Raw genomic sequence first — 55,715 nt, 5'->3', positions numbered from 1 at the left:
CGGGCGCCGCCGTGGGGCCGGGAGGGCATGGCCTTCGGGGTGCCGCCGCGGCTGCCGCGCGACGACAGCCGCCCTGCCCGTGCTTCCACGGCACGGGCTTCGACACCTGGGCCGCCCTCGACGGTGCGCCGTCCCACTTCCCGGTGCACCCGAGCTGGGGCGCGGCACGCGGGCGCGGGGGCTTCCCCCCGGCCGCCTTCGCGGTGCCGCGCTGGAGCCGGGCGCGACAGGCGTCCTCGGACACGGCCATCGCCCGCCGGGTGCGCTACCCGGTGGTGTCGGTGTCCGCGCGGAGCGGCCTCGCGGACCAGCCGCCCCTCGTCACCCGTCCCCTGCGCGGGCCTCCCTCGCGCGGATGACGGCGAGCACCGCCCCGGTACGGGCGGTGCCCTCCTTCATCTCCCAGGTGTCCTCGCCGGGCCCTCGCCTCGCGGCGGCGCCGCGCGAGCCCCTCCCTCCAGGAGCCCTCCCGAAGCCGTCCCCGTGACGGCGCCAGGCGGGCCCTTCCAGCCCTGAGCCCTGGCGGGGTCGTCTCCGTGACGCTCCCTCTCCCGGCCCATGGCCCCTGTCTTCCTTCTGCTTGTACGCGCCCAGGATGGCGCAGAGGTGTCTTGATGCACGGAGCACACGAGGTCCTCCAGGCCATCGCCATCGTCCTGTGCGTGGCGGCGGTGACCACCGTCCTGTTCCAGCGGCTGCGCCAGCCCGTCGTCCTCGGCTACATCCTGGCCGGCCTGGTCGTCGGCCCCTTCGTCCCCATTCCCCTGGTGGCCAACCCGGAGGTGGTGACGACGCTCTCGGAGCTGGGTGTCATCCTGCTGATGTTCTCGCTCGGGCTGGAGTTCAGCCTGCGCAAGCTGTTCTCGGTGGGCCTGACGGCGGGGCTCACCGCCGTCATCCAGTGCGCCATCATGATCTGGCTCGGCTTCGTGGTGGGCCGCTCCTTCGGGTGGACGTCCCTGGAGAGCATCTTCACCGGCGCGCTCATCGCCATCTCCAGCACCACCATCATCGCCAAGGCCTTCGACGAGCAGGGCATCAAGGGACGCCTGCGCGAGCTGGTGGTGGGGGTGCTCATCGTCGAGGACCTCATCGCGGTGCTGCTGATGGCCACGCTGACGGCCATCTCCACCGGCGCGGGCCTGTCCATGGGCGACCTGGCGCTCACCACGGGCCGGCTGGTGGCGTTCCTCGTGGGCCTGGTGGTGGTGGGCCTGTTCATCATCCCCCGGGCCATGCGCGCCGTCGTTCGGCTCAACCGCCCGGAGACGACGCTGGTGACCAGCGTGGGCATCTGCTTCGCGGTGGCGCTGCTGGCGCAGGCGTTCGGCTACTCGGTGGCGCTGGGGGCCTTCCTCGGGGGCTCGCTGGTGGCGGAGTCCGGCGAGGAGAAGGTGGTGGAGCACCTGGTGCAGCCGGTGCGCGACATGTTCGCGGCCATCTTCTTCGTGTCGGTGGGCATGCTCATCGACCCGGCGCTGGTGGTGAAGCACTGGGCGGCCATCGGGGTGCTGACCCTCGTCGTCGTCGTCGGGAAGATTCTCGGCGTCACCCTGGGGGCGTTCCTCACGGGCAACGGCACGCGCACGTCCGTGCAGGCGGGGATGAGCCTGGCGCAGATTGGCGAGTTCTCCTTCATCATCGCCGGCCTGGGCCTGTCCCTGAGGGCGACGGGCGAGTTCCTCTACCCGGTGGCGGTGGCCGTCTCCGCGGTCACGACGCTCACCACGCCCATCCTCATCAAGGTGTCCGGCCCGGTGGCCAACTGGGTGGACCGCAAGCTGCCCAAGCCGCTGCAGACCTTCGCGACGTTGTATGGCACCTGGGTGGAGCGGCTGCGGGAGGCGCCGCCGAGCCAGACGCGGGGCGCGGTGGTGCGGCGCGTCGTCCGGCTGCTGCTGGTGGACGCGGCGCTGCTCATCCTGCTGGTGATTGGCACGTCGCTGGCCGCCAGCAAGGTGGCCCTGTTCGTGGAGGAGCGCACGGGGGTGGACCGGACGCTGGCGGGCCACCTCATCATCGCGGGGGCCGTCATCCTCGCGGTGCCGTTCCTCATCGGCATCGTCACGCTGGCGCGCCGGATGGGGGCGCTGCTGTCGGAGGCGGCGCTGCCTCAGCGGACGGATGGCAGGGTGGACCTGGCGGCGGCGCCCCGGAGGCTGCTGCTCGTCACGCTGCAGGTGGTGACGGTGCTGCTCGTCGGCGTGCCGGTGGTGGCCATCACCCAGCCGTTCATGCGGGGTGCGACGGGCCCCCTCATCATCCTCGCGATGCTGGTGGCGCTCGGCATCGCCTTCTGGCGCGGCGCCACCAACCTGCACGGCCATGTGCGCGCGGGGGCGCAGGTCGTCGTGGCGGCGCTGGCCGCGCAGTCCCACTCGAAGGAGGCGGGGAGCGAGGCGCACGCCCTGGATGACGTCCCCAGGCTGCTGCCCGGCCTGGGGGAGCCGGTGCCCGTCCGGCTGGAGGCCGCGAGCGCCGCGGTGGGCCGGACGCTGGCGCAGCTGAACCTGCGCGGGCTGACGGGCGCGACGGTGCTCGCCATCCAGCGCGGGGCGGAGAGCGTGTCGGTGCCCACCGCCAGCGAGGTGCTGCGCGCCGGCGACGTGCTCGCGCTGACGGGCACGCACGACGCGGTGGAGGCGGCGAAGAGCCTGCTGGCGCAGGGCCCCGTGCTCAGCGCTTCACCGCATACTTGAAGATGACGTAGAGGGCGCGCACGCCGTCCTTCCAGCCAATCTTCTTGCCCTCTTCATAGGTGCGCCCGTGGTAGCTGATGGGCACCTCGAAGACGCGCCAGTTGCCGCGGGCCACCTTGGCGGTGATTTCCGGCTCGAAGCCGAACCGCTCCTCCTCCACGTCCACCGAGCGCAGCACCTCGGTGCGGAAGGCCTTGTAGCAGGTCTCCATGTCCGTGAGGTTCAGCCCGCTCGTCATGTTGGAGAGGGTGGTGAGCGTCTTGTTCATCACCGTGTGCCAGAAGTACAGCACGCGCCTGGGCGTCCCCGTGAAGCGGCTGCCGAAGACGACGTCCGCGTCCCCGTCGAGGATGGGCTGGATGACCTTGGGGATGTCGCGCGGGTCGTACTCCAGGTCCGCGTCCTGGACGATGACGATGTCCCCGGTGGCCTCCGCGAAGCCGCGGCGCAGCGCCGCGCCCTTGCCCTGGTTGGTCTCCTGGAACAGCACCCGCACCTCGTTGCGGTTGTGGGGCGTACCGCCCAGCACCCCCACGCCCTGCTCGGCGAGCTGGCGGAGGAACTCACGGCTGCCGTCCTTCGAGCAGTCGTCGATGAGGACCAGCTCCTTCGGGAAGTCGACGGCGATGCAGCGGCGCAACAGCTCCGCGAGGGTGGGAATCTCGTTGTAGACGGGGATGACGAGCGACACGAGCATGGCGGCTCGCGCCTCTACCCCATTTCCCCGCCTTGGGCGAATGTCCTGCACCCACCGCCCGAAGAGCCAGGGGGGTGACGCGCCTTGCGCGGTTTGCATGAAATACCCTGATGCCTCGGCGGAGGGTCCAGGGGGGGCCTGCTGACCGTGCGGCAAGCCCGGAGCGAGCCATGAAAGACCCACTGGCACATGTGGGCCACGGAGTCCTGTCCGCGCAGGCCCTGCCGGGAGCCATGGAGGGGTGGGGCACGGGCCTGAGGGACCTCCTCTACGGCGCCTGGTACATGCCGCACGGCCACTGCTACCTGTGGCGGCCGGACCTGGTGGCGCTGCACGTGCTGTCCGACGCGTTCATCGGTGCCGCGTACCTCTTCATCTCCTTGACGCTGTACGCGCTGGTGCGGCGCATCCGGCTGCCCTTCGGGGGGATGATTCTCTCCTTCGGCGTCTTCATCGGCGCGTGCGGGCTGACGCACCTGATGGAGGTGTGGAACGTGTGGAACTCGGCCTACTGGCTGGCCGGGGGCGTGAAGGGGGTGACGGCGGTGGCGTCGGTGGCCACGGGGCTGTACCTGCTGCCCTTGCGCCGCCAGGTGGCGGCAGTGGTGGACTCCGCGCGGCTGTCCGAGGAGCGCCGGGTGCAGCTGGAGACGAGCAGCCGGGAGCTGGAGGCGCTCTACGCGAAGCTGAAGGCGTCCGAGGCCCAGCGCACCGGCTTCTTCGCCAACGTCAGCCACGAGCTGCGCACGCCGCTGGCGCTCATCCTGGGCCCGGTGGACCGGCTGCTGGAGCGCGGCGGGCTGGGCGCGGAGGACCGCCGGGATTTGGAGGTGGTGCGGCGCAACGCGCGGGTGCTGATGCGGCACGTGAATGCGCTGCTGGACGTGGCGAAGCTGGACGCGGGGAAGATGAAGGCGTCCCACGCGGAGACGGACCTGGCGCGGCTGGTGCGCCTGTGCGCGGAGAACTTCGAGGGGCTGGTGGCGGAGCGGCGGCTGGACTTCTCGCTGGATCTGCCGGGCATGCTCCCCGCACAGGTGGACCCGGAGCAGGTCCAGCGGGTGGTGCTCAACCTGCTCTCCAACGCGGTGAAGTTCACCCCGGAGGGCGGCTCCATCCGCGTGGCCCTGGGCGCGGAGGCCGGCTGGGGCCGGCTGGTGGTGGAGGACAGCGGGCCCGGGGTGCCGCCCGCGCTGCGCGAGGTCATCTTCGAGCGCTTCCGCCAGGGCGAGGGCGGCACCACGCGCGAGTTCGGCGGCACCGGGCTGGGGCTGGCGATTGCGCGCGACTTCGTGACGCTGCACGGCGGGCGCATCCGCGTGGAGGAGCGGCCGGGCGGCGGGGCGCGCTTCGTGGTGGACCTGCCGCTCCTGGCGCCCTCGGCCACGCAGCTGCGCTCCGTGCCGGAGCCGGACACGCTCCCGCTGGCGGCCCGGACGGAGGTGGACGTGCTGCGGTCCACGGAGGACGCGCCGGTGGCGGTGCCGGAGGACCCCTACCGCCCGCGGGTGCTGGTGGTGGAGGACACGCGGGAGATGCGGCGCTTCGTGGCGGAGACGCTGGCCCAGGACTTCCGGGTGGCCACCGCGGCGGACGGCGAGGACGGGCTGCGGCAGGCGGAGGCGCTGCGGCCGGACGTCATCGTCAGCGACTTGATGATGCCGCGCATGGGCGGCGACCAGCTGGTGCGCGAGGTGCGCGCGAGGGCGGGGCTGGAGTCCACGCCCATCCTCATGCTCACCGCGCGGGCGGACGACGCGCTGCGGGTGGACCTGCTGCGCGCGGGGGCGCAGGACTACCTGGTGAAGCCCTTCCTGGCGGAGGAGCTGCTGGCGCGGGTGTCGAACCTGGCGGTGGTGAAGCGCACGCGCGAGGTGCTGCAGGGGGCGCTGGATGCGCGCACGTCGGACGTGGAGCTGCTGGCGCGCGAGCTGGGGCTGCGCAAGCGCCAGCTGGAGGCGGCGCTGGAGACCACCAGCACGGCGCGCGAGGCGGCGGAGCGGGCCAGCGAGTCCCGGAGCACCCTGCTGCGACTGGTGTCCCACGAGCTGCGCACGCCGCTGTCGGTGCTGCAGCTCACCCAGCACGCCTTCCTGCGCGAGGTGGGCCCGCTGAAGCCCAAGGCGTCGGAGATGTTCGAGCGGATGGCGCGCTCCACGCTGCGGCTGCGGGACATGACGGAGATGGTGCTCCAGTACAACCAGCTGGAGCAGGGACGGCTGGTGGTGCGGCGCGAGCCGGTGGACCTGGTGGAGCTGGCGGAGGAGGTGCTGGGCGAGGTGCGCTGCGAGGCGGACCGCAAGGGGCTGAAGCTGGCCCTGGCGCGGCCGGCGGGAAAGGCGCTGGCGCAGACGGACTCGCGCATGGCGCAGCTGGTGCTGCTCAACCTGGTGATGAACGCGGTGAAGTACACCCAGGAGGGCGGCATCCACGTGGCGGTGGAGGTGGTGGCGGACGCGCGGCGGATGCGGGTGCGCGACAGCGGCCCGGGGATTCCGCCCGAGGCACAGGCGCGCGTCTTCGAGCCCTTCCAGCACCTGGAGCCGCTGGACCACAAGTCCAAGCCGGGCGTGGGGCTGGGCCTGACGCTGGTGCGTGAGCTGGTGTCCGTGCTGGGCGGGAAGGTGTCGCTGAAGTCGGAGCCGGGCGTGGGCAGCGAGTTCGTCGTCGAGCTGCCGTCGTAAACCCGTGATTCTCGGTTTCTGATAATTCAAGTTGATCATCCCTGGGGGGATTTTCTAGTTTCGTGACGCTTCCCGAGTGCCCACCCGCTTCACGGAAACGAGAACGAGATGAAGAGGCTCTTCCTGTGTGCAGTCGCGCTGTCGATGGCGGTGGCCTGTTCGGACGGGCCGGCGGGGCAGGCGGAAGAGGCGGAAGGCTTCGCGCTCCTCCAGCATGACGAGACGACGCTGGAGGCCACGTACCGCGCGGGCGGCGCGTCCGTGCGCGCGCTGGTGGTGGAGACCGAGTCCAAGGTCGTGGAGGTGACGTACGACTTCGGTGACCCGGTCATCGGGTTCCACATCGACTACAACCAGGGCGTGGGCAGCTTCATGCCGACGGGCGCCCCGCTCGACGTCGCGCAGGCGCAGCTGATTGAGCCGCTGCTGGCGGGCATCTCGAAAATCGTCCCGCAGGACGGTGCCACGCCGCGCACGCGCGTCGAGGACGCCGCCATGCGCCAGACGAGCTTCATGCAGATTGTCCCGGTGGGCGAGGTGCTGACGGCGTACGAGTACGTGTCGGAGCGCGGCTGGGTCCACCTGTCGTGCACGTGCGGGACGCAGTACATCGGGTCCGGCTACTACCGTCAGGCGGGCCGGGGCTGCGGCTGCAACGGCGGTGACAACGGCTGCAAGGGGCGCTGCGGTCAGGGCTGCGGCATCACCAGCACCCCGCCGTGCGTGGGCACGACGGCGTACACGCAGGACTGCGCCAAGCACGACTACGGCCTGGGCAGCTTCGCTGCCGCGTCCGACGACTACTCGTTCGCGAGCAACAACTGCAGCTGCAGCGGCGTGGGCACCTGCTACTGAAGCGATGTCCGGGCGCTGCCGGGCCGGCGACTCATTTTGTCTGGATGTTCCCGGCCTTGAGCCGTTGCTCGAGGTCGGGGACAGCGGAGAAACGGAAGGCTCGCCCCACCTGTTTCCTTAGCAAGAGGCCCGCCTTCTCCAGGTCGAGCAGGTCCTGACGGGCGGTCTGGTACACGACGCCGTGCTCCCGGCGATAGGGCTCGATGGTGTATTGGGCGCCCGGGTGACGAAGCGCATGGGCCAGGAGTGCTCGCTGGCGGTGATTGAGGTTCTCGCCGGCCCGCAGGAGTAGATCCACCTCCTGCAGCTCCTTGCTCTTCCGGTCGAGGTACGCATAGAGGTCCTGCGTTGCCCTCTTGATGACGTCCAACTGGTGGAAGAGGAAGTAGGTCAGGTCGGCGCTATCGGTCTCCGTGTAGAGGAAGGCGCGGCTGTATTGGGCTGGTGCCTTCTGGATGATGCGGGAGATGGAGAGGAACTCGGCAATCCAGTATCCCTGCCGGAGCATGCTCCAGTAGAACAGCGCGCGGGCCGTACGACCGTTGCCGTCGACGAAGGGATGGTCGTAGGCGAGCATGAAGTGAAGTGCGATGGCCCGAACGACGGGATGTACGAACACATCTCCGGCATCCTGATTCGCGAAGGCACAGAGCGCCTCGATTCGCTTGGGGAGCTCATTCGCGTTGGGTGGCTCGTGAAGGACCTGCCCATCGCCGATATCCAGCACCGTGACGAGCTCATCCGGGCGCCTCAGCCTGCCCGCCTCGCCGGGCTCCAGGGTGCCTTCGGTGATGACTTCGTGTAGCTCCAGGAGGACGGCCTTGGTCAGCGGCTCATGCGCCTTGCGGCGAAGCAGCTCCATGGCCTGATAGTTGTTGAAGATCATCCGCTCGTCCTTCGTTCGCGGCTGCCTCCCATGGAGAAGCATGTCCTTCGCGACACGACGAGTCGTCGATGCTCCTTCGAGCTGGCTGGAGGTGATTGCCTCCTCCATGAGGGAGCGGATGATGTAGCGATCTCGGACGTCCTTGTTGGCCAGCTCCGGGTCGACCATCTCCAGTCGACCGCCCATGCTGCGGTCGATGTGATGCAGCGCGAGCAGCAGGCCATCGGTTCGTGCGAACTGGAACTTGCGCCCTGTCTTCTCGGTGAGGGGAAGCTCGGTTCGGAGAACGCTCCTGGCGAGGCTGATGCCGACCCACCATTCCTCGGGCGTCATGCCATCAGGGGGCTGGCGCCGCCGAAGCTCGTCCCAATGCAGGTAGGCGCCTTCGACTTCCGGTTTGATTCCGCGCGAAAGTAACTGCCCGAGTCTTTCAGGCCCTCTATCGAAGATGGCCCGCATCGCCTCTTTGGGGTTTGGAGGAGCAGGAGGAATCTTCACGAGTACTCCGAACTACTAATCTAGTTCCTATTAGTAGATCCCTAGTAGATGCGCTCTGCGACTACTAATCTAGTTCCTATTAGTAGATCCTTAGTAGATCCCAGTGCTACTAGGCTCGTTCCTATGAATGTCGCCCGAGCAGCCACCAGGCGGCATTGACCGTCCTGGGAAGGGAGGGCCTACGAGCGCCTGGCCGCCAGGATGGGGACTGCGATTCCGCCCATCCTCTCTTGACCCATTGGGTTTGGAGCATCGTGCGCTCGACATTGAGCAGCCCCATTGCTCGCGGGAGAGGAAAACCACATGGCCCGCGTGGGAGCCCTATCTCACCCGTGCGGCCCGTACCCTCAGACACTCCGCTCGAGCTCCTCGAGCGTGCGCGGGGCCTCACGCTGGCCCGAGCGCACCTCGCGGATGATGGTGAGCAGGGCCTGCGTCACCGCGTCCTTCGCGTCCATGTCGAGGGCCCGTGAGGCCGTCGCGTCCGCATCCTCCACACGGCCCAGGAGGAGCTGGACCAGGGCGAGGTTCGCCACGAGCCCGGGGTCGGACGGGGCCGCGTTGCAAGCCGCCTTCGCCACGTCCTCCGCCTCCTCGAAGCGCTGCAGTCGCAATAGCTGCAGTCCGTACTCGCGCGCGACGTCGGGCTGGCCCGGCTCGAGGATGAACGCCTTCCCGAACACCTCCGCCGCTCCCGCCTCATCGCCGAGCGCCTGTCGTCCCTTGCCGGCCAGCCAGAGCGCCTGCCAGCTGTCGGGATCCGCGCGGTGGTGCTTCAGCAGGTCCTCCACGCCGAGTTCCACCTGGCGGCGGGCCTTCGCATCCATGGGCCGCGTCTCCTTCCCATGGATGTGCATGTACGGCTGCACGGCCTCCGAGCCGCGCTCGTAGAGGTCCCCGCGGAGCCGGACCCAGCGGCGCAGCTCCTCGAGCGCCTGGCGGTCCTCGTCCGTCGCCGAGGGATGGTTGAGCCCCAGGTCGACGGCCGCCTCCGCCGCGGCGGTGACGTCCATGACCAGGTGGGCGCCGGCCAGGAGGGCGATGGCCCCGGGCAGGTTGGTGAGCGCATCGCCGCGCAGGGCATCCTGGACGTGGCGCTCAATCACGGAGACGTACTGCTGCAGGACGTGCGCACGCGCCGCGCCGAGGGCCTCCTCCTTGATGCGCTGGGCGTACACCGTGGCCAGGTTGAGGCGCGGCGGCGCGAACTGGGGCCAGCTGTTGCAGACGCGCCGGAAGGCCAGCTCCGCCTCGTCGAGGCGTCCCTCCTGCCCGTGACGCGCGCCCTCCTGCCCCAGTGCCGTCGCCTCGGCGGGCTCGAGGAAGCGCGGCACCGAGAAGGTGCTGCACCCGGCGCAGTGCCACGCGTCCACCGCGAGCGGGTGCTCACGCCAGAGCGCGGGGTCTCCCTCCGGTCCGCCCGTGGTGAGCAGCACCTCCGCGAGCGGTGCACCGCAGCTCTTGCACGTGGGCGCTTCTCCCCGACTCGGGCCCTTCGCGCCCCAGTGGGTCTGGATGGGGAAGGAGAGCGCTATGTCGCGGTCTCGGAGGACGAGGACCTGGGGTTTCGACTCCTCGCCGGAGCCGAAGATGCGCTTGAGCCAACGGAGAACCATGGTTGGCAGCGTATGACACGGGCAACACCACCTCCAGGCAGTCACTCACCGCGCTGCTCACGTTGGTGCTGGGGGCCGTGGAGCACTCCGGGGTGATGCGCGACGCGGTGGGCAGCGCACGTACGAGCTCGTTGTGCGGCTCGCGCTCAGGGCAAATGGCGCGGACGTGCTTCCGCTGCAGGTGGCGAAAGCGGGACGGGTGCTCGCGGGCGCGGGCACCGCGGCCGGACTATCGCTCGGCGTCGCGGCGGGCGCGTCTTCAAGGTGGACACTACGGACCCGCTGTAAAGACGGGCCACCGAGGGCGCGGGCTCGGCGGGAGCAGCCGCACCACTCACCGCGGGCTCGACCAGCACGAGGCCCCGCACCCGCTCCGGATGCGCCAGCGTGAAGTCGAGCGCCACGCGTCCGCCCTGTGAGCAGCCCACCAGCACCGCCTGTCGCTCGCCCAGCGCATCGAGCACCGCGCGAAGGTCGTCCACGTGGCTGAAGGGCTCGGCCACCCCGTGGCTCTCTCCGAAGCCGCGCCGGTCATACGCGAGCGCATGGTGCGTGGGCGCGAACGCCGCGAGCTCGGCACGCCACATCCTCCGGTCCGCCACGCCCGCATGCAGGAACACCAGCGCTGGCCCGTGCCCCGCGTGTTCACCTGCAAGGCGCGTCTGCCCGTGTGCCACCTCGAACCGCTCGTGTGCCGTCATGGGCCCAGCATGTTTCGCGGCGCTCCCCGCGCCCTCACTCGAAACCAGGTGCACCGGTTCGGCCTGGCAGTCCATGCCCGGCGCGCTGCGGAACATCTCCCTGGCCGGTGAGGACTCCGTCTGGGGCATCCACGCCACGGGCATGGTCTACAAGTGGGTCCCGTAGTCGCGAGCGCGCAGGTGGCGCCATGACGTATCAGCCTGCTCACTGACACGTCATGGACGCGTTTCATGTCCTTCGACGCGAGCGCGAACCGGGACGCTCAACCCTGGGTGCTGGCGGGAGCCTGCTCGGGCGTCGACGCTTCGGCGCAGACCTGCGCGGCCTCCGCGTTGGAGGCGCTCTCCTTCGCCGCCACCTCGTCCTCCGACACCGAGGCGTCCCCACCCGAGAGCCCGCTACATTCACATGAGCCATAGCGATTGTTGATGCAGTAGCGGAAGGAGGCCGTGCCATCCGGACACAGGCACTCCATGACGTCGCCATCCATGCAGAATGCCCACGCACTGCCCGCGGGCAGAACCAGCGTTGCCGCCATCAACAGCCCTTGTACGAGCTTCCTGGCCATACGCGCACCTCGGGATGCGGAACCCGGTCGTCGGGCTCCAGCTTCATCATCCGAGGAATGGCGGCTCTGAAATATCAGGGGAAGCCCTGAGCGGGGCGCAGGACAGGCATGGGCGCTCTCCTGACAGCCGGGTGCGGGCCTACCCTTTGCGCATTCGCGGTCTCCGACGGAAGCTCACCGTGTCGCCGGGTCGTGGGCCGCATGGATGGAGAGGACGAGGGCGTGAGCCAGCTCGAGCTGAGATTCGGATCGCCGCATCACGGCTGGCTGCATGTGGAGCTTTCTGACAGCGAGCACCGTGTGTCGCTCGAAGTGTCGGACGTGCCGGGGGACTCGCTCGCGATGTTGGCGGCAGCGGCCCTGGACCTCGTCGCCGGGCGGAGAGAAGCCCGTGTGGTGTGGTTCCTGGAGCCGAGCGAGGCCATCTGGGACTTCCAGCGTGAAGGCGACCAGGTCTCGGTGCGAACCAAGACTCCAGGAACGGCGTCCGTGCTCATGGCGGGCGGCACCGCTGAGGACCTCTCGCTCGTCATCTGGCGAGCGCTGCGTCGTCTCGAATCAGACCCGGCATGGAGCTCCGCGAGCGATGGCCGTGTCTGGTCACACCCTTTTCCGCACCGGGAGGTGGCTCAGCTGGGAGCCGCGCTCGGACGCACGTCAGCGCCTCAACGGTCCTGAGTCGGAACCCCAAGCAAGGGAGCACCTCCATGCAACGCAAGGTCGCAGGTCTCATCGCCGTGGCAGCCCTCGTGTCCCTGGGCTTCCGTGACAGCCCGGGAGCGGAGAAGGCGGGTGGAATCCCGTTCGACGTGGACGCCGCGAAGAAGCACTTCATCCCGATGGACGTAGCGGCGGGCTACACCCGCCACTTCCGTGAGACGCGGGATGCACTCCACGGGCAGCACCCGGGGATGAAGGCGCGGCTCGCCATGGAGCAGTCCGAGAGCTTCAACCGCGACGCCATCGCCGCGCTGCTCAACGCGAGGGACGCCAGCGGCAATCCGGCGGCCGGCGTGCGCATCTACCAGGGGCTGGATGCGGCGGGGCAGACGCGACTGGTGCTGGTGCCCTACGACGCGCGTGGCAATGACATCCTCACGAGGCTCTCGTCGCCAGGGGACACCGCCGTGGCCGGCGTCTCCGCGGAAGCAGTGGAAGACGGCGCCCTGTGCCCACCCCGCTGTCCCCCGGAAGACGAGAGTCCTCTCAGCGTGGATTGAGCCCGCGTATCCGCGAGCGAGGGTGAGCCGACGGCGGCCCGTCTGGGCGTGGATGACCACCCAACGGGCCGCCCCTGCTGCACGACTCGACGTCAGTACCCCTCCGCGCAGGCGAGGTAGAAACGCGGTGCTACTGCCGGCAGGCCGGCGTGGTGATGCAGTTGCAGCCGTTGGACAGGCCCGCCTGCAGGTCCCGCAGCTTCTCGTCGTAGCAGGCGAGGACGGCGTGGTCACAGACGCCGAAGCCACCCGGGAGCTCGGCGAAGTGGCTGTTCATGGCCACCGCGTTGTCGAGCGCGAGGTACAGGTCCGAGCAGCTCGAGTTGAGGTTCTGCCAGTTCTCCGTCTGCACGCCCTTCGGCCCGCTGTAGTCGCGGATGTAGCAGAAGTAGCTCGTCAGGCCCGTCGCGCCTCCCGTGCACCGGTCCGTGGGCACCTCGCCGATGCCGTTGTTCTGCACCTCCAGCAGCAGCTCACCGCCGAAGGTGAGCTGCGGCTTCGCATGGTTCTCCAGCAGCTCGCGCACGCCCCACGGTGAGGCGTTGGACCAGACCTGGGTGCGGCACTGGTCGGCCGAGCTGCTCACGGTGCAGCCGGGCTGCACGACGTCCCACTTGTTGATGGCGAGCGCCGTGCGGCGGGACGTGCCGAAGACCTCGCGGTGCACGTCGATGGCGCGCATGTGGCAGTCCAGGTCCGTCTGATGGGACAGGCCGGCGTTCGCCAGCCGCTGGTGGGTGTAGCCCTTCAGCTGCGCCCGATAGAAGGGCTCTGCGTACGCCGTCATGCAGGCGGAGTCGACGACGGTGGTGACGAGCTGGTCCAGCGTCCTGCCTCCGTACAGCGTGGAGTTCGTCAGCAGCTCGTCCTGGAGCGCGCTCATCAGCTCCCGGTACTCGGCCATGTACGCCTGTGACCAGAAGAACGGCACGCAGTTCGCGCCCGCCGGGTAGTAGCCGCCCACGCCCCCTTGCGTGGACACGGAGCAGTCCACGGCCGAGCCCTCGGAAGTCGCCGGAGCATTGACGTACTGCGGGCCCGCGCCGTCGTTCGCCCGCTTGACGAAGGCAGGCGCGGCGATGCCCGCCATGATGCGGAGCTTCACGTTGGACACCCCCGTCCCGCTGGTGACGCTGGAGATGGCCTGCCGCAGCGGCTGCCAGTCGAAGACCTGGTCCGCGGTCTCCAGGTCCTCCCAGTCCAGCATGACGATGGCGCTGGAGACGTAGGTGGCGCTCGTCGGCGGCACTCCGGAGCGGGTCATCGTCCCCGCGACGGCGGCCGGAGGTTGCCGGTACACGAGGTTGACGGAGAGCCGCGCGAGCTTCACGGCACCCGCGGTGTTGGTGAGCGTCACCTTCACGCGCAGCGGGCTCAGCTCCGTCAGCGTGCGCGACGTGGCGACGTTGGCCGAGTAGTCCGCCGTCGTCGTGACGCCAGCGAGCGTCTGGGTGACGGTGCCCAGCTGCGTGGCGCCATCGAGGACGTCGAACTGGAGCGTGCCCGAGGCGGCGGTGGTTCCCACGTTGCCCGTCCGGGCCGTGATTTCCACCCGGGTCAGCGTACCCGCGGGCGCGGCGGGGAAGCCGAAGGTGACGTTGCCCGTGCTGAAGCCGCTCCTGGCCCGCACGAAGCTCTGGTCGGACGCATCGATGACCTTCGCGTAGAGGGCCGCCGTGGAGCCGTCTCCCGCCGTGACGTTGGAGCTGGACACGTCCGACGCCGGGCTGAGCGGCGCATCCGCGATGAGGGCGGAGGTGACCTGCGCCATTTCCACATTCGAGGAAGCCGTGCCGCCACAACCCAGGAGGGCGAGCAGGGGAAGGAGCCGGAAGGAAGGCTGCGTCATGCGGTGACGTCCAGGAGTCAGGGGGGAGGGGAAGATTTCCAGCCCACGTCGTTGAGCCGTCATGAGTCTACCCATCTCTTCCTTCCGCGCATGGCTGGGCGCCCTGGCGCTCGGCTGTTGCACCTTCGGGGCCCTGCCGGCGCACGCCATGTGCACGACGCAGGTCGGCGCCTCGCTGCGCATCAAGACCTGGAACCTGAACCTCCAGGTGGCGCCCAACAACACGGAGCTCAACTACGGCAGGTCCCACACGGCCCGGGCCAAGGACATCGCGCTGCAAATCCTGGCCGAGGACCCGGACGTCGTGGTGCTCAACGAGGCCAACGACGACGCCGCGCGTGACGTGCTGGTGAAGGAGCTGTTCAACCGCTACCCGAACTACATCTACACGCTGGACGAGCACGACACCGACAACGACAGCGGGCTGATGCTCTTCTCCAAGTACGGCTTCGCCGCACTGGACAAGACCATCAACGAGGAGGGCTTCCAGGAGACGTGGCACGACCACTACTACGACGACAACATCGCCAGCTGGGACATCTACACCAGCGACAACACCAACGGCGCGGACGCCTGGGCCAACAAGGGCTTCGCCCTGGTGCGCATCCTCAACGAGTGTGACGCCTCGCTGCCCTTCAACGTCGGCTTCACCCACATGCAGTCCAGCCTGCCGGACGTGGAGGCGTGGCGCTGGTACGAGGACTTCGACGACCGCCGGGGCCAGCTCCAGACGATGCGCAGCATCATCGAGGGCTCCATCAGCGCCTCCAAGCGCAACGTCCAGCCCATCTACATCGTGGGCGACTTGAACATCGACGGCAGCCGCCACCACGAGAGCGCCTTCCGCCCGCCCTTCGTCCCCGTCTGTGACTACGACGTCGTGGGCAACCTCTACTGCGACGGGGACCCGGACCTGGACGCGGTGACGTGGAAGCCGTTCACGGAATGGCAATACACCTTCGAGCAGACCTCGAATGACCACGGCGGTTACTGGGCCTGCAAGAACAAGCCGTGCACCTATGACCCCGTCGCCAGCACCGGCACCTTCTTCGTCGACAGCTGGGCGTACGAGACGTCGCCGCTGGACGTGGGGCAGACGCACTCGTCCTCCAACAACGGCGGGGCCACCGAGTTCACCGGCCCCACCGACGGCGAGCGGCTGGACTACATCCTCCACAACAAGCCCGTCCCGGACAAAGCCAACCGCGAGCGCGAGTACTGCACCCAGCACCTCACCCGCGCGGTGCAGGGCAAGGAGTGGTCGGACCACGTCTCCCTCACCATCGACGTGAACCGGGCGGCGCCCCGGTGCAGCCCGCACCCGCGCAAGGTGGACGACGCGAACAACCCCACGCCCGGCGTCACCAGCCCGAATGGGCCGGAGCCGGTGGCGTTCAACCTCCAGGACCCCAGCTCGCCGCTGGCGAAGACGGTCACCTTCACGGATGGCCTGCTCACCTTCCCGGGCAGCATGCAGTGGTACGTGCTGGACCAGGCGGAGCCCTTCCGCGTGACGATGACGGGCTCGCACGTGAGCTGGGCGGTGTACCAGGGCAGTGACTTGTCCCGGCCGCTGGCCCCCTTCGACGGCGAGTGCGAAGAGGTGAAGGAGACCCGCTCCTTCCAGTGCACCTATCCCGCGTCCAAGCCGCCGTACTTCGTGCGCGTCTTCGCGGTGGACACCCAGGCGGCGGACCCCGCCGCGAAGCCGGACCGCACGCTGGGGAACCTGCCGTACAAAATCTCCTTCCACCGCTTCGACTGCTCGTCCCCGGCCGAAGCCTGCCCGCTGGAGCCCGCGGTGGCCCTGACGCGAACCTGGCCCGAGCAGCTCCTGGGGGCGACCGACACCATGTTCTTCAAGTTCGTCACCGAGCACGACCGGGGGAACCAGCCGCCCAAAATGACCTTCCACGTCCACACGACGCTGGCCCCGGATTCGACGGACCCGGTGGTGTTCAACCCGTCACCCTACAGCGCCGCGCTGGCGGACAAGAGCAACGTCCTCATCCAGAACGGCATCGCGTCCGTGGAGCCGTGGAGGGCCTTCCAGAACGGCAACGTGCTCGTGCACACCGCCGGGGCGGGGAAGCTGCCCGGCACCGCGAACTTCCTGCCGGAGAAGTACCTGCTGCGGGTGAAGCGCGACAGCGTGTACCAGACGAAGGCCCTCGACCTGAAGGTCTGGTTCGAGACGTCGCTGAGCTACTTCCACCCGCTGCAGATTGCCTGCGAGGTCGAGGAGACCGACGCGGGAGGCGACGACATCTGGACCCGCTTCGTCTTCGACGGGCCCAACGCGAAGTCCGACTGCCGCCAGTCCAGCAGCGCGGCGTACCCCGACTGCCTCTGGGTGTCCCGCTACTACGACGGCGACGGGTCCGTGGATGAGGCGAACGAGATGTACGACGGCTCGCTGCTGAACGAGGCGGGCACCGGCAACCCGGACCGGGCCCTGCCGCACGCGCTCACCGGCGCCTTCCAGAAGGCCGTGGTGCCCAACCTGTGGCAGGACGGCGAGGGAATCGGCGGCGAGCAGTACTTCCAGCCCAAGCCCAACATCCTCCAGATTCCGGCGCTGCCTGCCACGCTCGCGGACAAGGACGCGTCCCCCGCGGGGAAGTACAGCTGGCGCGCGGACGACGACGAGTACTGGTACGACATGGTGTACCGCGTGAGTCACTCGCGGCCCGCCTGCCACGTGGGCCCGGATGACGGCTGCCCGTCCGGCACCTCCTGCAAGGCGGGGAAGTGCCAATGAGCCCTCCTCCGCGCCCGCGCTGCTCTCCGCTCTCCGTCTCGCACTCCCGCGCTGTCCCCAATCCCATGCGAACCGTCCTGCCGTGGTGGGCCCTGGCCCTGTCGATGCTCCTCTCCCTCCAGGCCTCCGCCGCGACGCGGATGCCGGTCATCGACCGCCGCGTGGAGCGACCGGTCGCCATGGTCAACCAGCATGGGCAGACGTCCTGGCTGGAGCGCACCATCGTCTTCCCCGTGGGCACCAACGCCCTCGAGTTCGACTACTTCGTGGACTCCGAGGCGGGGAAGGACTTCCTGCGCGTGTATGTGAATGACCTGGTCAACCCGGTGTGGTCGCTGTCCGGGCTGAACCGCCGGGGCCGCCAGCGGCTCAACGTGGCCGCCAGCGGCAACGTGGTGGTGCGCTTCGCCTACCAGAAGGACGCGGCCGGCACCGAGGGCACGGACACCGCCTGGGTGGACGACGTGGCGGCGTTCTCCTCGGGGGGCAAGGGCCGCTTCGAAATCCACCGCTTCGACGCGCTGACGACCACCGTGCCCGTGGGCTGGGCGGCGGCGGGCTTCGGCGGCGGTTGGCGGCCGAGCACTCCGGGGGTGCAGCAGAGCGCCGCGCGGCCGGTGGTGCAGGCGGGGCGGCACGGCACCACGTCGTTCATGGAGCGCACCGTCACGTGGAGCCCCATCCTGTGCAACCCCACCTGTCCGCCCTGGAAGGGCGCGCTGGAGTTCGACGCCTTCGTGGACTCGGAGGCGGGGGACAGGCTCAACGTCTACATCTACGACGCGGTCGCTCCGACGCCGGGCGTGCCGGTGTGGTCGTCGTCCGGGCGCAACCAGGCCCACCACATCCGGCTGAACGTGGGCGTGGGCACGAAGAAGGTGCGCTTCGAGTACGCCAAGGATGGCAGCGGCAGCGCGGGCCTGGACACCGCGCGCGTGGACCGGGTGGTGGTGCGCGGGGGCTGGGGCCGCGTGGTGGAGGAGCATGACTTCTCCGGACGCACCCCGGACACGTCGCCCATCCGCGTGGGCAGCGGCCCGGTGGAGTGGACGGGCGGAGGCACCTACGGCGGCTGGACGGTGGTGCGCGCCACGCCGAATACCGCCTATGTCCCCGCGCAGTCGGTGGGACAGGCCTGGGCGGGGGACTGGGCCGTGTTCGCGGAGCCGGTGGTGGATGGCGTGGTGCGAGGCTCGGACCTGAAGAACGCCACGCGCTTCCTGGTGGTGGACCAAGGCAACCCGGTGCATGCGCCCACCCAGGTGTCGCTCGTGCACTCGAAGGACACGGGCACGCTGTACGCGTCGCTGAAGCTCGCGGGCAATGGCGCGGCCGCGGGTATCGAGGGCGGCACGGTGACACTGTGGCTGGATGATGGACGGCTCACCACGCTCCAGGGGCGGGGCTGCACGGCGAGCCCCGCGTCGCCCGGGCCGGAGGACCGGCGCATCCGCTTCAGCTACAGCATCCCCTCCGGAGGAACGGTGGCGACGGTGACGCCGCAGGTCCAGGGGAAGGGGACGTGCGCGGGGACCTTCAACACGGCGCTCAGTCCGGAGATGTGGGGCTGGGAGGCGCGTGTCTCGGAGCCCTCGAATGACCTGGGCACCGTGCACGTGGAGGTGCGCGTGCAGCTCCCGCCGGGGGCGCTCGCCGAGCAGCGGGTGGGCCTGGGGTTGAAGCACGAGCCCACGTTTCCGGGCGGCGCGCTCGTCCGCCTGCCCTTTGGTGACGACGGTGTGGGGCCCACCGAGGGGGACGTGCGGAGCTGGGAGACCGTCAGCCTCGCGTACACGGAGGGCGTCCCCGAGCTGTCCGAGAACCCCTATCCGGCCTGCTGCTACCCGTACCCGAGCCGGCCCGGCATGGCGGGGTGGTAGGCGGCCACCGGGGGCCCTGGAGTCTGCCCCTTCCGCGTGCGCGACGATGGCGCGCGGACGTGCTACCCCAGGCCCATGCACCGCCCCCGCCGACCCGCCGCCGCCCAGGAGGGGCCGAAGCCCGCCGCCGCGCCCTTCGAGTTTCCTCCTGGCGCCGCGTTCACCTGGCACTCGGAGAGTGACGAGCCCGCGCCCACGCGCCTGTCGCCCGTGGATGACCGGCTCAGCGCCGACACCGCGCTCAAGCGCGTCCGCCGGGGCGAGTTCCTGCGCTACACCGGCGACTTCCACAACGCGAAGCAGCTCCTCGGCGCGCTGGGCCGGCGGCTCGAGCGGCCCTCGCAGGCCCGCTCGCCGCTGGAGGCCTTCCGGGCCGAGCGCCGGGCGCGGCAGCTGGAGCACGCCACGCTGTCGCGCATCGTCGTCGCGCTGGACCGGAGCTACCGCCTGGAGCTCGCGCGCGCGCCGGACGTCTCCCTGGCGTGCCGGCAGGTGTGGGGCGAGCCCACGGAGGTCTTCACCGTCGTCCCGCTCAAGCAGCTGTTCGGCATGCTCGGGGCCGCGGAGTGGCGGCGCAAGGGCCTGGCCGTCCCCGGCCTCAAGGGCCTGCTCCATCCGCACTACGGCGTCTACCTGCCCACGCGCACCGACTACGTGGAGCTGCTGGCGGCCGTGAAGGACGTGAAGGGCAAGCGCGTGTTCGACGTGGGCACCGGCACCGGCGTGCTCTCCTTCCTCCTCCTGCAGCGTGGCGCGGTGTCCGCGCAGGCCACGGACTGCGACTCCCGCGCGGTGGCGTGCGCACGGGAGAACGCGGAGCGGCTCGGCCTCTCGCAGCGCTTCCAGGTGGCGGAGGCGGACCTGTTCCCCGAGGGGAAGGCGGACCTCGTCGTCTGCAACCCGCCGTGGATTCCCGAGCCGCCCAAGAATCGCGTGGACCGCGCGGTGTTCGACGAGGACAGCCAGTTCCTGCGGCGCTTCCTCGAGGGGCTTCCCGCCGCGCTCACTCCGGGCGGCGAGGGACTGCTGATTCTGTCGGACCTCGCGGTGCTGCTGGGCCTGCGTCCACCCGGGTGGCTGGAGGAGCAGTTCGCGCGCTGCGGCCTGACGGTGGCGTGGCGCAAGTCCACCCCGGCGCGGCACTCCAAGGCGAAGGACGCGGCGGACCCGCTGCACGCGGCGCGCTCGCGGGAGGTCACCACGCTCTACGGACTGGTGCCCGGGACTCCGTAGGCACCGCGGCACGCCGCGCCCTCCGGCGCGGGCCGTATGGGGCCCGCGCGGGAGGTGCTTGCTCAGGCCTTGATGTAGCGCTCGAACACGGCGCCGAAGTCCTTCACGTGGTACTTCTGCTGCGCGCCGGTGAGCCAGGCGAAGGCGGCCTGGTTGAGCTCCTTGAAGGCCTCCACGGTGGGCGTGGCGCCCGCCGAACCGCGACCGAGGGTGGAAGACGCGACCTCGACGCTGGCCTTGGCGTGGCCGAGCAGGATTTCATTCTCACGAACCAGCTCGGAGATGCGGAACAGCGCCTTGTAGAGGTCCTTCACCTGCTCGAGCTGCTTCTTGTGCACGTCGATGGAGAAGTCCTTGTTGCCGAGGTGGAACTTGATCTCCACGTCCATGTCCATGTTGCCGGCCGTCTCCAGCATCACGTTGGAGATGGGATGGGAGCCGTAGCTGTAGCGGCGCAGCATGCGCTTCTTGCTGGCGGCGCTGGTGCCATCCAGGTGGATGAGCGCCTTGTTGGTGAAGCAGTACTCGTCGGACTTGGACTTGATGAGGAAGAAGATCTTCTCCTGGTCCTCGTGCATCACGTAGTCGTCGGAGTCCACCTTGTCGTAGTCCGCCGGAGCGATGACCGTGCCGATGTCACTGAGTCCGAGGGCATCCGCGGCGAGCTTCCCAAACATGTCGTTCTCCCAGAGGGTGTAGACCCGGTTGTTGTGATGTGGGCGTGACGCCCACCCCACGATAGGCGAGGCAGACCCTTCTTAAACGGGCCTTCGGAACGACGAAAGGGGCCAGGGCTCCCGACCCCATGGCCGCAACCTCCGACACGCCACTGACTTCGCGCACGGGAGGAGAGCGCGAAGCGGTGGGGTTTCGCCTGAGCGGCACGGAGCAGGGCGCTCACCGGCGCAGCGTCAGCGGCAGGCGCGCTCCCTCGCGGGACAGGTAGACGCGAGAGGCGAGGCGGCTGCCGTCCCCGGAGGGACGCAACACCGCCTGTCCTCTCAGCCCGGACGCAAGCCGCAGTGAGCCCAGCAGCTCCATGCGGGCCTCGGGCCCGTCGTGCTCCACCTCCAGCACGCACAGCCGCGAGCGGCAGTCCACCCGGGCCAGGCGGGAGCCGGTGAGCTCCGGGGCGCGGAAGGCCTCACCCAGCTGCGCCTCGGTGCGTCCCGCCCACTGCGGGTCGCGAGGCTCCGTCGCGGCCGCCGCCTCCAGCTCGGCGTCCAGCTCGGCCAGCCGCTCCTGGTGGGCCTGTTCCGCCGAGGCCTGTGCCGCCGCGTCGGGCCGTGCGCCCGGCTCGGTGGGAGCCGGGCCCGCTTCCGGCGACGGCGGAGGGGCGGCCCGTGCGACGTCCACCCCTTGCGACCGGCGGGCCTGCTCCTGGCGCAGCGACGCCAGCTCCGCGCGCAGGGACTTCAGCTCCTGCGCCAGCTCCGCTGGGGCCCGGTCCCCGTGAGGTCCCGGGGGCGGTATGGACGCCTCCAGCTCAGCCCCCCCCATGCTCCACACGATGGCGGCGGTCATGATGACCACGGCCAGACCCAGGACACCCCAGCGGACCTGTCGCATCGGCGGTTACTCCGAGACCAGGATGCTGGAGATGATGGAGGCGAGCGGGGTGCCGCTGGAGGACGTCCCGGGGACGCGGCAGCGCACGCTCACGTAGCCATTCGTGCCGGCGAAGACCGAGGGCAGGTTGATGGAGAGGTTGTCCGTCATGGGGACATCGAAGATGCCGCCGCCGGTGCAGTCGCTGTCGTCCGTGATGGGCGTGCCATCGGCCTGGGCCACGGTGGCGACGCAGCAGATGTCGTCGCTTCCGTTGCCATCCACCACGTTCACGGTGACAGTCATGTCCTCCGTCAGGGCCGGGAAGATGACGTTGCGCTGAATCGGGCAGACGACCTCGAGCGCGCTGGTGGACTGGTTGAGGAGGCGGCCGCTGCGGTAGATGGTCGGCGTGCCGGAGCCCGAGATGCTGATGGGGGTGCACAGCGCGCCCGGGTAGGTCGCATTGCCAGCGGCGGCGGGCAGGGCGCCCAGCAGGGCGAGGGCGACGACCGACTTCGAGATGAATCCGTGGGTGTTCTTCATGGGGAGTTCCTCGGGGCACAGGTCTCCGGTGTAAAGCCGCGTCATGCGGTCCGGGGAGACATGCGTGAGGACTCCTTGAGCAACCGTGATGCCAACGCGCGGAGGCGACGCTTCCCGAGGGGACGGCCGGCCAGGAGCAAACCTTGCTCAACTGGCGGTCCGCGTCGATGCAGCGCCTGCCTCTTCGTGCAGGAGTTGCATTCCTCCTCTCAGAATCTCACTCCGGCCGTGCAGAAGCGGAGGTGCAGCGGCTGAACCCTCTCACACGACGACCCGCCGGGCTCCCCTCTCCTCGAAGCCTCGGGAGTGCGCGAACCGCGGTCTCCGCGGGGGGGCTATGGACTGTCGTCTCGAGTCGCTGGGCCCGAGGTGGCAGGGCGTTTCGGAGTCATGGCGGGGAGGTAGCACGCGCCCTTGTACTCAAACCCCTCCCAATCATCACAGTCCTTCACGTCCACGGGCAGCTTCCTCCAACATCCGCCATTGATTGCGACCTGCACCTTGCCGGGACAGCGGCCGGTGACGTCCGGGCGCCGCTGTCCTGGTATGGGTTTGGGTGGCAGGTCTTCCGCGATGGGTGACCACACGGAGGGGGCTCGCTCGGGCGCCACCGGCGCCGTCAGCGCGGAGTCCCCGACGGCCACGGTGCCGGCATCCGGTGACTCTTCCTGCTCCGCGAGGTGGGACGTCGCGGGCTCCTCGGTGCGACTCACGCTCAGCAGCCCCCCGGCGCTCAGCGCCAGCGCGCCTCCGAGGCCGGCGGCCGCGAACCAGGGCCACCGCTGCATGCGAGGACGGGGCTGCACCGTGACGCGCTGGAGGCCGGGGAAGAGGCTCGCGGGCCGCCGCTCTCCTCCGGTGAAGAGGGGCTCATCCGCCTCGCTTCCCGCGCAGCGCGCCGCCTGCTCCAGCGCTTCCGCCACCTCCCGCGCGCTGCCTCGTACCTCGGGGTGAGGCGAGAGCATCCGGGACACCAGCGCGCTCAGCTCCGGGAGGCAGCGGGGGTTGCAGACTCGCGCCGTCCAGCGCTCCATTTCCTTGGGGCGCCAGAGCCAGTCATCCTCATGCCGCGGGTGCGCTGACGGCGGGTACTTCTCTGTAATGAGTCGATAGGCCGTGACACCCAGGGCGAAGAGGTCATCCGCGGGCCCCGGGGGATATGCGACCGCCGGGAGCTCGCGGGAGCCGAAGACGAAGCGCCACGCCTCCGGCGAGCGGTAGGGCGTGGTGCCGGGAGGAAAGAGCTGCGAGGTCAGCGTGGCGGCCCCCACGTAGTGTCCGGAGCCGAAGTCCAGGAGGAAGGGCTGCCCGTCCGCGGGCCGGACGCGGACATTGTCACCCTTCACATCGCGGTGGAGGCCTCCGGCGGCGTGGGTGGCGTCCAGGGCGCGGGCCAGCCGGGCCAGCAGCCCAAGCACCTGCCGCGAAGACGGGCGCTGGGCCTGGGCCCAGTCATAAAGCGGTGCGCCCTCGACCCATTCCATGACGAGCCAGGGATAGGACACGCCCTCCCGGGGCTGCCAGTGGCCCTGGTCAATCAGGCGGGGGATGGCGGGGTGATGGATGCGGGAGAGCAGCTCGGCCTCGCGCGCGAAGCGCGCATCCTCAGCGTGCAGGGCCAGCTTGAGGGCCACGGGGTAGGCGGACTGCGACTCGGCGAGCTCGGCGCGGTAGACGAGGCCGTAGGTGCCCTGGCCGCGCTGCTCCAGCAGACGCCACGGGCCGAGTCGCATCTCGAGGAGAGGGCTCGCCGGATTGAAGTCGTCAGACGCCATGAGGTCCCTCGTGTGGCGGTCCGCACCGCGCACGAGGAGACTACTCGCGAGGTAGGTGAACTCCAACGCCATCCAGCAGGTGGACGACGGCCCTCCACACCGGACTGACGAGAGGAGCCCGGACAGCCGCAGGTGAAAAGGTGTCGGGCTTCATGGTTCGTCGGGTGTCAGCGCCAGGAGCCGCGCCCCGGGGGCTACTTCTCGCGGGTGAGCGAGTTGTTCGTGCCGCGCGTCTCCTGCTTCGGCTCGCCCCGCTTCCACGTCACCTTGTTGCCCACGCCCATGACGGTGATGGCCTTGGCGGTGTCCACCTTCACCTTGTTGTTGTTGCCGGACACCAGCACGTCGCCGCACTCGCCCGACAGCTGGAAGTCATGGCTGGTGCCGGCGATGTCCACGCCCTGCCCGGCATTGCAGCTGACGGCCTCCTTGCGCATGGCGCCGCTGACCTGCAGCCGGCCTTCCGCGTTCGTCTGGACCGATGACGCATCCGCGCCCAGCTGGGGGGCCATGGCCTTCGCCGCCGCGTCCTGGGCCGCCGTGCCGCCGTCCTTGCCCGCCTTGTTGCTGCCCTGGGCCCCCGCTACCAGCGGGCTTCCCAGCAGGCACGCCACCAATCCCGACAGCACCAGCGAACGTCCGTTCTTCGGCATGGGTGTCTCCTCAGGTTCAGGACCGCGTATGGGCGAGGCATGTCGCGCTCCACCCCGGACGGAACATCCAGGTCCCACCGCATGTATTCACCCGCCCTGGTCAACCGACCGGTGGGCGAGGGGCCAGTCAGCCTGAGGCCGCGCTCCAGCGCATCGAGGGTGGGGCCACGAGTGCCCAGGACCTCCGCGGGCCTATGGGTTGAAGAGCTTCGAGGCGTCGACGTACGCGTTGTACTCGGCCAGCTTGCCGCCCTCGAAGCGGGAGATGGTGGCCCAGGGCACCGTGAGCTTGCTGCCGTCCTTGCGCACGTAGGTGACCAGCCCGTTGGCGAAGGCGCGGTCCTCGAGCGTCCAGCAGTTCTGGAACTGGTGGCTGATGCCGCCGATGGCCGAGAAGAACCCGCCGATGAAGTCCTCGATGCGGCCCCGGCCCGAGACAGGCTCGTTGTTCCCGAAGCGGAAGACGCCTCCTTCCGTGAAGAACGACGCGAAGCCCCGGGCATCGAGCGCATCCACGTGCGCGAACATCTCGTCGAAGAATCGCTTGTGCTCCATGGGGCATCCTCCTGATGCGCGCACGTTAGGGAATTGGCTGTGAGGGGGCAACCGCTTCGCTAGAGTCTCCCAGGTGAAGCTTGGCTTTACGACCCGAGGGAGACGGAAATGTTCCAGAGAGCAGCAGTGCTCGTGGTGAGCTGTGGCGTGTTGCTGACCGGCTGCGATACCGACCCTCGAATGGAGAATGAGGAAATCATCTCCAACCTGGTCGAGGCCGGGTTTCCGGCCGACACCATCCAGGTCGTCGACGGCACCGTGTACGTGGGGGGCGACGCGCAGGTGGGCATCGAGGCGTCCCGCGAGCTGCTCCAGCCCGGCGAAGGCAGCGCGGAGCACTACCGGACGAGCAATGTCGTCAGCAAGAGCTTGACGAGGATCTGCCTCAATCCCACCTCCACGTTCAACAGCTACACCCGGCTCAGCCAGGGGCTTGATTTGGCCATCGCCAATTACAATGCCCTGGGGCTCTGCTTCACCATGGTGCGGGGACCGGCCACCGGCTGCAGCGCGAACATCAGCGTGCTGACCATGTCCGGCGTCGATGGCACGTCGGGGCTCCCGGCGGGTGGCCTTCCCGGCTCCAGCGTCAGCATCGGCACCGGGCTGAGCTCCTACCCCGTGGACATGAGCGAGTACATGGTCACCCACCAGCTGGGTCACGCGTTCGGCCTGCGCCACTCGGACTACTACAACCGGTCCATCAGCTGCGGCACCGGCGGCAACGAAGGCAGCGCTGGCGTGGGGGCCATCCACATTCCCGGCACGCCGACGACGTCCACGGCGGCAGGGTCCATCATGAACGCCTGCCCGAGGGTGAACGAGACCGGCGAGTTCACCAGCACGGACATCATCGCGTTGACCGCCCTCTACGGCTGCTGAGCGTGGAGGGGGGCACCCCCGAGCTCCGGCGAGCTGGGCGCCTTCTTGGCCCTGAAGGCCCACCTGGAGGCGGCCTTCGTTCCCGCCTTCGAGCGGCTGGCGCAGGAGCTGGAGGAGCACGGCGCCCCGGCCCTGGCGTAACGGCTCCCTGACACAGGGGGCGGGCTTCGAAGACAGGTGCCTCGCCCGGCTCGGCACCTTCGCCCGATTCCATCTCCTGCCAGGGCTCATCGACGCACATTCACACCTGCATCGCGGTGACGGGCTCCATGATGGAGTGACGGCGCGCGGAGCCGGCAGAGCACCCCCGGGTCACCCGCGCGCGAACCGGGGGCGAGCGGCTCCCATGAGCTTGAGCGTGAAGACTCCGAGCACGGAGATTGACTGCCCCACGACGATCGCGACGCCAACGCCCGACATCCGCGGTGCGTACGCGACGAGCAGGGCTCCGCTGCCGAGCACCCACGAGGCATCCACTGCGAGGTGCACCCACGCGGCGCGCAAGGGGACTGCCGGCTGGGCGGACACCCACGCGTTGAAGCCGGCCCAGGGCACCAGGAACAGTCCCAGGCCGAACAGGAAGGCCGGGGGCAGCGGCCAGCCGGCGAGCGTGGTGAGGGGCGTGGCCCAGGCCAGCAACACGGCGCCCATGAAGATGGCGGCAAAGGCATCGAAGCGGTAGACGAGGCGGTCATCCATGAGGGCACTTCCGGTGTGAGGGTGTGCCCGAAGACTCCAGGGATGCGGCGCACCCCGCAATGACCTCGGAGGGAAGTGCGGCATCGTTCATCATCCGGTAACCGCGAGGAGGGTCTGCCGTGCGTAACGTCGATGACAAGGGGGCGATGAGCGCCAGGCGCGTCACGGCGCGAAAGCAGGTCTCAGCGGGCGGCGGCAGCGAGCTGGGCTCGCTGTTGAAGGACTGGCGTGCGTTGCGTGGCAAGAGCCAGCTCAGCCTGGCGCTCGACGCCGAGGTGTCGCCTCGCCACCTGGCCTTCATCGAGTCGGGCCGGACGGCGCCCAGCCAGGACATGGTGCTGCGTCTGGCTGACGCGCTGATGCTCGGATTGCGAGAGCGCAACGTCCTGCTCGTGGCGGCCGGCCATGCGCCACGGTTCGGCGAAGGCGGCTGGAACAGCGACGCGCTGAAGGAGCTCCGTCAGGCGGCGGAGATGATTCTCAAGGCGCACGACCCGCACCCCGCCCTGGTGCTCGACGCGGCCTCGACGGTGCTCGACGCGAACGTCGGCGCGCTCACGCTGATGGGCGAGGGGCGAGACGCGCTCGGGCGCCTCAACCTGATGGACCTGGTCTTCGCGCCCGGACGGGTGCGCTCGGCCATCGGGAACTGGCAGGAGGTGGCGGGCTTCCTGCTCCACCGGCTGCGGGAGAACGCCCGGCTGCGCGGCCCCCACTCCGAGTCCGCGCGGGTGCTGGCGCGCGTGCTCGCCTTCCCCGACGCGAGCCACCTCCCACCGATGCCTGGCGGCTCGGGGTCCGTGCTGGTGCCGTTGACCTTCACCGTCGACGGCGTCACCACGCACTGGTTCACCACGGTCACCACCTTCGGAGCACCCCTCCACGCGCTGGCCGAGGAAATCACCATCGAGCAGTTTCACCCGCGCTGAGCCGTGCCGGGGCTCCCTCACGCAGGTGCGAAGCCTGGGCCGGAGACGGTGAACGCGTAGCAGCACAAGGCCACCGAGCCGAATCCTCATCCCCACAGGCCAGAATGCCCAGGAATGCGGTGCCTGCGAGGAGCACCTGCCCCCACGGAATCACGAACGGACGAGGGGGCAGGCACGCCATCTCTTAGTAGAGGTAGTTCAGCGCGGTGATGTCCGTGCTGGTCCACTCGCCGGTCTCGGTCGAGCGGAAGCAGCTGTTCATGACGGAGCCGCCCACCCAGGCATCGGACGGCGTACCGTTGATGAGGATGGCGCCCACGCCGGCCGTGCCCTCATTGGTGGCGGCGCCACCGCAGCTGATGGACCGGTTGTAGTAGTCCGAGTGGCGGAAACCGATGGCGTGGCCGAGCTCGTGGGTGATGACGTGCTCGTTCACGTCAACGCTGTAGCTGTTCAGGCCCGTGCCGATGTTGATGGTCCCATAGGGACGGCCGCCCGAGGGGAACCCCGCGGAGCCACCGGTGCCGGACATGGTCTGCGCGGTGATGCTCGCGGTGCAGCCCGAGCCCCCACGCTGGAAGGTGATGCGCAGGCCCAGGGCGTTGTAGTTGGCAATGGCCAGGTCGAGACCCTGGCTCAGGCGGGTGTAGCTGTTGAACGCGGAGGTGGGGTTGATGCAGATGCGCGTCACGGCGGTGCCGACGAGGTTGGTGGTGCGGTACTGCTCCTCGCTGCCCGTGCTCTGGAGCATCTCGCGGGACGCCTCGAGCGTCACGTGCGCGTCGCTGCCCACGTACACCGCGTCTTCGACGACCTTGATGTCGTCGGACGGGAAGCCGGCCTTGACCAGGTTGGAGACGATCTCCTGGTTCTGGCTCTCCACGTCGGCACCGCAACCGGCCATCAGCGCGCCACAGCTCACCACGAGGACTGCCGCCTTCTTGAGCATTTCCGTCTCCTCTGCTTCGGGGATTACGCAGCCGCCGGACCTTTCCATCCGCCGCGGTCAGCGTTCCCTGGCATGGAGCAACTGTCGGGCCACTAGGACTGACAGATGTTAATAGCTCGTATTCACGGGATTACCTGGAAGATCAATGCTCCAGGCTACAGGGACGTGAGCGTAAAGGAAGATGACACCGGGGGGCATAAGGCGTTGCCCTGGCGGCGGTTTTGTCCCGCGCGCGCGGGCGCTCCCGTTCCGGACAGTGGTGTCTCTCAATCAGTCACTGGCCCTGGGGTCGCTATCACCCGTGAGCACGCCTTCGCTGGGGTCCTGTCGAGGCCGACAGTCAGTCAGCGGTCCAGCCTGGGCCCGTCGACCCGGAAGTCGAACAAGAAGTATGGAGGCACGCAAGCCCCTGTTCCAGGGGCGCTGCCTGGGTAACGGCTGCAGCTGTAGTCGTCGCGGCAGGGTTCGTCGACGGAACAGGCGCGCGTCGTCATGGCTGCCAACAGCCCTCGTTTCCGGACGCAGTCTTCAAGCGGTTCCTCCAGCGGAAAACAGACCTGTTCATAGCCGGAGACGAGCGTCAGCGCGCACACCGAGGAGCCCGAGCGCACGCCGGGCCTGGCGCACGCCACGGAGCAAGCGCCGAGCGGGAACCCGTAGCGATTGGCGATACACGGAATGGCATCCGGGGGCTCGCCCTGGCACACCTCGGGCGGCTCGGCGACAACCTGGTCGCCGCTCGCGCCAGGGCGGGCGACCACCCGCGCGTTCTCACACGCGTCGCCGGAGGTCCGGAGCTCGGGCGCGCAGAACCCGACTTCGTCGTGGTGACTGTCGCGGCACTCGAACCCGGCCTGGCACGTCCAGTCCGCGAAGCTTGGATCTCCGAGCCCACAATGCGAGCCGTAGCCGCCGGCCGAGGTGGCGTGTTCGGGAAACGGTCGCGGCTCAGCGAAGGCTGTCCCGTCCGCCACGCTGGCGAGCATCCGTGCCCGCCAGCCGAGCTCCTCGTGCAGGTGCGGCGAGACGCCGACCGCGAGGGCGTTGAACGTCTGGTCCGGATCTCGCTCCTCGCCGGGGAGGTGGAAGCCCGCCACGGCACGGCTTTGATGGCAGCCTGTACACGTGAAGCCGTCCAGCCTTCGCAGCAGGCCTCGCGGGGAGCGAACCAGCTTCGCCTTGGCATAGGGGAGAGCCGCGAACGCTCCCGAGTCGACCTCTGCCTTGAAGAGGGAGCTGAAGACGCGATTGGCGGGCCTGGAGAGCCCGCGGGGACTCACCGAGATGGCCCGCGTGGCCAGGAACCTGTCTGGAATGACGGAGCGCCCGGCGTCGATGTCCATGAAGCTCTTCGTAATCCAGTCCGCCAGCGCCTTGCGCTCCGCCCGGTTGAGGTCCGCCCGAGGCGTGTTGAGGAGCGGCCGTGGGACGAGGCGATCCGGCCTCACGTCGAAGGACCTGAGGACGTACTCCGCGTGGTCGTCCGCCTCGGGGGTTCCCGGCCCGTGCAGGTTCTGGAAGTTCGTCTCGAGGTGGCTCATGGGCGGCAGTTGGGTCACCATCCGCCCCACCGCGGCGTTTCGCTCGGAGGCGTTCGCCGGCAGCGCGCGCCACTGCCGGGCGATCTCCCTGCAGCTCCCGCCCGGGCCCATGGGCAACGGCCGGATGACGTTGACAGTCATTGGCAGGCGGACGACGGGCCGGCCTTCCGGCTGTAATGAGAGGCGATATATCAGCCGGAGCTGGCCACACTCCTTGGGAGTGGAAAAGCGCATATCGAGCCGGTTGACCACGCCCACCAGTTGGAAGCGCGCGCGGGGCGAGCGCAGCCATTTTGGATCGAAGACGTAGTTCAGGCGCTTGGCATCGAGCGGGAACTGGCTGAGCGCGACGCCGTCCCGAGCGGACAGCTCGGCAAGGTCGCGTTCGATGACCGAGACGAAGGACGCATACCGTGGCGATGTGAGGAGGCTCTGCGCGTCCTCGGCCGGAGCGCCCAACTGCTGGCCAAAGGACAGCCCCTGCCGCTCCAGGATGATCAGCTCCGCGGGGTCAGAGAGCAGCAGCGTGGGTTCGCGAGCTGGCGAAGGAGGCGGCTGCGCGGCGGGCGCTGGCGAAGGAGGCGGCTGCGCGGCGGGCGCTGGCGAAGGAGGCGGCTGCGCGGCGGGCGGTCCGATGACCGCGAGGCTCGGAGCGCTGGCCGGAGGGCGCTCCGGCGGTTCGCTCGAACAGGCGGCGCATATGAAGGCGAGCGTGGTCGCGATGGCGCGCGCTCCGGAGAGGCGCGCCCTGGAACGGGTCGGTTGCATCGCCGCACCTTTCGTATGTCCTGGCTCACTGGATGCGTCGGGACGAGACCTGCCGGCTGCGAAGCTGCAGATGCAGATAGCGTCCCGACATCAGCAACAGAACGAGGAGCCGTCAACTGCTGCTCAAACGCTCCGCGCTGGCCCATGGCCGGTACCGCTCCGCTGATTGGAGGGCACGCTTCTCACCTCTCACTGCACCGTGCGGAGAATCCAGGACTGTCCGGCGGAGGTCGACGGCTGGATGGTGATGGGCTGGCGGTCACCCGTGCTGGAGAGGTACAGCCGCGTCCAGTCTCCGAAGAGGCCGGAGTTGTTGTAGTTGGACTGCGATTGCAACCCGGACGGCATGGTCGCGCCGTCGACGCCCGGGGACTTGAAGCCCCGCTCTGCCCGCCGCTAGCAGCAGAGCGCGACGGGAGGCGGGGCGCGCAGCTCGAGACGCACGCCCGAGCGTGGGTGCACGAGTGCGAGCGACTCGGCGTGCAGCAGGTAGCCGCCGTCGCCGGGGAGCCCGGGGTTGTCGGCCCGCGGCAGCCCCCCCGCGGCGAAGAGCGGGTCTCCCACGAGCGGGTGGCCGATGAAGGCCAGGTGGATGCGAATCTGCTCGGGACGCCCCGTGTGGATGTCCACCTCGAAGAGCGTGTGCTCGGCGCGCCGCTCCAGCACCCGGGCCGTGCTGTGGGAAGGCCTTCCCCGCTCGCTCGCACCGTGCACCTCGCCCAGCCGGGGATGGGGCACCAACCCGATGGGCGCGCGGATGTCGTAGTCCTCATGGGCGGCGAGCCCCACGCAGAGCGCGCGGTAGCGCTTGTGCACGTGGCCCTCGCGCCAGCTGCTCGCCACCCGGGAGGCGGCGTCGTGGGTGCGCGTGAAGAGCACCAGGCCCGACGTCGCCCGACCCAGCCGGTGCATGGGGACGGCCTCGGGCCAGCGCGCCTGCACCAGGGTGAGCAGCGTGTTCTGGAGGTAGCCCCCCGCGGGCAGCGTCGGCAGCCCGGGCGGCTTCACCACGGCGAGCAGCTCCGCGTCCTCATGCACGAGCTCGAAGGTCCGCGGCGTGTCGGGCTCCTCCCACGGCGGGCGGTGCCAGCACAGCCACTGCCCCGCTCGCAGGGGCTCATGGCCCGCCGCGGTGACGCCGTCCAGCCGCACCTCGCCCTGCTCGAAGCGCGCCCGCCACTCGGACTCGGAGGAGTGACGGTACCGGTCCGTCAGGTGGGCGAGCGCGCTGGGGCCCCGTCGGCGCCCGAGCTGCTCGCGGTACACGTAGCCTTCATTGAGCCGCACCGGGGCGCCCTTCCGCCTACTTCTTCGAGCTGCGCAGGTACCGGTAGAACTCGGAGTCGCTCCCCAGGAGCAGGGAGGTGGAGCGGTCCACCACCTGGGGATAGGCCTCGAGGGTGCGCATGAACTGGTAGAACTCCGGGTCCCTGCCGAACGCGTCCGCGTAGATTTTCGTCGCCTCGGCGTCGGCCTTGCCGGTGATTTCCTGGGACTTGCGGTAGGCCTCCGAGCGAATCTCCTTGAGGTCTCGCTCCCGCTGGCCGCGGACCTCCGCCGCGCGGCCCATGCCCTCCGAGCGGGAGCGCTCGGCGATGCGCCGCCGCTCGGAAATCATCCGCTCGAACACCTTCACCTGCACCTCGTCGACGTAGTTGATGCGGCGGATCTGCACGTCCACCAGCTCCACGCCGAACTCCTTGACGATGTCGGCGGCCCGGTCGCGAATCTGCCGGGTGAGCTTGTCCCGGCCCTGGGCGACCTGCTCCAGCGACTCGCCACGCTCCGTCTCGGTGACGTATTCGTCGTCCTCGAACGCGCGGTTGGTGGAGCGCACCGCCTCAATCAAGGCGAACGAGGCGATGGTGTTGCGCGTCTCACCGTCGATGATGTCGTCGAGCCGGGACTTCGCGTTGCGCTCGTCGCGCAGGCGCTGGAAGAAGCGCAGCGGGTCGACGATGCGCCAGCGGCCGAAGGTGTCCACCCAGATGTACTTCTTGTCCTTGGTGGGAATCTGGTTCGGGTCTCCCCGCCAGTCCAACCAGCGCTTGTCGAAGCGGTTCACCGTGTCGACGAACGGCAGCTTGACGTGGAGTCCGGGCTCGGAAATTGCCCCGCCCTGGGGCTGGCCGAACCGGGTGATGACGGCCTGCTCGTTCTCGGTCAGCGTGTACGTGCTGGAGAAGCCCACCACGAGGGCGAGCACGGCAACCACGGCGACGACAAGGGTGACGCGGCTCATCGCTGGGCCTCCGGCTTATGGCTGGCGCTCGCGGGCACGGGGTCTTCCCCGTCCATCCGCAAGAGGGGGGTGATGCCCTTGAGGGACTCGTCCACGACGACCTTGTGTCCCGCCCCCTGGAGGACCTGGCTGACCGTCTCCAGGTACATGCGGCGGCGGGTGACGTCCGGGGCCTTGCGGTACTCCTCGTAGACGCGAGCGAAGCGGTCGGCCTCGCCGCGGGCGCGGTTCACCCGCTCGATGGCATAGCCCTCGGCGGCGCGCAGCGCTTCCTCCGCCTCGCCGCGGGCGCGGGGAATGGCCCGGTTGCGCTCGGCATAGGCCTCGTTGATGGCGCGCTCCTTCTCCTGGATGGCCTGGTTCACCTCATTGAAGGAGGGCTTGACGGGGTCTGGCGGGTTGACGTCCTGGAGCACCACCTGCTGGATGTCCACGCCCGTCTCGTAGCGGTCCGCCAGGTCCTGGAGCAGCAGCTTGGACTGGGTGGCCACCGTCTGGCGGCCGGTGGTGAGGACCTCGTTGACTGAGTGGTCGCCCACCACCGCGCGCATCGAGGCCTCGGAGATGTCCCGCAGCATGGCCTCCACGTTCTTCACCTTGAAGAGGTACTTGTACGGGTCCTTGATTTTGTATTGGACGATCCACTCCACCACGGCGACGTTGAGGTCCCCGGTGAGCATCAGCGACTCGCGCTGCAGGTCCGGGGAGGTCTCCGCGTAGGTGGACGAGGCGCTCCGCGCGCTGCCCGGCTCCGTGCGGAAGCCGAACTCCGCCTTGAGCTGCCGCTGCACGGGGACCTTCACTATCCGGTCGACCCAGAACGGCAGCCGGAAGTGGGGCCCCGGTTCCACGGTGCCGACGAAGCGGCCGAGCCGGAGGATGACGCCGACCTCGTCCGGCTCCACCTGCGCATAGCTGGTGAGCAACCCCACCATCCCCACCAGGCCGAGCAGGACGAAGAGGAGCGGGCGCCCGAGAAAAGGACCCAGCAGCCGTCGAAGCTCACGAAGGGGGTGTGAAGGTTCCTGCCCTCCGGGGGCGGGGCTGACGATGCGAGGGGGCCATGACATGCCTCAGTCTTTGGCCTTCAAAGGGGTTACTTGCAAGCGGAGGCATCCGAAATCCCGAACGCTCCTGCCGTCGGAACCGGTTGTCAGTCCACCACCCAGGCGTGGGCTCGAGCCCCCCGTCGGGCAGGGGGACCCTGGCCACATGCGGCAAGGTGCGTCTGGGAGGCGTGGGCTTCGCGGGCGGAGCGTCCGGTATGCTTCGCCTGTCGTTCACACAGGAGCCCTCCGGGCAGAAGGCAGGTTCGCATGTCCCAGTCGGAGTTCCGCCGTGCCGCCGAGGTGCTCCGCTCCGCAGACGCGCTCATCATCGGTGCGGGCGCGGGCATGGGCGTGGATTCGGGCCTGCCCGACTTTCGCGGGACCGAGGGCTTCTGGAAGGCCTACCCCGCCTACGCGAAGCTCGGCCTGGAGTTCGCCGAGATGGCCAACCCCGCGTGGTTCGAGAGAGACCCCGAGTTCGCCTGGGGCTTCTACGGCCACCGGCTCGGGCTGTACCGGGCCACGGTGCCCCACCCGGGTTTCGAGCTGCTGCGCACCTGGGGCTCACGCATGCGCCACGGGGCCTTCGTCTTCACCTCCAACGTGGACGGCCAGTTCCAGAAGGCCGGCTTCCCCGAGGAGCGCGTCCTCGAAGTGCATGGCTCCATCCACTTCGTTCAGTGCCTGGGCGGCGCGTGCCCGGGCATCACCCCCGCCACGCCCTACTCCGTGGAGGTGGACCCGGAGACCTTCCGGGCCCGGCAGCCCCTGCCCAGGTGCTCGACTTGCGGCTCGCTCCTGCGGCCCAACATCCTCATGTTCGGGGATTGGGGATGGGATGGCTCCCGCTCGCGCACCCAGAAGCAGCGGCTCGACGCGTGGCTGGAGGCCGTGCGGCCCGGGAGGCTGGCCATCATCGAGTGTGGCGCCGGGACGGCCATTCCCTCCGTGCGCAACTTCTGCGAGTCCATCGCGGCGGGCCACGGCGGAACGCTCATTCGCATCAACGTCCGCGAGCCCCAGGTGCCCGCGGGCGGCATTCGCCTTCCCCTCAAGGCCCTGGAGGCCCTGAAAGGGATTGGGGAGGAACTGGAGCAGGGCTCCCAATCCGGAGACCCTCCATGAGGAGAGGCGGTGCCGCCTCATACGTCCACCCACCTCCACCGCCCTGAAAAATACCTGGGACGCACGCTGGGCCACGGGGCCGGAGCGCACCCGGCTGGAGGGCGAGCTGCGCGAGGCGCAGGCCCGCGCGCGGTCGATGATCCGCCGCGGCGTCCGCGAACTTACGGGGGACCACATGCTGTCCAATCGCGCCATGCAGGCGCGCCAGTCAGCGGGGAACCTCATCGATATGAGGGGCACGGGCAGGGACCGCGACCTCGGCCGGAACAGCCGGCAGAACGAGGGCCTCTCGATGAACGTGACGCAGGACAACCACCGGGACCTGAGCGAGACCTTCTTCAGCCGGAACCGCATCCGGAACCCGGCCACGGGAGAGCGGCGCTGGCAGGAGGACGCCCGGAACCCCGAGGCCGGGGTGCAGCGGGATTCGGAGGCCTACCTTGAGCACCTGGTCCAGACGAACGCGCTGACGCCCGCCATCACCGCGGACTTCATCCGGCTCTACTGGAGCGGCATCGTGAACGGCACGCACGGACGCAGTCCGGCCCACGAGGAGATGCTGCTGGACTTCCTCGACCACTCCGAGGCCGCGGCGCGCGTGGCGCCCTGAGTGCGACGGAGGCCGTTGTGCCAGGAGAATTGGGGTGTCAACAGAAACACGGTTACAGGTGGGTTTGCCCGGTGAGGAACAGGTCCGTTACCGTGCACATCGGTGTCCAACCCGAGAAGGACTCTGGAGGCCGCATGCGAAGAAGCGTTCTCGTTGTCGGTTCGCTGATTGTCGCGGGGGTGTTGACCGGCTGTGGCGGTGTGGAGCCGAGCAGTGGCGAGGCCCCAGAAACTCCTCTCACCGAGCAGAATCAATCGCTGGCGCCCACGTGTCCCGAGGGATACACCCCCACCTACGTCTGGCAATGCAGGATGCTCGCCAAGTGGCAGGCCCCCTGTTACTACTCGGGAGGCCCCGGGGCCTACAATGTGGAGCACCTCTATTGTCAGTCCGCTTCGGCTTTCATCGACGCGGGCCCGACAGGGCTCTACGCCTGCGGCGATTGTTGGTGAGTGAGCCAGGCGTTCCAGGGGCCCTCCCCCTGGAGGCCCTGCCACGGTGAGAGCCCCGGGCCGTCGTGTCGCCCCACGGCCCGGCAACACGCCCTACGGGTCATCATGCGGCACCGTGCTCACTTCACGCCGTGAGGACACCGACATCCACCTGGGAGGAAGCCATGGACGTCAACGAGGTCATGGACCGGGCCCGCGACAGCATCACCGTGAAGCGCGTCTATGGGGACGCCATCCAGCAGGAGGGCGTCACCCTGATTCCCGCGGCCCTGGTGGTCGGCGGAGGTGGGGGCGGGGGTGGCGAGGGGCTGGCTCCCCAGCAGGCCGGAGCGGAGGGCGAGGCCCCGAAGGCAAGCGGCTCGGGCGGTGGCTTCGGCCTGAAGGCCAGGCCCGCGGGCGCCTTCGTCATCCGCGAGGGCAATGTCACCTGGGTCCCCGCCGTGGACGTCAACCGCATCGTGCGGGGAGCGCAATGGCTCGTGGGCACGGCGCTCCTCCTCTTCGGCATGCACCGCATCCTGAGCGCGCGCTGAGAACCCGGCTGCTCCACGCAGGGGCGCGCGCGGCGCCCTGCCGGCCCGTGAGCGTCAGCCTCGTCGCGCCGCTTCGATGGTGGCGATGTCGATCTTCCGCATCGTCATCATCGCGTCGAACGCGCGCTTGGCGGCTGCCCGGTCGGGGTCGGCGATTGCCGCGGTCAGTGCGCGTGGCGTGATCTGCCAGGACAGCCCCCACTTGTCCTTGCACCAGCCGCATTCGCTTTCCTGGCCGCCGTTGTTGACGATTGCGTTCCACAGGCGGTCGGTTTCCGCCTGGTCGTCGGTCGCGACCTGGAACGAGAACGCCTCACTGTGCTTGAACGCCGGCCCTCCGTTCAGGCCCAGACAGGGGATGCCCATCACGGTGAACTCGACCGTCAGGACGTCGTTCTGCTTGCCCGAAGGGAAGTCATTGGGCGCGCGATGGACCGCCCGCACCGCGCTGTCCGGAAACGTCTTGGCGTAGAACGTCGCGGCCTCGAGCGCGGTGCCGTCGAACCAAAGGCAAATCGTATTCTTGCTGACCATTTCGCTTCTCCCGAATCAGGGCGGATGGGCGCATGCATGCAGGGAACACAGCAGCAATGCGCCTGCTGCCATAACACGAGGGCCGGATGGGCAGGGTGACCCTCCAGGCTCATTCCACACGCATGCCATGGGCATTCCGTGGGCCGTAGTGCCCCGCGGCGCACACCGCACACGTGCCGAGGAGATCCACCCGGCGCCTCATCTGACACATTCCCAGCAATCCGCCGCGCGCATGTGCCGCGGCCCGCCATGAAAAGGATGCCTCCCCATGTCCTGAAGTGCCCGCCGTCGTGCCCCGCTCCGTTTCTTCCAGGGCGTCCTGCTTGGAGTCCTCGCGGCCGGCTGCGCTCCGGAGCGCCCGGGGCCTTCAGCTCAAGCGCCCCTTTGTCGACGGAACTGTCATCGATAGCGGGGCCGCCATCTTCTTCGATAGCAACCCGGCTGTGATGACCAACAAGGTGAGCAACACCCTTTTCAATGGGGACCCGGTGCCCGTTGCGGGCTTCCGAAGCGTGCGCCAGGGAACGGGCTTCGACTTCGAATACACGGGCGGCTCAACGGGCATCTCCTACCGATGGGATTTCGGTGTCAACGCGACGCCCCGCGAGTCGACGGAACCGCATCCGAATGGAATCACCTTCAGTGGGAACGGCCCGTACCTGGTGAACCTGGCGGTCGAGAAGAACGACGGCTTCGGCATTCGAGCCCCCCATGGGCAAGCCCCGGCAGCTCGGCGCCATGCTGCCAGTGAAGTTCGGCTTGTCGCATCAAGGTAGCGGAGTGAGCAGCACCTCCCAACTCGAATCCATTCTGTTATCGAAAGATGGATGGACGCCAAGGCAGGAGTGCGGGCCCAGAGCACGGGTGACGACATGCAGCGGGCAGGAGGTGCCACTCTCCGAGGATGAGAAATGCTCCCGCAGAACGACTCCTTCCTGATTCCATAGCGGTAGGCGCTCCTGGAGCGCATCGTGCAGACGGAATGCGAGCCCGCTTGCTGGGGGGCAGGCTGAAGCGGGTTGGAGCGCTTTTCATGAGCCCTAGCGTAGGACGGGGCCGTTCCCATGCTCTGGGCACGAAGCGAGAGCTGGTGCCCGACGCTCTATGGAGCCAGGTGGCTTTAGAGAGCCGGAGCGTGGGAGGCGAGTATGGCGCCCACGCAGCGGTCAGCACGGAGCCAATCCTCTGCGCGGTGTGGGTGCATGCGAGATGCCTGGCGCTCGGAGGGGAGGGCGCGCCACCGAGCCTCGGACGGGCGCCGGCCTATTTCGCCTGCGCCGTCTGCTGGCGCTTCTTCGCCTCGGCCTGCGCGGCGGTGTCGAGGGCGGCGAGGCCCTGCTCCATGCTCCCGCCGATGAACCCCTCCATGAAAGGCGACATCACCTTGCCCATCAGCGTGTTCGGCCCTTCCATGCTCCAGGTGACGCGGGTGCCCTGCGCGTTCGGCTCCAGCTTGAACTTCGCCTGGTTGGTGGCCGGGAAGGGCGCGAGGAACTCGAGCTTGATGGAGACCAGCTCGCCGGGTCGGCTCTCGACGATGGTCATCCGGCCCTCTCCGATGTCGCTGTTCCCCTTGTACGTATAGACGGAGCCCGGGCCCGAGGCGGGGCCATCGTAGAGCCTCACCAGGTTCGGGTCGGCCTTCTCGTAGGGCGACCACTGCTCCCACTGACGGAACTCGTTGATGAGCGCGAACGTGGCGTCCGCGGGCGCGCTGAGCTGGGCGCTGCGCTCGATGTGGAAGTGGTCCGGGCGCGTGGCGACGAAGACGACCAGGGCGGCGACGAGGATGGCGGCGGCGATTCCGAGCTTCTTGAGCATGGGCGGGTCTCCTGTGTGATTGCTGCCTTCAACACGGCGACGAGCAGGGCCCCGGGAGATCGACACGCCGGTGATTTATTTTCGCCGCCCGCCCAACCCAGCGGGATTCCACGCCATTTTCCCATCCCTACCTGCCCGGAAATGAAAACCCCCTCCGCGAGGGGGGCTCGAGTCGGGGAGGCGGTGCAGCCTCATCCGTCCACCCACCTCAACCCCCCTGGAAAAATGCCTGGGACGCACGCCGGGACACGCGCGTTTCCTCCTCTGCGCCCTCGTCATGGACAACGTGGCGAGGGTGGCGCTGCTGAAGCGCATGGAGGGAGCCGAGGTGGAACCGCTCATTGATTCGCTCGCGCACCTCAAGAACTATCTCAGCCTGCTGTTCGGCAAGTCGCCGGCAGCCTGACAACGAGCAAGGAGCACGACATGGCTCACAAGCCGGGCAGCTTCATCTGGTACGAATTGATGACCACCGATGCGAACGCCGCGGCGAAGTTCTATGGCGCCGTCGTCGGCTGGAAGATTCCGGACCACGCCGATCCGAACGCGCCCGGTGGCCGTGACTACCGCGGCATCGGCCGCGGCGATGGCGGCATGGCGGGCGGCGTGCTGCAGCTGACGCCGGAGATGTGCGCGCAGGGCACGACGACCACCTGGCTCGGCTATCTGCACGTGAGTGACGTGGACGCCGCGGTGAAGGCCATCGAAGCGGATGGTGGCCGAACGTACATGCCGAAGATGTCGATTCCCGTGGGCGACATCGCGATGGTCGCGGACCCGATGGGGACGCCGTTCTACGTGATGCGCCCCATCCCGCCGCCGGGAAAGCCCGAGGCGAAGAGCGATGTGTTCGACACGAAGGCCGAGCAGCGCGTCCGGTGGAACGAGCTCGCGAGCCCGGAGCTCACGCGCGCGAAGGCGTTCTACGCGAAGCACTTCCACTTCGAGTTCAAGGACACCATGCCCATGGGGGAGATGGGTGACTACTGCTTCTTCGACCACGAGGGCGTCCGGCTCGGCGCAATCATGCAGAAGCCCGAGCACAGCCCGATTGCCTCCTGGGTGTTCTATTTCGGCGTGAAGTCCGCCGCGGAAGCGAGGCGCGCGATTGAAGCGAACGGCGGCAAGGTCCTGATGGAACCGCATCAGGTGCCGGGTGGCGACTGGGTCGTCCTCGCAATGGACCCACAAGGCGCGTCGTTCGGCGTCGTCGGCGGTCCTTGATTCGAGTTCGCGGCGGACTCATCCGTCCATCAAACCCGCGGGGCGCCGGGTGGGGCTCAAAAGCCGGGCGGGCGCTCCCCGGCGACGTGGGCGGCGCGCTCCAGGGCGATGCCCACGCGGCCCAGGGTGCCCTCGTCGAAGAGGCGGCCGACGAGCGTCACGCCGTGGGGCACGCGGCGGGGCGGGGCGAAGGTGGGGAGGGGCCGCTTCGGGTCCGGGGCCCAGTCGCTGCGGGCGCGGGACACCTCCACGAAGCCGGTGCGCAGGGTGAGGGACGGGTGGCCGGTGTGGTTGGTGATGGTGAGGGCCTCGTCGCGCAGGGAGGGGACGAGCAGCACGTCCACCTGGGACATGACGCGGGCCATCTCCTGGGCCACCTTGCGGCGCAGGCGGTCCGCCTGGACGAAGTCTACCGCGGAGAGGAAGCGGGCCTGGCGGAAGAGGTTGGGCCACGCGTCCGGCACCTGCATCTTCAGCGCGTCCACGCCGTGGCCGAGCGTGAGGTCCTCGAAGGAGGCCGCGGCCTCCGCGAAGAGGATGACGTTGAGGGTGGAGTACGGCCAGTCCGGGAGCTGCACCGGCACGGGTGTGAGCCCCAGCTTCTGGAGCGACTCCAGCGCGGCGCGGTCCACGTCCGTGGCGGGGGCCTCCTGCATCCACGCGGGCACGTAGCCCACGCGCAGCCCCGTCACGCCCGCGGTGGCGTCGAAGTCCAGCCGGCAGGGGACGCTGGCCACGTCGCCCGCGTCCGGGCCGCTGAGGGCGGCGAGCACCAGCAGGCTGTCCTCCACCCCGCGCGTCATGGGCCCCAGCTTGTCCAGCGACCAGCTCAGCGTCATGGCGCCGGTGCGCGGCACGCGGCCGAAGGTGGGGCGCAGGCCGGTGACGCCGCAGCGCATGGCGGGGGCGATGATGCTGCCGCCCGTCTCGCTGGCCAGCGAGAAGCCCACGAGCCCCGCCGCCGTCGCCGCGCCCGGCCCCGCGCTGCTGCCCGAGGAGCCCTCCTCCAGGAGCCACGGGTTCTTTGTCTCACCGCCGAACCAGATGTCATTGAGCGCCAGCGCACCCAGGCTCAGCTTGGCCACCAGGACGGCGCCCGCGCGGTGCAGCCGGGCCACGGTGGCGGCGTCCTCGGTGGGGACGCGGTCGCGGTAGGGCTCGGCGCCGTAGGTGGTGGGGATGCCGGCGGTGTCCACCAGGTCCTTGGCCCCCCAGGGGATGCCGTGCAGCGGGCCCTTGTAGCGCCCCGCCGCGATGTCGCGGTCCGCCTGCCGGGCCTGCGCCAGCGCCAGCTCCGGCGTCAGGGTGATGACGCACTTCAGCTTCGGGTCGAAGCGGCGCAGGCGCTCCAGGTAGAGCTGGGTGAGGTGCTCGGAGGTGAGGGCGCGCGACTCCACCCAGCGGGACAGCTGCGTGAGGGGCGCGAAGGCGATGTCCTCGTCGCGCGCGGGCAGGGCCACCTTCGCGCCGCGGCTGCGCACGAGGCGGTCCTTCGCGGGGCCCGCGCCGGCGCCGGGCAGCGCGGGGTTCCACTGGGAGGCGGGCGCGAGCGCGGGCTCCAGGGGCAGCTTGCGCGGGCCGGTGCGGCGCTCGTGCAGGGGGGCCATGGAGACGCGCCAGTTGCCGGCGGCCTGGGCGCGCTCGGCGGGGCTGAGCTGCACCTGCATGAGCTTCTCCGCCTCGGCGAAGGTGGCGGGGCTCACCTCAGGGCCCACGGTGGGGCCCGCGCCGAAGGTGGGCGGTGCCCCGGCGGGCGCGGGCGTGCCTCCGTCCGAGGCCGCGGCGGCGGCAGTGCTTGCGAGTCCGAGCACGGTGGTGGACAGGAACTGCCGACGGGAGCTGGCCATGGCGCATCCTCACGGGAGAGCGACGGGGGACGCGCAGTGTGCCACCACTCCTCAGCAGGCCCTGAACCGGAAGGGCTGTGGCGAGAACCGCTCTCTGTATCGCGCGCTCGGGGCGCCTCAGGTCGGGGCCGTGAAGCGGGTCATGTTCAAGAGCGTGGCGGCCTTGCCATCCTCGTCCCCCAACTGCTCGAAGAGCTCGAGTGCCTGCTGCCAGAACAGGAGCGCCCGGGTGACGTCTCCCTGCCGGGCCAGGGCCATGCCCATGTTCGAGAGGGTGATGGACCGGGCCTTGGCACTGTCGCTGTGCTTCTGGAGCTCCAGCGCTCGCTCCCAGTGCTTCAGGGCGCTGGCCGGGTCGCCCATCTCCAGCAGGATGTTGCCCATTCTGGCCAGGACCTCGCTCTTGCCGAGCTCATCGTCCAGCCCGTCGAGGAGCGCGAACGACTTCCGCAGGAGCTCGAGGGCCTGGACGCTGTTGCCTCGCCCGGCCTCGGCGTCCGCCATGGAGTTGAGCGTGTCAGCCTGCCCCGGGGCATCGCCGAGCTTCTCGTGAAGCGACAGCTTCTGTTTCCATCGCTCGAACGCGCCGGAGACATCGCCCGCCCAGGCCATGTAGCTCGCGGTGTGGCCGAGCACCATGGCCTGGTGCTCGAACGCGCCGGACTTCTCCATGAGCTCGTTCGCTCGCTGCCAGAACTCTACCGCGCGGCTGCGGTCGCCTTGATGGAAGCAGATGCGGCCCAGGGCGACGAGCACGCCGGTCTTGTTCTCGGGGTCGTCGTGCCGCTCGTAGAACTCCAGCAACTGCTCCAGCACCTTGATGGCGCGGGGGGCGTCCCCCTGCTCGTCGAAGACGCGAGCCAGGAGCTGGAGCGTGGAGGCCCTGCTCCCGACATCTCCTGTCTTCTCGTGCAGCTTCAGTTTGTACTGATACAGCGCGATGGCCTGGGTGAAGTCCTTCTGGCCGGCGGCGGTCTGGGCCATGGAGGCCAGCACGCTGCTCAGGCTCTCCACGTCCTCGTGCCGCTCGAAGATGCCGAGGGTCTGCCGCCAGAGGGAAAGGGCGCGGGCTCCGTCGCCCCGCTGGGAATGGAGCAACGCCATGTTGTGGAGCGCGGTGGCCTTGGCCTCGTCGCTGCCGAGCGTGTCGCTCAGCTCCAGCACCCCCTGCCAGTGCCCCAGGGCGCCGTCCAGGTCCTCCTGAGACTGCGCAATCCTTGCCATGAGCGAGAGCGCGCCGGCCTGGCCTTGGGGATCGCCGACACGCTCGAGCAGCGGGAGCGCCTGCCGGCACACCTCCATGGCCTGGGAGTATTGCTGCAACCGGGCCATGGCGCCTGCCATGTTCATGAGGGTGTGGCCCTGGCCTTGGACGTTGCCCAGTGTCGTGTCCAATTCCAGCGCCCGACGCCAGCACTGGAGGGCGCGTGCGGCGTCTCCGCTCCGGGTCAGGACGTGGGCCATGAGGTCGAGGGTGCTGGACTGGTTCTCCAGGTCTCCCGTCTGTTCGAGGAGCGTGAGGGCCTGTTGCAATGCGAGGAGTGCATTGGGGTCGTCCCCCTGCCGCGCCATGTCGCGCCCTCTCTCGTAGAGCGCGTAGGCCTGCTGGCTGGCGCCGGATGCCATGCTGGAACTCATGAGGGACTCCTTCCAACGTTCTTCTGCCAGGAGGCGCGAGGCCCGGGCGTGGATGCCGGGCTCGCGGTGAACAGGCCGGTGACTCAGCTCTCCGCGAGGGTGGCGTGAACATCCTCGCTGCAGACCTGCGAGGCGTCATCGGCCTGGCCGGCGTCGTCCGGGGTCACCGAGGCCGTGGGGTCGGTGGGGTCTGCCACCACGCCATGGCACCAGGTGGGAGCGTAGTCGCCACACGTCATCCACGTGCTTGGGCCCACGGCACACTCCTCCCCGCACAGACTGTATTGACAGATTTCGGAGCACTGCCGTGGATAGGCCAGGGCAGCCGTGGGCGACAGGGAAAGGACCGCCGAGACAGTCATCAGGGACTTCATCAGCATCCGCATACGTGCTCCGTGTCAGACAGGGTGAGTGACAGCTGTGGACGGCTTTCGACGAGCGTCAGCCACGCGGCTTGCCCGTTGCCGTCAAATCCAATGAGCCGACTCGGCCAGAAATGATGCAGAGATTCCGCAGGCCGCCTTTTGGCAGCTTCATTTGCACGCGGTAGAAGTCCCCGCACGTGAGCCCCTTGAAGACGTTGATGACGAGCGACCCGCCGAGCGCTTTGCCACGCCGGGCGGCTGTCCTGTTCGCCGCGACTTCGGGCGGCGCGGTCCTCGTCGGCTGCCTCGTGGCCGCTGCTCATGCCGTCCCGGCAACCTTGTGGGCGCGCAACGCTGGCGCCTGGATTGTTGGCGCCCTCCTGGCCACCGTGCTCGCCAGGACCGCCACGCCGCGCGCGGCACGGGTCATCCTGCCGTTGGCCGCGGTGGCGATTGCGGCCACGCTCTTCAGCGGTGGTCTCTCGGGCGTGCACCGGTGGGTTGCCATCGGCCCCGTGAGGCTCAACGCCGCGGAGCTGCTGCTGCCGATGGCGCTCGTCGCCTGGGCGGGCGTGGCCTTGGGACGACGCCCGCTGTGGCTCATGGCGCCGGTGCTTGCCATCATCCTGGCGCTCCAGCCCGATGCCTCGCAGGCGGTGGCGCTGGCCGGCGCCGTCATCGCGGTGCTGCTCGCCCACCCGCTGCCTCAATCCTTCAGGCTCATGGCGGCGGTCATCCCCGTGGCGGCGGCGGTGGTGGCCGTCTTCCGCCCGGATCCGCTTCAGCCCGTGCCCGAGGTCGAGGGCATCATCGGCCTGGCCCTGGAGACGTCTCCGGCCCTGGCGCTGCTGGCGGTGCTGACGCTGGCCGGCGCGGTCCTGTCTCCGCTGGCCGCAGCCGGTGTCTCCCGAGCGGCGGCGATAGGGCTCACCGTCTACCTCTCACTCTGCGCGCTGGCGCCCTGTCTCGGAGCCTTCCCCGTTCCGCTCGTGGGCATGGGAGTCAGCCCCATCCTCGGCGCATGGTGCGGCATCGGGCTGTTGGTGGGCCTGGGCCGCGGAGGGGCCTCCAACGTTCCCGCGTCGAGCGGGTGACACACACACCTGCAGACGGTGTTGCATTGGCATGTCTATCGCCAATGCTCGAAGTCTCGAAGTCAGACAGGATGCTTCGCACGAGGGTGTGCTCGCTCCACCGTCGGAGGCGCGTCCTCATGCGGATGGCGGCTGCGGGACACGGCGTCCGCGTCTGTCGCACGCGGTGTTCTCCATCGTCCTGCTCCTCGGGATGGCCGGAGCGGTCAGTGGCTGCAGTGACGACGACGAGCCCACGTCGTCGCTGCACGCGGACCTGCAGGCCACTCTCGACGACGCCGTTGCCAAGGGTGTGACTCCCGGCGTCGTCCTGGTCGTCTCCTCGCGCAATGGCCCGTCCTGGTCAGGCGTGGCCGGTCTCAGCGATGTCGAGCGGAAGCTGCCAATGTCCGCGCAGGACTCCTTTCGCGCCGGCAGCATCCTCAAGACCTTCGTCGCCACCGCCGTCCTGCAGTCCGTCGAGCGGAACGTGCTCGCCCTGGACGACACCCTGACGGAGCGGCTGCCCGCGAGTGTGACGGCCCATATCGCGAATGCGGAGTCCATCACCGTGGCCATGCTGCTCAGTCACCGTTCCGGCGTCCCGGAGTGGGTCACCGACGAGACCACCCAGGCCATCATGGCCGACCCGGAGCACGTCTGGACGCTCGACGAGATTCTCGGCATCTCCGAAGCACAACCGCCGGCCTTCCCTCCCGGGGCGATGTACGGCTACTCGAACACCAACTACGTGCTCCTCGGCGAAATCCTCTCGGCCGCGGAAGGTCGCAGCTGGCGCGAGGTCGTCCGCGAGCGGGTCATCGCGCGGGCCGGGCTCTCGCACACGCTTCTGCCCGAGCCGGGAGATGCGGGCTGCGCGGCGTCTTGCGCGCGGGGGTACGTCCCGTTCGACGACGCGCTGATGGACTTCACCGACGTGGACCCCTCGATGGCCGGCGCCTCCGGCGGTCACGCCCTGGTGACCACGGCCTTCGACCTCACCGCCTTCTGGAAACAGCTCCGCGCCGGTGCGCTGTTCGAGCGCGCCGACACCCTGAACGCCATGCTTTCGTTTCAGGCGGCACCCGAGCCCGAGTCCCGGCTGGTCGGATACGGGCTCGGCGTGATGCAGCTCGAGTCCCAGGGGGCTGTCTCCGTCGGGCACCTGGGCACCACGGCGGGCTACCAGAGCTTCATGCTCTACGTGCCCGAGACCGAGCGCTACGTCACGGGGTTCACCAACGTGATGGGGGACCTGGCCGCGGTGCTCGTGCCCATCCTGGAACGCGCGTCACGCCCCTGAGCCCGTTCGCGGGCGGTGGGTTCACCGCCGCGCGGCCGCCCTCAGCGCGTCCATCAGCCCGTCCAGGTCCGCGTCGGTGGTGAGCGGGTTGATGAGCGTCACGCGCAGGTACACGCCCTTCGGCAGCTTCGTCTGCACGAGGTAGAAATCCCCGCGCGTCACCAGTCGCTCTCGCAGCCGCGCCTGCAATGCGTCCCACTCCTCCGCGGGCACGTGCGCCGGGGTGTGGCGGAAGCAGATGATGTTGCAGTCCGGCTGCACCGCCACCTCGAAGTCGCCGGAGGCAGCCAGGCGCTTCGCGAAGCGCCCCGCCTGCTCATACGACTCCGTCACCGCGTCCGAGAACAACCGAGTCCCCAGCACCGCGAGGCAGGCGTACACCTTCAGCGCCATCATCTCCTTGGTGCACTCCATGGTGCGCAGGCCCACGTCGCTCCACGGGCGCTCGCCGTCACCGTGGAACAGGTAGCTGGCCTCCTGCGCGAAGGCCTCGAACGAGCGCGCCCCGTCGCGGAAGAGCACCGCCGTCACCAGCGCCGGCATCAGCAGGCCTTTGTGCGCGTCCCACACCACCGAGTCCGCCCGGTCGATGCCGCGCACCAGGTGCCGGTGCGTGGGACTCAGCACCGCCGACGCCCCGTGCGCTCCGTCCACGTGGAACCACAGCCCCCGCTGCTCGCAGAAGTCCGCCACCGGCTCCAGCGGGTCGAACGCACCCGTGGCCGTGGAGCCCGCGCTCGCCACCACCGCAATCACCTTGCGCCCCGCCAGCGTGGCCGTCTTGAAGGCGGCGTCCAGTGACTCGGGCCTCAACCGGAAGCGCTCGTCCACCGCGACGGGCGTCACGCCGCCCTCGCCCCAGCCCATGATGCGCGTGGCTCGGGAGACGCAGTAGTGCGCCGTCTTCGCCACCAGCACCGTGAGCGGAGGGCCCGCGTGCGCGCCCTGGTTCCACGCGTCGTAGCCCGCCTTCGCCTGCCGCGCGGCCAGCAGCGCGGTGAGGTTGCCCAGCGAGCCTCCCGAGGTGAGCACGCCGTCGGTGCTCTCCGGCAGCCCCAGCCGCGCCGCCATCCACCGCAGCACGTTGCGCTCCATGGCGGTGGAGACGGGGCCCATCTCGTACACGGCCATGCCGTTGTTGAGCAGCGACGACACCGCGTCGCACAGCGCGGCCAGCGGCACCGGCGCCGACACCTGGTGGCCCACGTAGCGCGGGTGGTGCAGGTGGTTGGAGCCCGACAGCACCCGGGCCACCAGGTCCGCGAAGTCGCCCTGGGGCTCCTCGGGGAAGGTGGCGGTGAAGCGGTCCACGTTCACCGCGGGCGCCGCCCAGGGCAGCACCGGCCCCTCGCCGCGCTCCGTCCCGGCGAGGTAGCCCGCCAGGGTGTCCACCAGCCGGTGTCCCTCGCGGCGGAACGTCTCTGCGTCGTACGCGGCGGCAACCCGCTCCCGGAAGTCCGTCATGGCGCGCGGAAGCTAGCCGCGCCGCTACCATCGGGGGAATGCCCCTCCGCCCGTTTCGGGACGCTCCCGGCAGGATGGCTCTTGAGCGGGCAAGGAGGGCAGGCGGGCAGGCGGGCTGGCGTGGCGCTCGGCGACGCACTAATTCAGGGGCGCGGGCGCACGCGCCGTGCGCCCCCTGCACACGCAAAGGAGGCCCCACCATGGCCGACCCGAAGGTGTCGATTACGTACTGCAACTCCTGAGGCTACAAGCCCCGGGCCGCCCGTGCGGCGGCCGTATTGAAGGACGAGCTGGACCTGGAAGCGGAGCTGAAGCCGGGCGCGTCGGGCATCTACGAGGTCGCCGTGGACGGCAAGGTGGTCATCAAGAAGCAGACGCTGGCGTTCCCCACCGAGCAGGAAATCGTGGACGCCGTGTCGAAGGTGCTGGGGCGGTAGTCCGCTGACGGAAAGCCCAGGCTCGCGGCCGGCACGTCCCTCACGGGCTTGCCGGCCGCGTCCGTCATGCACGGGCCTCAGGGCTTCTTGATGAACTTCAGCGCGGGCCTGTCGTTGCGCCCCTTGCCCGCGGACTTGAGCGCGGCCGGGTCCAGGCCGGACAGGTGCAGCGCCGTCGCGTACAGGTGGCCCGCGTCGGTGATGAAGCTGCTGGTGCTCTTGGTGCGGCCGGGGACGAGCAGGCCGGTGTCCGGGTCATACGCCGGGTCCAACGTGCCGTCCGGCATGAGGGGGATGCCCTCCAGGGACTTGCTGCCCACCCGTCCGAACTGCGTGTTGCCGCGCACGGTGCCGCCCAGGAAGGCCGCGCTGCTGACGCGCCAGTGCTGGCAGCAGTCCTGGGCCAGGATTTCGTCGTACTTCTGCGTGTCCGTCAGGCCGGAGTTGGCGAGGATGGACTCCACGTCGCCGGAGATGGTGCGGCCCATCTCCGAGGCGAGGACGATGGTGGTGAAGTCGTAGTAGCTCTTCCCCGTCGTCCCGTACGGCGTGGACTTGAGCTTCGACACCAGCGTCTTCAGCGGCAGCCAGAGGTTGCGGCGCATGGTGTCGCGCTGGTCCGCCTGGCCCTTGTTGCTCATGATGAAGCGGCGGTCCCGGTGCGAGTCGAAGTGGCGCAGGCCCCGGTTCTCGATGAAGAAGCCGATGGACAGCCCCTTCGTCATCAGCTCGTAGGTCATCAGCGCCTGCACGTTGGTGTTGGGCGTCTCCTTCGAGCGGGCGGGGTTGCCGTTGATGGACGAGGAGTCCGTGGCCTCGTCCGCCGCGGTGATGCCGAACTCGCCGCGCAGCGCGCTGTCGGTGAAGAGGGTGCGCGGGTCCAGGTTGATGGTGCCGCCCGCGGTGAGCGAGCGGTGGATTTCCAGCGCGGAGGCGAAGGCCTTCACCGACTCGCTGTTCTTCTCGTCGAGGAAGTTCTGCTGGAGGTTGTCGGTGAACTGGCGGATGCGCGCGTCGCGCTGGCCCTGGGCCACGCTGCCCAGCGAGGACAGGCGCTCGCGCATGGCGGCCGGCGTCTTGCCGTAGATGGTGTGCGCGTGCACCGGGCCCAGCCGCTCGTAGTAGCCGGTGCCGTCCGGGTAGGACGGGATGGACAGCTCACCGTCCGACAGCCACCGGTGCCACGACACGTGCGGCAGCAGGAAGCCGTTGCCGTACGCCTCGCAGAAGGCCTGCATGACGGTGCGCTCGTCCGCGTTGCGCTTGCCGGACAGCGACGCGCTGTACTTGCCGTAGTGGTACTCCCACCGGCCGCCCGAGTGGAACGTGTTGCCGTTGTGGCTGGACACCACCGCCAGGTCCGGGAACAGCTCCAGCCCGTCCTGCGCGAGGTAGCCGTACTGGATGTTGCCCTGCGTCTTCGGCGGGTCCAGCGGCGAGGTGCCGTAGCTCTTGGGCCGGTAGAGGTGCTGGCTCCACGAGGGGACGGGGCGCAGCTCGCCCGCGGGGATGACGCGGACGCCGTCGTTGGGCGTGTGGACGGGGTTGAACATGCTGTACCCGTCCCAGCCGCCCTCCTGGAACCAGTAGATGAGGAAGTGCGGGTTGGTGGCCTCGGCGGCGGCGGCCTCGGCCAGGCCCAGCTCCTTCTTCGTGCCCGGGACACCGAAGGCCCGGAAGAAGCGGAGCCAGTCCAGGGCGCTGATGGCGGTGCCGGCGGCGGCGCCGGCGAGGAATTGGCGGCGGTTCATCGCAGGTACTCCGGTGAGGTGGCGACGGCCTTGAGCACGGCCTTCAGGTTTCCACCGCTCTCCTGGCTGACGTCCCAGAGGCGCTTGTAGACGACGCGCTCGTCCTGCGTGTGGCGCATCTCCCGGCCGAAGAAGAGGGCGAACTGGGCATTGAGGGTGCGGCGCACGAAGGCCTCCTTCTTCACCGCCTGCGTGGCGAAGGCCTCCATGCCCTGGCCCTTGTACGCGTAGACGCCCACCAGCCCGCGGTCGCTGTCGTCCAGCGGCTTCCCCTCGATGTCGGTGGTGCGGTAGTTGCCCTCGTCGTCCCACTTGAGGCGCTGGTGCGCCAGCGGCGTGAGCGTCTGGTGGCAGGCGAAGCAGATGCTGTTGGGGTCCACCGTGGAGGCGGCCGTCGCGGCGCCGCGCATGTCGAACACTTCCGAGGGCACCTCGTACAGGGCGCCCATGAAGTCCGTCATCACCCGCGCCGCGTAGTTGTAGTGCGGCAGGCCGGGCTTGTTCTTGATGAAGCCCTTCATGGTGAGCACGCCCGTCTTCCCGTGCTCCGGCGTGCGCGCCACCTGCTGGAAGCCGTCATCCACCGAGTAGTCGCCGGTGAGCAGCTCCTGGAAGGGCTTCTCCTCCAGGACGAGGTGCGTCCACAGGCGCGCGGGCTCGTCCGTGTCGGGCGTGCCCTCGCTCTCCGTGCGCACCCGCATCCGCTGGAAGTAGTACGTCTGGAAGTCGGGCGACTCGAGGTACGCGTCGACCATGTCCTCCCAGGACTTCGCGCCGCTCTCCAGCGCGGTGAACTCGGCGGCGGTGGGCGGGCGGCCCGTCAAGTCCTGCGCCAGCTTCACCAGCAGCAGCCTGTCGCGCTCCTTGCCGCTCAGGGCCTCGTAGGAGGGCGGCAGGGTGAAGAGGAAGTCGGGGGCGCGCATCAGCCCCTCGCACAGGCCGCTCCACGCCTTGGGGAGGTTGGGCTCGAAGTCGTTGAGGTCCCTCACCAGCGTGTAGCCGTTGGCGCGCTCGGTGGCGGTGGCGGCGCGGAACAGCATGCGCCGGTAGAGGGTGTCCACCTTCGCCTTCGCCGCGTCCGCGCGCTGCGTGCCGGTGGAGGCCTCCGTGGGGCCGTACACCTGGAGCGCGTCCACGTGCAGGTTGCGGTCGCAGACGCCGGACTCGCCGTAGTCGTTGGTGAAGTGCACCGACAGCACGTGGCCGCCGGCCGCCACCCCCTGCGAGTGGACGAAGTCCGCGTAGGCCGTGTTGTTGGGCACGTCCCACTCCTTCACGACGACGCCGTCCACCTTGAGCTGCAGGTGCGGCAGGTCCGGGCCGCACAAATCCCCCTTCGCCTTCACCGTGAAGCGGTACGTGTTGCCGGTGGGGAAGGGGTAGGGCTGGGCCGTGGAGAGGCTGCCGGTGGTGTAGAGGTTCCACCCGGTGCTGCCCGACTTGCCGCCGGTGCTGGCCAGAATCTGCGTGCCGGCGGGGATGGTGCCGTCCGCGCGCGCGGCGGCCTCCATCTCGTACTGCTTCGTCGTGGGGGCGGGCACGTCCACCAGCGGCTGCGCCAGGTCCAGCCCGGCGAAGGGGCCCGTCTTGTTGGTGGCCGCCACGAGGCACACGTCGCGGGCCAGGTCATCCAGGCCGAGGAAGAAGTCCGCGGTGGCCGCGCGCGCCTCGACGAAGTGGTCCTTGTAGTCCACGCCTCCGAAGAGGCCCACGTTCTTCGCGAAGCGGTCCACGCCGCCGCGCACCCACGTGTCGTTGAAGACGGACTTCACCTTCCCCTTGAGCTGGTCGAAGCCGAGGAAGGGGTTGTCATACGTGGCGACCGCCGGACCGGTGTAGGGCTGGAGCAGGGCCGGGGGGAACTCCTCGTCCGGCTTCGCCGCGGGCTGGCGTGCCTCCACCGCCGCCACCTGGCAGGTGAGGCGGGCGACGTCTGCAATCTCCTGCTTGCTCCACGCCGGCTCGCCCCGGGGCATGCGCACCGCCTCGTCGAGCGTGACGAGGCGCGAGAGCAGCGAGCCGGACACCGGCTTCATGAAGCCGGCCGCGCGCGCGGCGTAGAACGTCTCCACGCCCTCGTAGCTCACCTTGAAGAGGCGGGCGGTGGTGGTGGCGTGGCAGGAGATGCAGCCGGACGTCTCGCGCACCATGGCCGGGTGCACCGTCCGCGCGAAGTCCTCCGCGATGCCCTGCAGCGTCACGCTTTGGGGGACGGCGTCCAGGTCGCAGTCCAGGGAGCCGTCCTGCTGCACCGGCGGGTCTTCGTCGCTGGGCCCGTCGCCCTGCATATCGAGGGACGCCTGGCCGTAACAGCCGGCGGTGGACAGCACGAGCACAGCGAGGGCACGGCACCACGGGCGCAGGGGGGATGCGCGCATGAGCCCTCCAGGAAGGGGGGTGGGGGGTGACCCAAGGGTCTCATGATTGTCGCGTTCTCAACCAGGGGGTTGCGTCTCGAAGCTCAGGAATTCCCGCAAGAACTCTGGAAATTTTCAGCCGAAAGCAGGGCGGACAGGTAGGGAGACAGGCGCTGGCCGAGTGCTCGCGGCCGGGCGGGTGGGGCCCCAGCTTGAGAGGCGAGGAGGTGACATTGATGGGTTGGCCAGACGCGGCGTCGCCGTTCGAGCGGCGCTCCATCGTTCAGGGCATGCGGGTGCGCGACGAGGACGGGAAGAAGCTGGGGCACGTGGCCCTCATCGGGCAGGAGCACCTGTACGTGCGGCGCTGGCCCTTCAGCTCGCACTGGACGGAGCTGCCGCTGTCGCGGGTGCGGCACGTGGCGCGGGGCGAGGTGCTGCTGGAGGGACGGAGCGCCGGACGGCAGGTGGCGGCGGACAGGAATCTGCACGGGGAGATTCCCACGCAGACGCACCCGCTGACGGAGCCGGTGGGATGGGGCGAAGCACGCTCGTGAGGCCGCAGCCGGCGGTGTGGACCCGGGCCCGCACTCGGGTGCGGCGCGGCACGCCAAAGTGTGATTCAAGGAGCGGCCATGTCTTCCTCCCTGTCCCCCATTGACGAGCTGTCGCAGAGGGTGTCCGCCGCGTTCGCGGATCGGACGAAGCTGAAGGATGCGGCCCACGTGGCCGCCGTGCGCGAGACGCTGGCCCGGCTGGACTCGGGCGAGCTCCGCGTGGCGGAGAAGGGCCCGGACGGGTGGAAGGTCAACGCCTGGGTGAAGGAGGCCATCCTCCTGTTCTTCGCGGTGTCGGAGATGCAGGTGATGGAGGTGGGCCCCTTCGAGTTCTACGACAAGGTGCCGCTGAAGAAGGGGCTGGAGGCGGCGGGCGTGCGCGTGGTGCCCCCGGGCACTGTGCGCTACGGCGCCTTCGTGGAGCGGGATGCGGTGGTGATGCCCGGCTACGTCAACATCGGCGCGCGCGTGGGCGCGGGTACCATGGTGGACACCTGGGCCACCGTCGGCAGCTGCGCGCAGGTGGGCAAGCACGTGCACCTGTCCGGCGGCGTGGGGCTGGGCGGCGTGCTCGAGCCGCCCACCGCGTCTCCGGTCATCATCGAGGACGGCGCCTTCCTGGGCAGCCGCTGCATCGTGGTGGAGGGCGTGGTGGTGGAGGAGGAGGCGGTGCTGAGCGCCAACGTGGTGCTCACCGCGTCCATGCCAATCATCGACGTCAGCGGCCCGGAGGAGAAGGTCTACAAGGGCCGGGTGCCCGCGCGCAGCGTGGTGATTCCGGGCATGCGGGAGAAGCAATTCCCCGCCGGGAAATACATGGTGCCGTGCGCGCTCATCATCGGTCAGCGCAATCAGTCCACCGACCGGAAGACGAGCCTCAACGCCGCCCTGCGCGACTTCGCCGTGCCCGTCTAGCCTGGAGAAATCCAACCGGGCCCACATTCCGTAGATAGGGTGGAGTGGGGTGGAATGTGACGATGAAGCACGTGGACGACATCCTGCCTGAGTGGGCGCTGGGCACCCTGGATGCCGGGGCCTGGGAGGCCGCCGAGCGGCACCTGGCCGAGTGTGCCCGGTGCCGTGCGGAAGCGGCCCGGCTGCTGCCCGTGCGTGAGGGTCTCACCGCGCTGGTCGTCCCCGTGGAGCCTCCGCCCGAGGTGCTGGCCCGGGTGATGGCGCAGATGGAAGGCCCGGGGCGGCTGGCCCGCTTCGCGGACCGCGTGGCCGCGTTCTTCGACCTGACGCGTGAGAAGGCGCTGGCGCTGCTGGAGTCCGTGAGCGACCCGTCCATGTGGATGCCGGGGCCGGTGGAGGGCTCGGAGTTGATGCCGGTGGAGACGGGGCCCGCGCGCGAGGGGACGCTGGCCGGCATCCTCCGGCTCAACCCGGGCGTGCGCTACCCGCGCCACACGCACCACGGCCGCGAGTGGAACCTGGTGCTGGAGGGCGGCTTCCGCGAGGACGACGGCCACGAGGTGTGGCCGGGCGAGGAGCTGGAGAAGTCGGAGAGCAGCGTGCACGGCTTCACCGCGCTGGACGGCCCGGCGTGCCTCTGCGCGTCCCTGCTGGAGGGCGTGACGAGCTTCGAGGAGGAAGCCGCTTCGTCCGCGTGAGCGGGCCTTGCGCGTCAGGGCTTCTCGCGGAAGACGGGCAGGCCCTTGCGCAGGCGGTCGAAGAGCTCGGCCCTGTCGAGCCGGGTCGGCTCTTCCTCCGCTTCGGCCTCGAACACCTCGTCGACGAACAGCGCCTTCAGGCGCTCGGGCACCCCTTCGCCGTAGCCCTGGCTGTACGTGTCCATGTCGAAGTGATGCTCGGCCTGGACGGACGCCATGATGCCGTGGTCGTCCTCGATGACGACGCGCGCGTGGATGGTGCGGGCTGCCAGCGTGTGGTCGTTGTAATAGGTGTAGACGACGTCGCGCGCGTGGAGGTCTCCCTGGATGTTGATCTCCCCGTCCGTGTAGAGCGCGTGGCAGCGCACGTCCCCGAGCACGTTGACCTTCGAGTCGTTGTCCTGGTCCTCCAGCACGCCGTGGACGGTGAGGTTGCCCGTGACACCGAAGGTCCGGCCGATGTCGAGGTTGCCGTCCACCTCCAGGTCGCCGTGGTGGAAGAAGGGCTGGTCCAGCCTCAGCGGGCCCGCCAGGCGCAGGGGCCGCGGCGGCTCACCGAGCACGTCCCCCAGCGCCGTCAGCAGGGCCAGCGCCCGCTCGGGCTCGCCGTAGCCGTGGATTCCGGTGACGAGCTCCTGCGCCGAGTCCACCTCGTGCTCGAAGGGGAACCGGTTCTTCGGCACGGCGGCGCGCAGCGCGGCGCTGTCGACGGGGATGGGAGCGAACG

At 69.4% G+C, this 55,715-nt stretch carries 50 protein-coding genes (2 of these 50 running past the window's edge); 22 read left to right on the top strand and 28 right to left on the bottom strand.

Annotated features, from left to right (window positions below):
- Positions 1-359, top strand: partial view of a hypothetical protein gene (locus ACX9TP_RS44165; RefSeq protein ID WP_482976719.1) — the 3' portion only. Its footprint begins 157 nt before the window's first position; only the last 359 of its 516 coding nucleotides appear in the window; the start codon falls outside the window, past its left edge; the stop codon is at positions 357-359.
- Positions 360-614: 255 nt separating this feature from the next.
- Positions 615-2,699 (top strand): monovalent cation:proton antiporter family protein, encoded by a 2,085-nt coding sequence (locus ACX9TP_RS44160; RefSeq protein WP_482976718.1) that lies wholly within the window; start codon positions 615-617, stop codon positions 2,697-2,699.
- Here the strand turns inward: ACX9TP_RS44160 and ACX9TP_RS44155 are convergent.
- Positions 2,677-3,396 (bottom strand): glycosyltransferase family 2 protein, encoded by a 720-nt coding sequence (locus tag ACX9TP_RS44155; protein ID WP_482976717.1) that lies wholly within the window; start codon positions 3,394-3,396, stop codon positions 2,677-2,679. The genes ACX9TP_RS44160 and ACX9TP_RS44155 overlap by 23 nt on opposite strands.
- A gap of 170 nt (positions 3,397-3,566) precedes the next feature.
- Between ACX9TP_RS44155 and ACX9TP_RS44150 the strand changes: the two genes are divergently transcribed.
- Together ACX9TP_RS44150 and ACX9TP_RS44145 are read left to right on the top strand one after the other, a co-directional pair.
- Positions 3,567-6,080, top strand: coding sequence for an ATP-binding response regulator (locus ACX9TP_RS44150; RefSeq protein ID WP_482976716.1), 2,514 nt, complete (start codon positions 3,567-3,569; stop codon positions 6,078-6,080).
- Between the two features lie 108 nt (positions 6,081-6,188).
- Positions 6,189-6,935 carry a hypothetical protein gene (locus ACX9TP_RS44145; RefSeq protein ID WP_482976715.1) on the top strand — a complete coding sequence of 249 codons (747 nt, stop codon included), beginning with the start codon at positions 6,189-6,191 and terminating at the stop codon, positions 6,933-6,935.
- Between the two features lie 31 nt (positions 6,936-6,966).
- Here ACX9TP_RS44145 and ACX9TP_RS44140 read toward each other — a convergent pair whose 3' ends face one another.
- The 4 genes from ACX9TP_RS44140 to ACX9TP_RS44125 all read right to left on the bottom strand — a co-directional run bounded on the left by ACX9TP_RS44140 (position 6,967) and on the right by ACX9TP_RS44125 (position 11,205).
- Positions 6,967-8,319, bottom strand: coding sequence for a Fic family protein (locus ACX9TP_RS44140; RefSeq protein ID WP_482976714.1), 1,353 nt, complete (start codon positions 8,317-8,319; stop codon positions 6,967-6,969).
- 347 nt (positions 8,320-8,666) lie between these two features.
- Positions 8,667-9,935, bottom strand: coding sequence for a hypothetical protein (locus ACX9TP_RS44135; RefSeq protein ID WP_482976713.1), 1,269 nt, complete (start codon positions 9,933-9,935; stop codon positions 8,667-8,669).
- Between the two features lie 146 nt (positions 9,936-10,081).
- Positions 10,082-10,636, bottom strand: a complete 555-nt coding sequence (locus ACX9TP_RS44130) for an alpha/beta fold hydrolase (RefSeq protein WP_482976712.1) — start codon at positions 10,634-10,636, stop codon at positions 10,082-10,084.
- A 263-nt stretch (positions 10,637-10,899) separates the two neighbouring features.
- Positions 10,900-11,205 carry a hypothetical protein gene (locus tag ACX9TP_RS44125; RefSeq protein WP_482976711.1) on the bottom strand — a complete coding sequence of 102 codons (306 nt, stop codon included), beginning with the start codon at positions 11,203-11,205 and terminating at the stop codon, positions 10,900-10,902.
- A 222-nt stretch (positions 11,206-11,427) separates the two neighbouring features.
- Here ACX9TP_RS44125 and ACX9TP_RS44120 point away from each other — a divergent pair, with 222 nt between their 5' ends.
- Together ACX9TP_RS44120 and ACX9TP_RS44115 are read left to right on the top strand one after the other, a co-directional pair.
- Positions 11,428-11,883, top strand: a complete 456-nt coding sequence (locus ACX9TP_RS44120) for a hypothetical protein (RefSeq protein ID WP_482976710.1) — start codon at positions 11,428-11,430, stop codon at positions 11,881-11,883.
- Positions 11,884-11,912: 29 nt separating this feature from the next.
- The gene (locus tag ACX9TP_RS44115; RefSeq protein ID WP_482976709.1) at positions 11,913-12,425 is read left to right on the top strand and encodes a hypothetical protein; all 513 of its coding nucleotides are present in this window, start codon (positions 11,913-11,915) and stop codon (positions 12,423-12,425) included.
- Between the two features lie 130 nt (positions 12,426-12,555).
- Here the strand turns inward: ACX9TP_RS44115 and ACX9TP_RS44110 are convergent, their stop codons facing one another.
- Positions 12,556-14,274 carry a hypothetical protein gene (locus ACX9TP_RS44110; protein ID WP_482976708.1) on the bottom strand — a complete coding sequence of 573 codons (1,719 nt, stop codon included), beginning with the start codon at positions 14,272-14,274 and terminating at the stop codon, positions 12,556-12,558.
- 61 nt (positions 14,275-14,335) lie between these two features.
- On the opposite strand from ACX9TP_RS44110, the gene ACX9TP_RS44105 reads away from it, so the two are divergent.
- The 3 genes from ACX9TP_RS44105 to ACX9TP_RS44095 all read left to right on the top strand — a co-directional run bounded on the left by ACX9TP_RS44105 (position 14,336) and on the right by ACX9TP_RS44095 (position 20,148).
- Positions 14,336-17,035 (top strand): endonuclease/exonuclease/phosphatase family protein, encoded by a 2,700-nt coding sequence (locus ACX9TP_RS44105; RefSeq protein ID WP_482976707.1) that lies wholly within the window; start codon positions 14,336-14,338, stop codon positions 17,033-17,035.
- 65 nt (positions 17,036-17,100) lie between these two features.
- The gene (locus ACX9TP_RS44100) at positions 17,101-18,915 is read left to right on the top strand and encodes a hypothetical protein (RefSeq protein ID WP_482976706.1); all 1,815 of its coding nucleotides are present in this window, start codon (positions 17,101-17,103) and stop codon (positions 18,913-18,915) included.
- A gap of 75 nt (positions 18,916-18,990) precedes the next feature.
- The gene (locus ACX9TP_RS44095; RefSeq protein ID WP_482982323.1) at positions 18,991-20,148 is read left to right on the top strand and encodes a 50S ribosomal protein L11 methyltransferase; all 1,158 of its coding nucleotides are present in this window, start codon (positions 18,991-18,993) and stop codon (positions 20,146-20,148) included.
- A 62-nt stretch (positions 20,149-20,210) separates the two neighbouring features.
- Here the strand turns inward: ACX9TP_RS44095 and ACX9TP_RS44090 are convergent, their stop codons facing one another.
- The 6 genes from ACX9TP_RS44090 to ACX9TP_RS44065 all read right to left on the bottom strand — a co-directional run bounded on the left by ACX9TP_RS44090 (position 20,211) and on the right by ACX9TP_RS44065 (position 25,225).
- On the bottom strand, positions 20,211-20,825 hold the full coding sequence (locus tag ACX9TP_RS44090; RefSeq protein ID WP_482976705.1) for a PH domain-containing protein: 615 nt from the start codon (positions 20,823-20,825) through the stop codon (positions 20,211-20,213).
- 220 nt (positions 20,826-21,045) lie between these two features.
- Complete coding sequence (locus ACX9TP_RS44085; protein WP_482976704.1) at positions 21,046-21,717, bottom strand: hypothetical protein; 672 nt, start codon at positions 21,715-21,717, stop codon at positions 21,046-21,048.
- A 6-nt stretch (positions 21,718-21,723) separates the two neighbouring features.
- Positions 21,724-22,242 (bottom strand): hypothetical protein, encoded by a 519-nt coding sequence (locus ACX9TP_RS44080; RefSeq protein WP_482976703.1) that lies wholly within the window; start codon positions 22,240-22,242, stop codon positions 21,724-21,726.
- A gap of 335 nt (positions 22,243-22,577) precedes the next feature.
- Entirely contained in the window at positions 22,578-24,017 is a 1,440-nt protein-coding gene (locus ACX9TP_RS44075) for a serine/threonine protein kinase (RefSeq protein WP_482976702.1), read from the bottom strand.
- 194 nt (positions 24,018-24,211) lie between these two features.
- Positions 24,212-24,670 carry a DUF3060 domain-containing protein gene (locus ACX9TP_RS44070; RefSeq protein ID WP_482976701.1) on the bottom strand — a complete coding sequence of 153 codons (459 nt, stop codon included), beginning with the start codon at positions 24,668-24,670 and terminating at the stop codon, positions 24,212-24,214.
- A gap of 192 nt (positions 24,671-24,862) precedes the next feature.
- Positions 24,863-25,225, bottom strand: a complete 363-nt coding sequence (locus ACX9TP_RS44065; RefSeq protein WP_482976700.1) for a nuclear transport factor 2 family protein — start codon at positions 25,223-25,225, stop codon at positions 24,863-24,865.
- 108 nt (positions 25,226-25,333) lie between these two features.
- Between ACX9TP_RS44065 and ACX9TP_RS44060 the strand changes: the two genes are divergently transcribed.
- On the top strand, positions 25,334-26,107 hold the full coding sequence (locus ACX9TP_RS44060; RefSeq protein WP_482976699.1) for a zinc-dependent metalloprotease: 774 nt from the start codon (positions 25,334-25,336) through the stop codon (positions 26,105-26,107).
- Between the two features lie 312 nt (positions 26,108-26,419).
- On the opposite strand, the gene ACX9TP_RS44055 is transcribed toward ACX9TP_RS44060, so the two are convergent.
- The gene (locus tag ACX9TP_RS44055; protein WP_482976698.1) at positions 26,420-26,806 is read right to left on the bottom strand and encodes a hypothetical protein; all 387 of its coding nucleotides are present in this window, start codon (positions 26,804-26,806) and stop codon (positions 26,420-26,422) included.
- 119 nt (positions 26,807-26,925) lie between these two features.
- Here ACX9TP_RS44055 and ACX9TP_RS44050 point away from each other — a divergent pair, with 119 nt between their 5' ends.
- Positions 26,926-27,735 (top strand): MmyB family transcriptional regulator, encoded by an 810-nt coding sequence (locus tag ACX9TP_RS44050; RefSeq protein ID WP_482976697.1) that lies wholly within the window; start codon positions 26,926-26,928, stop codon positions 27,733-27,735.
- Positions 27,736-27,919: 184 nt separating this feature from the next.
- On the opposite strand, the gene ACX9TP_RS44045 is transcribed toward ACX9TP_RS44050, so the two are convergent.
- The 6 genes from ACX9TP_RS44045 to hflK form a co-directional block, all read right to left on the bottom strand.
- A complete protein-coding gene (locus tag ACX9TP_RS44045) occupies positions 27,920-28,684 on the bottom strand; it encodes a zinc-dependent metalloprotease (RefSeq protein ID WP_482976696.1) in 765 nt (254 codons plus the stop codon).
- Positions 28,685-29,028: 344 nt separating this feature from the next.
- Positions 29,029-30,993: a hypothetical protein gene (locus ACX9TP_RS44040; RefSeq protein ID WP_482976695.1), complete on the bottom strand. Its 1,965-nt coding sequence runs from the start codon at positions 30,991-30,993 to the stop codon at positions 29,029-29,031.
- Between the two features lie 189 nt (positions 30,994-31,182).
- Positions 31,183-31,341, bottom strand: a complete 159-nt coding sequence (locus tag ACX9TP_RS44035; protein WP_482976694.1) for a hypothetical protein — start codon at positions 31,339-31,341, stop codon at positions 31,183-31,185.
- 48 nt (positions 31,342-31,389) lie between these two features.
- Positions 31,390-32,280, bottom strand: a complete 891-nt coding sequence (locus ACX9TP_RS44030; RefSeq protein ID WP_482976693.1) for an RluA family pseudouridine synthase — start codon at positions 32,278-32,280, stop codon at positions 31,390-31,392.
- A gap of 16 nt (positions 32,281-32,296) precedes the next feature.
- On the bottom strand, positions 32,297-33,235 hold the full coding sequence (gene hflC, locus ACX9TP_RS44025; protein ID WP_482976692.1) for a protease modulator HflC: 939 nt from the start codon (positions 33,233-33,235) through the stop codon (positions 32,297-32,299).
- Positions 33,232-34,305 (bottom strand): FtsH protease activity modulator HflK, encoded by a 1,074-nt coding sequence (gene hflK / locus ACX9TP_RS44020; protein WP_482976691.1) that lies wholly within the window; start codon positions 34,303-34,305, stop codon positions 33,232-33,234. The genes hflC and hflK overlap by 4 nt, the downstream gene beginning before the upstream one ends.
- Positions 34,306-34,551: 246 nt before the next feature.
- Between hflK and ACX9TP_RS44015 the strand changes: the two genes are divergently transcribed.
- The 3 genes from ACX9TP_RS44015 to ACX9TP_RS44005 all read left to right on the top strand — a co-directional run bounded on the left by ACX9TP_RS44015 (position 34,552) and on the right by ACX9TP_RS44005 (position 37,004).
- The gene (locus tag ACX9TP_RS44015; RefSeq protein WP_482976690.1) at positions 34,552-35,409 is read left to right on the top strand and encodes an SIR2 family NAD-dependent protein deacylase; all 858 of its coding nucleotides are present in this window, start codon (positions 34,552-34,554) and stop codon (positions 35,407-35,409) included.
- Between the two features lie 175 nt (positions 35,410-35,584).
- Complete coding sequence (locus tag ACX9TP_RS44010) at positions 35,585-36,019, top strand: hypothetical protein (RefSeq protein WP_482976689.1); 435 nt, start codon at positions 35,585-35,587, stop codon at positions 36,017-36,019.
- Between the two features lie 616 nt (positions 36,020-36,635).
- On the top strand, positions 36,636-37,004 hold the full coding sequence (locus tag ACX9TP_RS44005; RefSeq protein WP_482976688.1) for a spore germination protein GerW family protein: 369 nt from the start codon (positions 36,636-36,638) through the stop codon (positions 37,002-37,004).
- Positions 37,005-37,058: 54 nt separating this feature from the next.
- Here ACX9TP_RS44005 and ACX9TP_RS44000 read toward each other — a convergent pair whose 3' ends face one another.
- Positions 37,059-37,538, bottom strand: a complete 480-nt coding sequence (locus ACX9TP_RS44000; protein WP_482976687.1) for a VOC family protein — start codon at positions 37,536-37,538, stop codon at positions 37,059-37,061.
- 446 nt (positions 37,539-37,984) lie between these two features.
- Between ACX9TP_RS44000 and ACX9TP_RS43995 the strand changes: the two genes are divergently transcribed.
- On the top strand, positions 37,985-38,314 hold the full coding sequence (locus ACX9TP_RS43995; protein ID WP_482976686.1) for a PKD domain-containing protein: 330 nt from the start codon (positions 37,985-37,987) through the stop codon (positions 38,312-38,314).
- Positions 38,315-38,801: 487 nt separating this feature from the next.
- On the opposite strand, the gene ACX9TP_RS43990 is transcribed toward ACX9TP_RS43995, so the two are convergent.
- Positions 38,802-39,359: an SRPBCC family protein gene (locus ACX9TP_RS43990; protein WP_482976685.1), complete on the bottom strand. Its 558-nt coding sequence runs from the start codon at positions 39,357-39,359 to the stop codon at positions 38,802-38,804.
- A 426-nt stretch (positions 39,360-39,785) separates the two neighbouring features.
- Here ACX9TP_RS43990 and ACX9TP_RS43985 point away from each other — a divergent pair, with 426 nt between their 5' ends.
- Entirely contained in the window at positions 39,786-40,583 is a 798-nt protein-coding gene (locus ACX9TP_RS43985; protein ID WP_482976684.1) for a VOC family protein, read from the top strand.
- Positions 40,584-40,639: 56 nt separating this feature from the next.
- Here ACX9TP_RS43985 and ACX9TP_RS43980 read toward each other — a convergent pair whose 3' ends face one another.
- The 3 genes from ACX9TP_RS43980 to ACX9TP_RS43970 form a co-directional block, all read right to left on the bottom strand.
- The gene (locus ACX9TP_RS43980) at positions 40,640-42,430 is read right to left on the bottom strand and encodes an amidase (RefSeq protein ID WP_482976683.1); all 1,791 of its coding nucleotides are present in this window, start codon (positions 42,428-42,430) and stop codon (positions 40,640-40,642) included.
- Between the two features lie 117 nt (positions 42,431-42,547).
- On the bottom strand, positions 42,548-44,068 hold the full coding sequence (locus ACX9TP_RS43975; RefSeq protein WP_482976682.1) for a tetratricopeptide repeat protein: 1,521 nt from the start codon (positions 44,066-44,068) through the stop codon (positions 42,548-42,550).
- 83 nt (positions 44,069-44,151) lie between these two features.
- Positions 44,152-44,325, bottom strand: coding sequence for a hypothetical protein (locus ACX9TP_RS43970; RefSeq protein ID WP_482976681.1), 174 nt, complete (start codon positions 44,323-44,325; stop codon positions 44,152-44,154).
- Between the two features lie 305 nt (positions 44,326-44,630).
- On the opposite strand from ACX9TP_RS43970, the gene ACX9TP_RS43965 reads away from it, so the two are divergent.
- Both ACX9TP_RS43965 and ACX9TP_RS43960 read left to right on the top strand, forming a co-directional pair.
- Positions 44,631-45,527 (top strand): hypothetical protein, encoded by an 897-nt coding sequence (locus tag ACX9TP_RS43965; protein ID WP_482976680.1) that lies wholly within the window; start codon positions 44,631-44,633, stop codon positions 45,525-45,527.
- Between the two features lie 166 nt (positions 45,528-45,693).
- Positions 45,694-46,809, top strand: a complete 1,116-nt coding sequence (locus ACX9TP_RS43960; RefSeq protein WP_482976679.1) for a serine hydrolase domain-containing protein — start codon at positions 45,694-45,696, stop codon at positions 46,807-46,809.
- 21 nt (positions 46,810-46,830) lie between these two features.
- Here ACX9TP_RS43960 and ACX9TP_RS43955 read toward each other — a convergent pair whose 3' ends face one another.
- The gene (locus tag ACX9TP_RS43955; RefSeq protein WP_482976678.1) at positions 46,831-48,273 is read right to left on the bottom strand and encodes a pyridoxal phosphate-dependent decarboxylase family protein; all 1,443 of its coding nucleotides are present in this window, start codon (positions 48,271-48,273) and stop codon (positions 46,831-46,833) included.
- Positions 48,274-48,473: 200 nt separating this feature from the next.
- On the opposite strand from ACX9TP_RS43955, the gene ACX9TP_RS43950 reads away from it, so the two are divergent.
- Positions 48,474-48,710, top strand: a complete 237-nt coding sequence (locus tag ACX9TP_RS43950) for a SelT/SelW/SelH family protein (RefSeq protein WP_482976677.1) — start codon at positions 48,474-48,476, stop codon at positions 48,708-48,710.
- 77 nt (positions 48,711-48,787) lie between these two features.
- Here ACX9TP_RS43950 and ACX9TP_RS43945 read toward each other — a convergent pair whose 3' ends face one another.
- A complete protein-coding gene (locus tag ACX9TP_RS43945; RefSeq protein ID WP_482976676.1) occupies positions 48,788-50,461 on the bottom strand; it encodes a DUF1501 domain-containing protein in 1,674 nt (557 codons plus the stop codon).
- On the bottom strand, positions 50,458-52,839 hold the full coding sequence (locus ACX9TP_RS43940; protein WP_482976675.1) for a carbohydrate-binding domain-containing protein: 2,382 nt from the start codon (positions 52,837-52,839) through the stop codon (positions 50,458-50,460). Before ACX9TP_RS43940 ends, ACX9TP_RS43945 begins: the two co-directional genes overlap by 4 nt.
- Positions 52,840-53,054: 215 nt before the next feature.
- Here ACX9TP_RS43940 and ACX9TP_RS43935 point away from each other — a divergent pair, with 215 nt between their 5' ends.
- The 3 genes from ACX9TP_RS43935 to ACX9TP_RS43925 all read left to right on the top strand — a co-directional run bounded on the left by ACX9TP_RS43935 (position 53,055) and on the right by ACX9TP_RS43925 (position 54,988).
- Positions 53,055-53,375, top strand: a complete 321-nt coding sequence (locus ACX9TP_RS43935) for a hypothetical protein (RefSeq protein ID WP_482976674.1) — start codon at positions 53,055-53,057, stop codon at positions 53,373-53,375.
- A gap of 78 nt (positions 53,376-53,453) precedes the next feature.
- Positions 53,454-54,290 (top strand): 2,3,4,5-tetrahydropyridine-2,6-dicarboxylate N-succinyltransferase, encoded by an 837-nt coding sequence (locus ACX9TP_RS43930; RefSeq protein ID WP_482976673.1) that lies wholly within the window; start codon positions 53,454-53,456, stop codon positions 54,288-54,290.
- A gap of 62 nt (positions 54,291-54,352) precedes the next feature.
- A complete protein-coding gene (locus ACX9TP_RS43925; protein WP_482976672.1) occupies positions 54,353-54,988 on the top strand; it encodes a cupin domain-containing protein in 636 nt (211 codons plus the stop codon).
- Positions 54,989-55,002: 14 nt separating this feature from the next.
- On the opposite strand, the gene ACX9TP_RS43920 is transcribed toward ACX9TP_RS43925, so the two are convergent.
- A protein-coding gene (locus tag ACX9TP_RS43920; RefSeq protein WP_482976671.1) for an ankyrin repeat domain-containing protein crosses the window boundary here: on the bottom strand, positions 55,003-55,715 show its final stretch. The gene runs 718 nt beyond the window's last position; 713 of the gene's 1,431 nt are visible here — the last part of the coding sequence; its start codon lies beyond the right edge, outside the window; its stop codon occupies positions 55,003-55,005.

Source organism: Pyxidicoccus sp. M15 (assembly GCF_056858435.1).
The sequence above is the reverse complement of the archived record's forward strand: the minus strand, read 5'-3'. Positions and strand labels throughout refer to the sequence as shown.

Excerpts from the sequence above, each read along its gene's own strand:
- ACX9TP_RS44015 (WP_482976690.1), top strand. The coding sequence starts at position 34,552 with ATGTCCCAGTCGGAGTTCCGCCGTGCCGCCGAGGTGCTCCGCTCCGCA.
- hflK (WP_482976691.1), bottom strand. The coding sequence starts at position 34,305 with ATGTCATGGCCCCCTCGCATCGTCAGCCCCGCCCCCGGAGGGCAGGAA.
- ACX9TP_RS43990 (WP_482976685.1), bottom strand. The coding sequence starts at position 39,359 with ATGCTCAAGAAGCTCGGAATCGCCGCCGCCATCCTCGTCGCCGCCCTG.
- ACX9TP_RS44110 (WP_482976708.1), bottom strand. The coding sequence starts at position 14,274 with ATGACGCAGCCTTCCTTCCGGCTCCTTCCCCTGCTCGCCCTCCTGGGT.
- ACX9TP_RS44010 (WP_482976689.1), top strand. The coding sequence starts at position 35,585 with ATGCTGTCCAATCGCGCCATGCAGGCGCGCCAGTCAGCGGGGAACCTC.
- ACX9TP_RS43995 (WP_482976686.1), top strand. The coding sequence starts at position 37,985 with ATGACCAACAAGGTGAGCAACACCCTTTTCAATGGGGACCCGGTGCCC.
- ACX9TP_RS44095 (WP_482982323.1), top strand. The coding sequence starts at position 18,991 with ATGCACCGCCCCCGCCGACCCGCCGCCGCCCAGGAGGGGCCGAAGCCC.
- ACX9TP_RS43945 (WP_482976676.1), bottom strand. The coding sequence starts at position 50,461 with ATGAACCGCCGCCAATTCCTCGCCGGCGCCGCCGCCGGCACCGCCATC.
- ACX9TP_RS44150 (WP_482976716.1), top strand. The coding sequence starts at position 3,567 with ATGAAAGACCCACTGGCACATGTGGGCCACGGAGTCCTGTCCGCGCAG.
- ACX9TP_RS44060 (WP_482976699.1), top strand. The coding sequence starts at position 25,334 with ATGTTCCAGAGAGCAGCAGTGCTCGTGGTGAGCTGTGGCGTGTTGCTG.
- ACX9TP_RS44135 (WP_482976713.1), bottom strand. The coding sequence starts at position 9,935 with ATGGTTCTCCGTTGGCTCAAGCGCATCTTCGGCTCCGGCGAGGAGTCG.
- ACX9TP_RS43940 (WP_482976675.1), bottom strand. The coding sequence starts at position 52,839 with ATGCGCGCATCCCCCCTGCGCCCGTGGTGCCGTGCCCTCGCTGTGCTC.
- ACX9TP_RS44100 (WP_482976706.1), top strand. The coding sequence starts at position 17,101 with ATGCGAACCGTCCTGCCGTGGTGGGCCCTGGCCCTGTCGATGCTCCTC.
- ACX9TP_RS44155 (WP_482976717.1), bottom strand. The coding sequence starts at position 3,396 with ATGCTCGTGTCGCTCGTCATCCCCGTCTACAACGAGATTCCCACCCTC.
- ACX9TP_RS43980 (WP_482976683.1), bottom strand. The coding sequence starts at position 42,430 with ATGGCCAGCTCCCGTCGGCAGTTCCTGTCCACCACCGTGCTCGGACTC.
- ACX9TP_RS43985 (WP_482976684.1), top strand. The coding sequence starts at position 39,786 with ATGGCTCACAAGCCGGGCAGCTTCATCTGGTACGAATTGATGACCACC.
- ACX9TP_RS43925 (WP_482976672.1), top strand. The coding sequence starts at position 54,353 with ATGAAGCACGTGGACGACATCCTGCCTGAGTGGGCGCTGGGCACCCTG.
- ACX9TP_RS44005 (WP_482976688.1), top strand. The coding sequence starts at position 36,636 with ATGGACGTCAACGAGGTCATGGACCGGGCCCGCGACAGCATCACCGTG.
- ACX9TP_RS44145 (WP_482976715.1), top strand. The coding sequence starts at position 6,189 with ATGAAGAGGCTCTTCCTGTGTGCAGTCGCGCTGTCGATGGCGGTGGCC.
- ACX9TP_RS44080 (WP_482976703.1), bottom strand. The coding sequence starts at position 22,242 with ATGAAGAACACCCACGGATTCATCTCGAAGTCGGTCGTCGCCCTCGCC.
- ACX9TP_RS43935 (WP_482976674.1), top strand. The coding sequence starts at position 53,055 with ATGGGTTGGCCAGACGCGGCGTCGCCGTTCGAGCGGCGCTCCATCGTT.
- ACX9TP_RS43955 (WP_482976678.1), bottom strand. The coding sequence starts at position 48,273 with ATGACGGACTTCCGGGAGCGGGTTGCCGCCGCGTACGACGCAGAGACG.
- ACX9TP_RS44045 (WP_482976696.1), bottom strand. The coding sequence starts at position 28,684 with ATGCTCAAGAAGGCGGCAGTCCTCGTGGTGAGCTGTGGCGCGCTGATG.
- ACX9TP_RS44040 (WP_482976695.1), bottom strand. The coding sequence starts at position 30,993 with ATGCAACCGACCCGTTCCAGGGCGCGCCTCTCCGGAGCGCGCGCCATC.
- ACX9TP_RS44000 (WP_482976687.1), bottom strand. The coding sequence starts at position 37,538 with ATGGTCAGCAAGAATACGATTTGCCTTTGGTTCGACGGCACCGCGCTC.
- ACX9TP_RS44065 (WP_482976700.1), bottom strand. The coding sequence starts at position 25,225 with ATGGAGCACAAGCGATTCTTCGACGAGATGTTCGCGCACGTGGATGCG.
- ACX9TP_RS44055 (WP_482976698.1), bottom strand. The coding sequence starts at position 26,806 with ATGGATGACCGCCTCGTCTACCGCTTCGATGCCTTTGCCGCCATCTTC.
- ACX9TP_RS44115 (WP_482976709.1), top strand. The coding sequence starts at position 11,913 with ATGCAACGCAAGGTCGCAGGTCTCATCGCCGTGGCAGCCCTCGTGTCC.
- ACX9TP_RS43930 (WP_482976673.1), top strand. The coding sequence starts at position 53,454 with ATGTCTTCCTCCCTGTCCCCCATTGACGAGCTGTCGCAGAGGGTGTCC.
- ACX9TP_RS44160 (WP_482976718.1), top strand. The coding sequence starts at position 615 with ATGCACGGAGCACACGAGGTCCTCCAGGCCATCGCCATCGTCCTGTGC.
- ACX9TP_RS43975 (WP_482976682.1), bottom strand. The coding sequence starts at position 44,068 with ATGAGTTCCAGCATGGCATCCGGCGCCAGCCAGCAGGCCTACGCGCTC.
- ACX9TP_RS44075 (WP_482976702.1), bottom strand. The coding sequence starts at position 24,017 with ATGGCGTCTGACGACTTCAATCCGGCGAGCCCTCTCCTCGAGATGCGA.
- ACX9TP_RS44085 (WP_482976704.1), bottom strand. The coding sequence starts at position 21,717 with ATGCGACAGGTCCGCTGGGGTGTCCTGGGTCTGGCCGTGGTCATCATG.
- hflC (WP_482976692.1), bottom strand. The coding sequence starts at position 33,235 with ATGAGCCGCGTCACCCTTGTCGTCGCCGTGGTTGCCGTGCTCGCCCTC.
- ACX9TP_RS44125 (WP_482976711.1), bottom strand. The coding sequence starts at position 11,205 with ATGGCCAGGAAGCTCGTACAAGGGCTGTTGATGGCGGCAACGCTGGTT.
- ACX9TP_RS44070 (WP_482976701.1), bottom strand. The coding sequence starts at position 24,670 with ATGCCGAAGAACGGACGTTCGCTGGTGCTGTCGGGATTGGTGGCGTGC.
- ACX9TP_RS44105 (WP_482976707.1), top strand. The coding sequence starts at position 14,336 with ATGAGTCTACCCATCTCTTCCTTCCGCGCATGGCTGGGCGCCCTGGCG.
- ACX9TP_RS44130 (WP_482976712.1), bottom strand. The coding sequence starts at position 10,636 with ATGACGGCACACGAGCGGTTCGAGGTGGCACACGGGCAGACGCGCCTT.
- ACX9TP_RS44090 (WP_482976705.1), bottom strand. The coding sequence starts at position 20,825 with ATGTTTGGGAAGCTCGCCGCGGATGCCCTCGGACTCAGTGACATCGGC.
- ACX9TP_RS44035 (WP_482976694.1), bottom strand. The coding sequence starts at position 31,341 with ATGCCGTCCGGGTTGCAATCGCAGTCCAACTACAACAACTCCGGCCTC.